55 protein-coding genes (1 of these 55 cut by a window edge) are annotated in these 55,162 nt (G+C 63.8%); 26 read left to right on the top strand and 29 right to left on the bottom strand.

What is annotated here, in order from left to right; genetic code table 11:
- A protein-coding gene (locus OO258_RS16330; protein ID WP_266031622.1) for an FdhF/YdeP family oxidoreductase crosses the window boundary here: on the top strand, positions 1 to 2,117 show its 3' portion. 214 nt of this gene lie to the left of the window's left edge; 2,117 of the gene's 2,331 nt are visible here — the last part of the coding sequence; its start codon lies off the left edge, out of view; its stop codon occupies positions 2,115 to 2,117.
- Between the two features lie 116 nt (positions 2,118 to 2,233).
- Here the strand turns inward: OO258_RS16330 and OO258_RS16325 are convergent, their stop codons facing one another.
- Entirely contained in the window at positions 2,234 to 2,695 is a 462-nt protein-coding gene (locus OO258_RS16325; protein ID WP_266031620.1) for an Lrp/AsnC family transcriptional regulator, read from the bottom strand.
- A 93-nt stretch (positions 2,696 to 2,788) separates the two neighbouring features.
- Between OO258_RS16325 and OO258_RS16320 the strand changes: the two genes are divergently transcribed.
- Entirely contained in the window at positions 2,789 to 3,970 is a 1,182-nt protein-coding gene (locus tag OO258_RS16320) for a trans-sulfuration enzyme family protein (protein WP_110743767.1), read from the top strand.
- A 123-nt stretch (positions 3,971 to 4,093) separates the two neighbouring features.
- Here OO258_RS16320 and OO258_RS16315 read toward each other — a convergent pair whose 3' ends face one another.
- Positions 4,094 to 4,330, bottom strand: a complete 237-nt coding sequence (locus OO258_RS16315; RefSeq protein ID WP_266031618.1) for a YdcH family protein — start codon at positions 4,328 to 4,330, stop codon at positions 4,094 to 4,096.
- 252 nt (positions 4,331 to 4,582) lie between these two features.
- Here OO258_RS16315 and OO258_RS16310 point away from each other — a divergent pair, with 252 nt between their 5' ends.
- The 4 genes from OO258_RS16310 (at position 4,583) to OO258_RS16295 (ending at position 8,689) form a co-directional block, all read left to right on the top strand.
- Positions 4,583 to 6,220 (top strand): phosphoethanolamine transferase, encoded by a 1,638-nt coding sequence (locus OO258_RS16310; RefSeq protein WP_266031617.1) that lies wholly within the window; start codon positions 4,583 to 4,585, stop codon positions 6,218 to 6,220.
- A gap of 110 nt (positions 6,221 to 6,330) precedes the next feature.
- Positions 6,331 to 7,464, top strand: a complete 1,134-nt coding sequence (gene rnd / locus OO258_RS16305; protein WP_110743764.1) for a ribonuclease D — start codon at positions 6,331 to 6,333, stop codon at positions 7,462 to 7,464.
- On the top strand, positions 7,461 to 7,754 hold the full coding sequence (locus OO258_RS16300) for a YcgL domain-containing protein (RefSeq protein WP_110743763.1): 294 nt from the start codon (positions 7,461 to 7,463) through the stop codon (positions 7,752 to 7,754). Before rnd ends, OO258_RS16300 begins: the two co-directional genes overlap by 4 nt.
- A 2-nt stretch (positions 7,755 to 7,756) precedes the next feature.
- The gene (locus OO258_RS16295) at positions 7,757 to 8,689 is read left to right on the top strand and encodes a D-2-hydroxyacid dehydrogenase (protein WP_110743762.1); all 933 of its coding nucleotides are present in this window, start codon (positions 7,757 to 7,759) and stop codon (positions 8,687 to 8,689) included.
- Positions 8,690 to 8,720: 31 nt separating this feature from the next.
- On the opposite strand, the gene OO258_RS16290 is transcribed toward OO258_RS16295, so the two are convergent.
- The gene (locus OO258_RS16290) at positions 8,721 to 9,314 is read right to left on the bottom strand and encodes a nitroreductase family protein (protein WP_266031614.1); all 594 of its coding nucleotides are present in this window, start codon (positions 9,312 to 9,314) and stop codon (positions 8,721 to 8,723) included.
- Positions 9,315 to 9,458: 144 nt separating this feature from the next.
- Between OO258_RS16290 and OO258_RS16285 the strand changes: the two genes are divergently transcribed.
- Together OO258_RS16285 and OO258_RS16280 are read left to right on the top strand one after the other, a co-directional pair.
- Positions 9,459 to 9,908 carry a YcgN family cysteine cluster protein gene (locus tag OO258_RS16285; protein WP_266031612.1) on the top strand — a complete coding sequence of 150 codons (450 nt, stop codon included), beginning with the start codon at positions 9,459 to 9,461 and terminating at the stop codon, positions 9,906 to 9,908.
- 41 nt (positions 9,909 to 9,949) lie between these two features.
- On the top strand, positions 9,950 to 11,158 hold the full coding sequence (locus tag OO258_RS16280; RefSeq protein WP_266031610.1) for a hypothetical protein: 1,209 nt from the start codon (positions 9,950 to 9,952) through the stop codon (positions 11,156 to 11,158).
- A gap of 70 nt (positions 11,159 to 11,228) precedes the next feature.
- Here the strand turns inward: OO258_RS16280 and OO258_RS16275 are convergent, their stop codons facing one another.
- A complete protein-coding gene (locus OO258_RS16275; protein ID WP_110743758.1) occupies positions 11,229 to 11,567 on the bottom strand; it encodes a DUF2892 domain-containing protein in 339 nt (112 codons plus the stop codon).
- Positions 11,568 to 11,945: 378 nt separating this feature from the next.
- Here OO258_RS16275 and OO258_RS16270 point away from each other — a divergent pair, with 378 nt between their 5' ends.
- The 5 genes from OO258_RS16270 (at position 11,946) to OO258_RS16250 (ending at position 18,023) form a co-directional block, all read left to right on the top strand.
- Positions 11,946 to 12,662 (top strand): GntR family transcriptional regulator, encoded by a 717-nt coding sequence (locus OO258_RS16270; RefSeq protein WP_266031607.1) that lies wholly within the window; start codon positions 11,946 to 11,948, stop codon positions 12,660 to 12,662.
- A gap of 61 nt (positions 12,663 to 12,723) precedes the next feature.
- Complete coding sequence (locus OO258_RS16265) at positions 12,724 to 14,043, top strand: NAD(P)/FAD-dependent oxidoreductase (protein ID WP_266031605.1); 1,320 nt, start codon at positions 12,724 to 12,726, stop codon at positions 14,041 to 14,043.
- Between the two features lie 182 nt (positions 14,044 to 14,225).
- Positions 14,226 to 15,554, top strand: a complete 1,329-nt coding sequence (locus OO258_RS16260; protein ID WP_110743755.1) for an MFS transporter — start codon at positions 14,226 to 14,228, stop codon at positions 15,552 to 15,554.
- A gap of 71 nt (positions 15,555 to 15,625) precedes the next feature.
- Positions 15,626 to 16,519 (top strand): dihydrodipicolinate synthase family protein, encoded by an 894-nt coding sequence (locus tag OO258_RS16255; protein WP_110743754.1) that lies wholly within the window; start codon positions 15,626 to 15,628, stop codon positions 16,517 to 16,519.
- A gap of 13 nt (positions 16,520 to 16,532) precedes the next feature.
- On the top strand, positions 16,533 to 18,023 hold the full coding sequence (locus OO258_RS16250) for an aldehyde dehydrogenase (RefSeq protein ID WP_266031602.1): 1,491 nt from the start codon (positions 16,533 to 16,535) through the stop codon (positions 18,021 to 18,023).
- 104 nt (positions 18,024 to 18,127) lie between these two features.
- Here OO258_RS16250 and OO258_RS16245 read toward each other — a convergent pair whose 3' ends face one another.
- A complete protein-coding gene (locus OO258_RS16245) occupies positions 18,128 to 18,598 on the bottom strand; it encodes an RNA methyltransferase (protein ID WP_110743752.1) in 471 nt (156 codons plus the stop codon).
- A gap of 71 nt (positions 18,599 to 18,669) precedes the next feature.
- Entirely contained in the window at positions 18,670 to 19,041 is a 372-nt protein-coding gene (locus OO258_RS16240) for a YajD family HNH nuclease (RefSeq protein ID WP_003254676.1), read from the bottom strand.
- Between the two features lie 133 nt (positions 19,042 to 19,174).
- Between OO258_RS16240 and OO258_RS16235 the strand changes: the two genes are divergently transcribed.
- Entirely contained in the window at positions 19,175 to 19,453 is a 279-nt protein-coding gene (locus OO258_RS16235) for a hypothetical protein (RefSeq protein ID WP_110743751.1), read from the top strand.
- A 47-nt stretch (positions 19,454 to 19,500) separates the two neighbouring features.
- Here OO258_RS16235 and OO258_RS16230 read toward each other — a convergent pair whose 3' ends face one another.
- Complete coding sequence (locus OO258_RS16230; protein ID WP_266031601.1) at positions 19,501 to 21,543, bottom strand: S9 family peptidase; 2,043 nt, start codon at positions 21,541 to 21,543, stop codon at positions 19,501 to 19,503.
- Positions 21,544 to 21,639: 96 nt separating this feature from the next.
- On the opposite strand from OO258_RS16230, the gene OO258_RS16225 reads away from it, so the two are divergent.
- The 3 genes from OO258_RS16225 to OO258_RS16215 are packed head-to-tail and all read left to right on the top strand — an operon-like array spanning position 21,640 to position 23,456.
- Positions 21,640 to 22,137 (top strand): MFS transporter, encoded by a 498-nt coding sequence (locus tag OO258_RS16225; RefSeq protein ID WP_266031600.1) that lies wholly within the window; start codon positions 21,640 to 21,642, stop codon positions 22,135 to 22,137.
- Positions 22,138 to 22,151: 14 nt separating this feature from the next.
- Entirely contained in the window at positions 22,152 to 22,925 is a 774-nt protein-coding gene (locus OO258_RS16220) for a class II glutamine amidotransferase (RefSeq protein ID WP_266031598.1), read from the top strand.
- A 9-nt stretch (positions 22,926 to 22,934) separates the two neighbouring features.
- Positions 22,935 to 23,456 (top strand): DUF2937 family protein, encoded by a 522-nt coding sequence (locus OO258_RS16215; RefSeq protein ID WP_266031596.1) that lies wholly within the window; start codon positions 22,935 to 22,937, stop codon positions 23,454 to 23,456.
- 71 nt (positions 23,457 to 23,527) lie between these two features.
- Here the strand turns inward: OO258_RS16215 and OO258_RS16210 are convergent, their stop codons facing one another.
- Positions 23,528 to 24,439 (bottom strand): LysR family transcriptional regulator, encoded by a 912-nt coding sequence (locus OO258_RS16210; RefSeq protein WP_266031594.1) that lies wholly within the window; start codon positions 24,437 to 24,439, stop codon positions 23,528 to 23,530.
- Positions 24,440 to 24,568: 129 nt separating this feature from the next.
- On the opposite strand from OO258_RS16210, the gene OO258_RS16205 reads away from it, so the two are divergent.
- From OO258_RS16205 to OO258_RS16190, 4 genes are read left to right on the top strand one after another with little or no spacing between them, the layout of a single operon-like run.
- Positions 24,569 to 25,852 (top strand): MFS transporter, encoded by a 1,284-nt coding sequence (locus OO258_RS16205; protein WP_416309211.1) that lies wholly within the window; start codon positions 24,569 to 24,571, stop codon positions 25,850 to 25,852.
- A gap of 9 nt (positions 25,853 to 25,861) precedes the next feature.
- On the top strand, positions 25,862 to 26,641 hold the full coding sequence (locus tag OO258_RS16200; protein WP_266031592.1) for a 5-oxoprolinase subunit PxpA: 780 nt from the start codon (positions 25,862 to 25,864) through the stop codon (positions 26,639 to 26,641).
- Complete coding sequence (gene pxpB, locus OO258_RS16195; RefSeq protein WP_266031590.1) at positions 26,638 to 27,324, top strand: 5-oxoprolinase subunit PxpB; 687 nt, start codon at positions 26,638 to 26,640, stop codon at positions 27,322 to 27,324. The genes OO258_RS16200 and pxpB overlap by 4 nt, the downstream gene beginning before the upstream one ends.
- Positions 27,321 to 28,238 carry a biotin-dependent carboxyltransferase family protein gene (locus OO258_RS16190; protein ID WP_266031588.1) on the top strand — a complete coding sequence of 306 codons (918 nt, stop codon included), beginning with the start codon at positions 27,321 to 27,323 and terminating at the stop codon, positions 28,236 to 28,238. Before pxpB ends, OO258_RS16190 begins: the two co-directional genes overlap by 4 nt.
- A gap of 674 nt (positions 28,239 to 28,912) precedes the next feature.
- On the opposite strand, the gene OO258_RS16185 is transcribed toward OO258_RS16190, so the two are convergent.
- From OO258_RS16185 to OO258_RS16175, 3 genes are all read right to left on the bottom strand, one after another.
- Positions 28,913 to 30,091, bottom strand: a complete 1,179-nt coding sequence (locus tag OO258_RS16185) for a vWA domain-containing protein (RefSeq protein WP_110743741.1) — start codon at positions 30,089 to 30,091, stop codon at positions 28,913 to 28,915.
- 13 nt (positions 30,092 to 30,104) lie between these two features.
- The gene (locus tag OO258_RS16180; RefSeq protein WP_110743839.1) at positions 30,105 to 30,950 is read right to left on the bottom strand and encodes an AAA family ATPase; all 846 of its coding nucleotides are present in this window, start codon (positions 30,948 to 30,950) and stop codon (positions 30,105 to 30,107) included.
- Positions 30,951 to 31,106: 156 nt separating this feature from the next.
- Positions 31,107 to 32,180: a DUF748 domain-containing protein gene (locus tag OO258_RS16175; protein ID WP_266031586.1), complete on the bottom strand. Its 1,074-nt coding sequence runs from the start codon at positions 32,178 to 32,180 to the stop codon at positions 31,107 to 31,109.
- A gap of 134 nt (positions 32,181 to 32,314) precedes the next feature.
- Here OO258_RS16175 and cysK point away from each other — a divergent pair, with 134 nt between their 5' ends.
- The 4 genes from cysK to OO258_RS16155 all read left to right on the top strand — a co-directional run bounded on the left by cysK (position 32,315) and on the right by OO258_RS16155 (position 35,737).
- Complete coding sequence (cysK, locus tag OO258_RS16170) at positions 32,315 to 33,289, top strand: cysteine synthase A (RefSeq protein WP_110743739.1); 975 nt, start codon at positions 32,315 to 32,317, stop codon at positions 33,287 to 33,289.
- A 173-nt stretch (positions 33,290 to 33,462) separates the two neighbouring features.
- Positions 33,463 to 34,398 carry an aspartyl/asparaginyl beta-hydroxylase domain-containing protein gene (locus OO258_RS16165; RefSeq protein ID WP_110743738.1) on the top strand — a complete coding sequence of 312 codons (936 nt, stop codon included), beginning with the start codon at positions 33,463 to 33,465 and terminating at the stop codon, positions 34,396 to 34,398.
- Between the two features lie 179 nt (positions 34,399 to 34,577).
- Positions 34,578 to 34,739 carry a hypothetical protein gene (locus OO258_RS16160; protein WP_266031583.1) on the top strand — a complete coding sequence of 54 codons (162 nt, stop codon included), beginning with the start codon at positions 34,578 to 34,580 and terminating at the stop codon, positions 34,737 to 34,739.
- A 116-nt stretch (positions 34,740 to 34,855) separates the two neighbouring features.
- On the top strand, positions 34,856 to 35,737 hold the full coding sequence (locus OO258_RS16155; protein WP_266031581.1) for a DMT family transporter: 882 nt from the start codon (positions 34,856 to 34,858) through the stop codon (positions 35,735 to 35,737).
- 3 nt (positions 35,738 to 35,740) lie between these two features.
- Here OO258_RS16155 and OO258_RS16150 read toward each other — a convergent pair whose 3' ends face one another.
- From OO258_RS16150 to OO258_RS16065, 18 genes are all read right to left on the bottom strand, one after another.
- A complete protein-coding gene (locus OO258_RS16150; RefSeq protein ID WP_266031579.1) occupies positions 35,741 to 36,199 on the bottom strand; it encodes a DUF4265 domain-containing protein in 459 nt (152 codons plus the stop codon).
- A 150-nt stretch (positions 36,200 to 36,349) separates the two neighbouring features.
- Positions 36,350 to 37,579 carry a hypothetical protein gene (locus OO258_RS16145; RefSeq protein WP_266031578.1) on the bottom strand — a complete coding sequence of 410 codons (1,230 nt, stop codon included), beginning with the start codon at positions 37,577 to 37,579 and terminating at the stop codon, positions 36,350 to 36,352.
- 176 nt (positions 37,580 to 37,755) lie between these two features.
- Entirely contained in the window at positions 37,756 to 38,715 is a 960-nt protein-coding gene (locus tag OO258_RS16140) for a PDR/VanB family oxidoreductase (RefSeq protein WP_266031576.1), read from the bottom strand.
- A gap of 8 nt (positions 38,716 to 38,723) precedes the next feature.
- The gene (locus tag OO258_RS16135) at positions 38,724 to 39,758 is read right to left on the bottom strand and encodes an aromatic ring-hydroxylating oxygenase subunit alpha (RefSeq protein WP_266031574.1); all 1,035 of its coding nucleotides are present in this window, start codon (positions 39,756 to 39,758) and stop codon (positions 38,724 to 38,726) included.
- 20 nt (positions 39,759 to 39,778) lie between these two features.
- Positions 39,779 to 40,006 (bottom strand): recombinase-like helix-turn-helix domain-containing protein, encoded by a 228-nt coding sequence (locus OO258_RS16130; RefSeq protein ID WP_266031572.1) that lies wholly within the window; start codon positions 40,004 to 40,006, stop codon positions 39,779 to 39,781.
- Between the two features lie 10 nt (positions 40,007 to 40,016).
- The gene (locus OO258_RS16125; protein ID WP_266031570.1) at positions 40,017 to 40,985 is read right to left on the bottom strand and encodes a VOC family protein; all 969 of its coding nucleotides are present in this window, start codon (positions 40,983 to 40,985) and stop codon (positions 40,017 to 40,019) included.
- Entirely contained in the window at positions 40,982 to 42,472 is a 1,491-nt protein-coding gene (locus OO258_RS16120; RefSeq protein WP_266031568.1) for an aldehyde dehydrogenase, read from the bottom strand. The genes OO258_RS16125 and OO258_RS16120 overlap by 4 nt, the downstream gene beginning before the upstream one ends.
- 9 nt (positions 42,473 to 42,481) lie before the next feature.
- Positions 42,482 to 43,285, bottom strand: coding sequence for an aspartate dehydrogenase (locus tag OO258_RS16115; protein WP_266031565.1), 804 nt, complete (start codon positions 43,283 to 43,285; stop codon positions 42,482 to 42,484).
- A 10-nt stretch (positions 43,286 to 43,295) separates the two neighbouring features.
- On the bottom strand, positions 43,296 to 44,981 hold the full coding sequence (locus tag OO258_RS16110; RefSeq protein WP_266031564.1) for a thiamine pyrophosphate-binding protein: 1,686 nt from the start codon (positions 44,979 to 44,981) through the stop codon (positions 43,296 to 43,298).
- The gene (locus OO258_RS16105; RefSeq protein WP_266031562.1) at positions 44,974 to 45,771 is read right to left on the bottom strand and encodes an SDR family oxidoreductase; all 798 of its coding nucleotides are present in this window, start codon (positions 45,769 to 45,771) and stop codon (positions 44,974 to 44,976) included. Before OO258_RS16105 ends, OO258_RS16110 begins: the two co-directional genes overlap by 8 nt.
- Before the next feature lie 2 nt (positions 45,772 to 45,773).
- On the bottom strand, positions 45,774 to 46,595 hold the full coding sequence (locus tag OO258_RS16100; protein WP_266031560.1) for an IclR family transcriptional regulator: 822 nt from the start codon (positions 46,593 to 46,595) through the stop codon (positions 45,774 to 45,776).
- Positions 46,592 to 47,443 (bottom strand): alpha/beta fold hydrolase, encoded by an 852-nt coding sequence (locus tag OO258_RS16095; protein WP_266031558.1) that lies wholly within the window; start codon positions 47,441 to 47,443, stop codon positions 46,592 to 46,594. Before OO258_RS16095 ends, OO258_RS16100 begins: the two co-directional genes overlap by 4 nt.
- A 4-nt stretch (positions 47,444 to 47,447) precedes the next feature.
- Positions 47,448 to 47,987, bottom strand: coding sequence for a cupin domain-containing protein (locus tag OO258_RS16090; RefSeq protein ID WP_266031556.1), 540 nt, complete (start codon positions 47,985 to 47,987; stop codon positions 47,448 to 47,450).
- 15 nt (positions 47,988 to 48,002) lie between these two features.
- Positions 48,003 to 48,764 carry an SDR family oxidoreductase gene (locus OO258_RS16085; RefSeq protein WP_266031554.1) on the bottom strand — a complete coding sequence of 254 codons (762 nt, stop codon included), beginning with the start codon at positions 48,762 to 48,764 and terminating at the stop codon, positions 48,003 to 48,005.
- Positions 48,764 to 49,540 (bottom strand): ABC transporter permease, encoded by a 777-nt coding sequence (locus tag OO258_RS16080; RefSeq protein WP_266031552.1) that lies wholly within the window; start codon positions 49,538 to 49,540, stop codon positions 48,764 to 48,766. The genes OO258_RS16085 and OO258_RS16080 overlap by 1 nt, the downstream gene beginning before the upstream one ends.
- Before the next feature lie 26 nt (positions 49,541 to 49,566).
- On the bottom strand, positions 49,567 to 50,559 hold the full coding sequence (locus tag OO258_RS16075; RefSeq protein WP_266031551.1) for an ABC transporter substrate-binding protein: 993 nt from the start codon (positions 50,557 to 50,559) through the stop codon (positions 49,567 to 49,569).
- Positions 50,560 to 50,588: 29 nt separating this feature from the next.
- A complete protein-coding gene (locus OO258_RS16070) occupies positions 50,589 to 51,425 on the bottom strand; it encodes an ABC transporter ATP-binding protein (RefSeq protein ID WP_266031758.1) in 837 nt (278 codons plus the stop codon).
- 296 nt (positions 51,426 to 51,721) lie between these two features.
- Complete coding sequence (locus OO258_RS16065; protein ID WP_266031549.1) at positions 51,722 to 52,597, bottom strand: DMT family transporter; 876 nt, start codon at positions 52,595 to 52,597, stop codon at positions 51,722 to 51,724.
- Between the two features lie 157 nt (positions 52,598 to 52,754).
- Here OO258_RS16065 and aceK point away from each other — a divergent pair, with 157 nt between their 5' ends.
- Positions 52,755 to 54,470: a bifunctional isocitrate dehydrogenase kinase/phosphatase gene (gene aceK, locus OO258_RS16060; protein WP_266031547.1), complete on the top strand. Its 1,716-nt coding sequence runs from the start codon at positions 52,755 to 52,757 to the stop codon at positions 54,468 to 54,470.
- Positions 54,471 to 55,162 lie beyond the last annotated feature (692 nt).

Raw genomic sequence — 55,162 nt, 5'->3', positions numbered from 1 at the left:
CCAAGGCGGTCAACTGGGAAGCCACCGGCCGCTCGGTCGACCCGGCATTCTTCGCCAAATACAGCGTCACCGCGCTGAAGGAGCAGACCGACTACTGGCTTGAGTACCAGGGCCGCCTCACCCACCCGATGCGCTACGACGCCGTCAGCGACCACTATGTCGAAACCACCTGGCAGGAGGCCTTCGCGCTGGTCGCCAGGCACCTGCGTGCGCTGCAGTCGCCGGATGAAGCCGAATTCTACACCTCGGGGCGGGCCAGCAACGAAGCGGCGTTCCTCTACCAGCTGTTCGTGCGTGCCTACGGCACCAACAACTTCCCCGACTGCTCGAACATGTGCCACGAGGCCAGTGGCGCAGGCATGTCGGAAACCCTCGGCGTGGGCAAGGGCACTGTGGTGTTCCACGACCTGGAGCTGGCCGACGCCATTTTCGTCATCGGTCAGAACCCGGGCACTAACCACCCGCGCATGCTCGAACCACTGCGCGAAGCGGTCAAACGCGGTGCCCAGGTGGTGTGCTTCAACCCGCTGAAAGAGCGGGGCCTGGAGCGCTTCCAGCACCCGCAGCACCCGTTCGAAATGCTCAGCAATGGCTCCGAGCCCACGTCCAGCGCCTACTTTCGCCCAGCCTTGGGTGGCGACATGGCGGCCATGCGCGGCATTGCCAAGTACCTCTTGCAGTGGGAGCGCGAAGCCCAGGCCAAGGGCGAGCCGGCGGTATTCGACCATGCCTTCATCGCCGCGCACACCAGTGGCGTCGATGACTACCTGGCAGCGGTGGATGCCACCTCCTGGGAGCACATCGTCAAGCAGTCGGGCCTGACCCTGGCCGAGATCGAGCTGGCCGCCAGCATGTACCGCAAGGCCGAGCGGGTGATCATGTGCTGGGCCATGGGCGTTACCCAGCACCGCCATTCGGTGCCGACCGTGCAGGAAATCGTCAACCTGCAACTGTTGCGCGGCAACGTCGGCAAGCCCGGTGCCGGCCTTTCGCCGGTGCGCGGTCACAGCAACGTGCAAGGCGACCGCACCATGGGCATCGATGAGAAGCCCAAAGCGGCGCTGCTGGATGCCATCGAAAAACGCTTCCAGTTCCGTGTGCCGCGGGGCCATGGGCACAACGCGGTGCTGGCGATCAAGGCCATGGAAGAAGGGCGGGCCAAGGTGTTCGTCGCCCTCGGGGGCAACTTTGCCCAGGCCACCCCCGATACCCCGCGCACCCACGCGGCGCTGCAGAACTGCGCACTGACCGTGCAGATTTCCACCAAGCTCAACCGCTCGCACCTGGTCACCGGGCGCGATGCGCTGATCCTGCCGTGCCTGGGCCGTACCGAAATCGACTTGCAGGCCGAGGGGCCGCAAGGCGTGACCGTGGAGGACACCTTCAGCATGGTGCACATCTCCAATGGCCAGCTGCGCCCGCGTTCGCCGCACATGCGCTCGGAACCGTGGATCATTGCCGGTATGGCAAAGGCCACGCTGGGCAACCAGCCGATCGACTGGGAGTACGCGGTGGCCGATTACAACCGCATCCGCGACATGATCGCTGACGTGATTCCGGGCTTTACCGGTTTCAATGAACGCTTGAATAGCCCAGGCGGATTCCACCTTGGCAACAATGCCGCCGATCGCAACTTCCGCACGGCCACGGGCAAAGCCCGCTTCATGCCCCACGCGCTGCCCGAGGAACTGGTCAACGCCAAGGTGCTGGCCCGTGGTGACAAGCCCGACCTGATTTTGCAGACCCTGCGTTCGCACGACCAGTACAACACCACCCTGTATGGCCTGGACGACCGTTACCGTGGGGTGTTCGGCCTGCGTGAAGTGGTGTTCGTCAACGTAGCCGACATCCGCCGCCTGGGCTTCGAACCGGGTGAGCAGGTGGACCTTGTGTCGCTGTGGGAGGATGGCGTGGAGCGGCGGGTGTCGGGGTTCCGCCTGGTGGCGTATGACGTGCCTGAGGGGCAGGCGGCGGCGTATTACCCGGAAACCAACCCGTTGGTACCGCTGGAAAGTTATGGCGAGGGAACCTACACCCCGACCTCGAAATTCGTGGCGATCAAGGTCGAGAAAGCCAAGGCGGGGAACCGCATTGCGGCGGTGTTGGCCGCGGATTGACGGGTTGGCTGTACCGGCCTCTTCGCGGGCTTGCCCGCTCCCACAGGATCACCACAGGTCTCAGGGCTGTGATGACCCTGTGGGAGCGGGCAAGCCCACGAAGAAGCCAGCACCGATCAGGCGCGATGCACCGGGTAAGCCGTGGTGTACTTCATCTGCTCCATGGCAAAACTGGAGGTAATGTTCGACAAGCCGTCGGTACGGGTAATCAGCTTCTTGTAGAACCGGTCATATGCCGCAATGTCCCCCACCACCACCCGCAGCATGTAGTCCCAGTCACCGGACATGCGGTAGAACTCCATCACTTCCTCGAACCCGGTCACGGTCGCGGCAAACTGCTCCAGCCAGGCGCTGTCATGGCGCTGGGTCTTGAGCTGGACGAACACCGTCAGCCCCAGCCCCAGCCGTTCGGGGTCCAGCAGGGCGACGCGGCCGATGATGTAGCCGTCTTCTTCCAGGCGCTTGACCCGCTTCCAGCACGGCGTGGTCGACAGGTTGACGGCCTCGGCCAGGTCCTTGAGCGAGATCGAGGCATCGCGCTGAAGCAGGGTAAGAATGTGCTGGTCGAAACTGTCCATATCGCGTGCGGGCCATGCAGGAAAATATTTCACAGATTACCCCAAGGCCAGAAGATTTGGGTTGTGCGATAGTGGCAGCTTTCACTCTGCCAGATGGGCCTGACCATGTCCGACAAGCCGCGCAATTTCGCCACCCGTACCATTCACGCTGGCGAGCAGTTCAGCGTTGCCGACAACGCTATTTTCCCGGCCATCGTCACTGCCAGCTCGTTCACCAAACGCAGCCTGGACGACAAGCCGGAGTACTCGTACAGCCGCGTTGGCAACCCTACGCGGCATGCCTATGAAACCTGTGTCGCCGCCCTGGAAGAAGGCGTGGGCGCGGTCGCCTGCGCCTCGGGGGTGAACGCTACCGCTACGGTGCTGGAGCTGCTGCCCAAGGATGCCCACGTGGTGGTGATGAACGGTGTGTACGGTGGCACCTTCCGCATCATGGAGGACTACCGCAGCCGCACCTCGGGCCTGACCACCACGTATGTCGACCTTAACGACCTCGAGGCCGTGGCCGCTGCGATCAAGCCGGAAACCCAGCTGATCTGGATCGAATCGCCAACCAACCCGTTGCTGCACCTGGTCGACATCAAGGCGGTCTGCGACCTGGCCAAGGCCAAGGGCATCCTCACCTGCATCGACAACACCTTCTGCTCGCCGTGGAACCAGCGCCCGATCACCTTGGGCGTGGACCTGGTGATGCACTCGGCCAGCAAGTACATTGGCGGCCACTCCGACCTCACCGGCGGTGTGGTGGTGGCGGCCAATGATGCGTTGCTGGCGCGCCTGCGCCGTATCAGCATGGCGATAGGGGCGGTGCAGGGGCCGTTCGACTGCTACCTGGCCCTGCGCGGCCTGAAAACCCTGGATGTGCGCATGGAGCGCCAGTGCGCCAATGCCCTGCAAGTGGCACGCTTTCTGGAAAGCCACGCGCAGGTCGAACAGGTGTATTACCCAGGGCTGGAGAGCCACCCGCAGCATGAGCTGTGCAAGCGCCAGATGCGCAGTGGCGGGGCGGTGGTGGCGATGAAAGTGAAAGGCGACCGCGCCGCGCTCAACCGCCTGGTGGAGGCGCTGCAGATCTTTGTGCTGGCCGACTCGCTGGGTGGCGTGGAAAGCATGATCAACCATTCCTGGAGCATGTCGCACTGCTCGCTGAGCCCGGAGCAGAAAGGGGTGATGGGCATCAGCGAGAACCTGCTGCGCTTGTCGGTAGGGATCGAGGATTACCGCGACCTGGTCGAGGACCTGGATGGGGCGCTGAAAGCGCTGGTTGCGGTATAAGGGCTGCAGGCCTCTTCGCGGGCTCGCCCGCTCCCACAGGGTCACCACCGCCCTTAAGACCTGTGGAGTACTTGTGGGAGCGGGCGAGCCCGCGAAGAGGCCTGCAGGTTCAATGATTTTTTGTCAGGATTTGGGCGGATGAATGATCCGTTCGATCTTGTCCTTGATCAGCAACCTTTCCTTGCGCAGTCGGGTGACGGCCTCGTCGTTGGTACCGTTGCCTTCGGCGGCGACCACCTCCTTGTCCTTGGCGTTGTATTCCTTGTGCAGCTTGTGCAGGTCCTGATCCTTGTCTATGAGCGCCTGGAACGCATCAGCGGTAACGTGCAGGTCAGCGAGCAGATCATGCGGAACTGGCATTTCTTCACCTCTGTCAGGGTTGTCGGTAAGGTCCTGACCTATGAGGATAGCCGCCTTTGCGCAGGCTTGTGACGGCTTGTCAGGCTGAATGGCAGCTGAACAAGTGGTGGTCATTTGTCCAATCATCCGCCTTCACGAAATTGTTACCGTCTTTTTCACAAAAAATTGATGACGCACTTTCTAGAGTTCGCCCAACTTTCCCACGGTGCCATTTGGCCTGGGGGTTGATAATCACTCTTGATGCGAACGCTGATGCTCAACTTCAAATCCGTGCGGACTGAATGGGTCACGCTGCTGGCCAGCCTTTACCTGCTGATCGGCTTCAACATATTTCTCTGGGAGCATCTGCAAGAGGTCGTGCCACCCGGGCTGTCGGGGTTGTGGCTGAGCCTGGCGTTCGCCGTGCTGATGCTGTTCGCCTTCAATCTGATCCTCACTTTGTTTGCATTCCAGTATGTGCTCAAGCCGTTACTTATCGTGTTGTTCATGAGTGGCGCAGGCGTGGCGTACTTCATGAACCAGTACGGCGTACTTATTGATGCCGGCATGTTCCGCAACATCGCCGAGACCAATGTTGCCGAAGTAACGGATCTTATGTCGTTCAAGTTTGCCGCTTATATCCTGCTGCTGGGTGTGCTGCCTTCGGTGCTGCTGTGGAAGGCGCCGATCGCTTACCGCCGCTGGCACCGCGAGCTGCTTGGCAAGCTGGTGGTCAGTGGTGCCTGTGTGGTGGCCCTTGGCTCGGTGGCGCTGGTCAATTATCAAGGGCTGTCGTCGCTGTTTCGCAATCACCACGAACTGCGCCTGATGCTGACCCCAAGCAATATCGTCGGGGCCTCCATTGGTTATGTCAGCGAGCGTGTCGGTACTGCCTCGCGCCCGTTCCAGCATTATGGCGAAGATGCCAAGCGGGATGCCGCCTGGCAAAAACATGAGCGCAAGTCGCTGACCGTGCTGGTGGTCGGGGAAAGTGCCCGGGCAGACCATTTCGGCGTGCTGGGCTATGAGCGCGATACCACGCCGAACCTGGCCAAGGAACAGGGCCTGCTGGCGTTTTCCGATGTGCACTCGTGCGGTACGGAAACCGCGGTCTCGGTGCCGTGCATGTTCTCGGGCATGAAGCGCAGGGATTACGATGCCCGCGTGGCGAAGAATCGCGAAGGCTTGCTGGACATTCTCCAGCGTGCCGGCCTGGCCGTGCAGTGGCGTGACAATCAGTCGGGTTGCAAAGGCACCTGCGACCGCGTCCAGTTCATCGATGTCAGCAACCTCAAGGTCCCCCAGTTGTGCGCCGATGGCGAATGCCATGACCAGATCCTGCTGCAAGGCCTTGACGCGCTGATCGACAACCTCGACAAGGACACCGTGCTGGTGCTGCACCAGATGGGCAGCCACGGCCCGGAATACTTCAAGCGCTACCCCAGTGGCAGCGAACGCTTCGCGCCGGTTTGCCATAGCAACGCGCTTAACCAGTGCAGCCAGCAGGAGATCATCAACGGCTATGACAACACCCTGGCCTATACCGACAACGTGCTGGCCTCGCTGATCGACACCCTGCGCAGCAAGCAGGACAAGGTCGACACGGCCATGATCTATCTGTCCGACCATGGCGAGTCACTGGGCGAGTACAACCTGTTCCTGCACGGCACACCCTACGCCATCGCTCCCGAGCAACAGAAGCATGTACCCCTGCTGACCTGGTTCTCCGACAGTTACAAGGCGGACTTCGGCATCGATACCGACTGCCTGGCCAAGCTCAGCGACGCCCCGCTGTCGCAGGACAACCTGTTCCACTCCATGCTCGGCCTGTTGCAGGTGCACACCCAGGTCTACCAGCAATCGCTGGACATGTTTGCCAGTTGCCGGCCCTGGCTGACGGCCAAGCGCTGAAGCCGGTCGCGTGCAAAACAGCACCACTGATCGATATCAAGGATGGCCCGGGTTTCACCAGCAGTGCCCGCGCCGTATATACTGCGCGCCAATGTTAGTGGGAGAGCCTTGTGGCCATCGAAATTCACTGGATCCGTGACGACCAGAGCCTGGCCGAACACTGCCGCGACTGGCACCAACTGCCCTTTGTCGCCGTCGATACCGAATTCATGCGGGTCGACACCTTTTACCCGAAAGCCGGGCTGATCCAGGTGGGTGACGGCCAGCGGGCCTTTCTGATCGACCCGCTGTTGATCGGCAACTGGCAACCCTTGGCCGATCTGCTCGACGACAGCGGCGTGGTCAAGGTGTTGCACGCCTGCAGCGAAGACCTTGAAGTGCTGCTGCGCCTGACCGGCAAATTGCCACAGCCGCTGTTCGACACCCAACTGGCCGCTGGTTACCTCAACCTGGGTTTCTCCATGGGCTACTCGCGCCTGGTGCAGGAAGTGCTGGGCATCGAGCTGCCCAAGGGCGAAACCCGCTCCGACTGGTTGCAGCGCCCGCTGTCGGACACCCAGGTCAGCTACGCTGCCGAAGATGCCGTGCACCTGGCCGAGCTGTTCACTGTGCTGCGCCCGCGCCTGAGTGACGACAAATACGCCTGGGTACTGGAGGACGGCGCTGAACTGGTAGCCGCCTTGCGCCGCGAAGTCGAGCCCGAAACCCTGTACCGGGACGTCAAGCTGGCCTGGAAGCTGGCCCCCCAGCAACTGGCAGTGCTGCGTGAGCTGTGCGCCTGGCGCGAGCGCGAAGCGCGCAACCGCGATGTGCCGCGCAACCGCATCCTCAAGGAGCACTCGCTATGGCCCATGGCCAAGAGCCAGCCTAACAACCTGTCGGCACTGGCCAAGATCGACGAGATGCACCCGCGCACCATTCGTCAGGACGGTGAGTTCCTTGTCCAGCTGATCAAGCGCGCCGCTAGCCTGCCTGCCGAGCAGTGGCCAGCGCCGTTGCCCGAGCCGCTGCCGATCGAGGCCGCCGGTATCCTCAAGCAGCTGCGTGCCATCGGCCAGGCCGAAGGCGAGCGCCTGGGGATTGCCCCCGAGCTGATGCTGCGCAAGAAAGCCCTGGAGGCGCTGCTCAAGAGCGGCTACCCCAATGGCCCATATCAACTGCCCGATGCGTTGCGCGGCTGGCGCCGTGAGCGCATGGGCCAGGCCCTGCTCGACAGCCTTGCAGGCGCCGGAGAAACCCCATGAAACGCATTTGCTCGATTTACAAGAGCCCCCGCAAGAACGAAATGTACCTGTACGTGCTCAAGGCCGATGGCCTGCAACGCGTGCCCGAAGGCCTGCTGCCGTTCTTCGGCACCCCCGTGCACGCGTTCGACCTGGTGCTCAGCCCCGAGCGCAAGTTGGCCCGTGAGGACATCACCAAGGTCCTGGAGAACCTCGACAACCAAGGCTACCACCTGCAAATGCCGCCACCGGATGACGACTACATCGAGCACCTGCCCGAAGAGTTGCTGCGCCGTAACGACCCGGCCTGATCATGCGCGTCCTGATTGCCGAGCATGATCATGCCCGCTACGCCGAGCTGTTGCGTACTGCTGCACCGGAAGTGGAAATCCTGACCAGTGGCGACTCCGCTGAACTGGCCCGCCAGGCACCACAGTGCCCGGTGTGGCTGGGGCAGCCGGACCTGCTGGCGAGTTTGCTGCGCCAGGGCCATAAACCGCAGTGGATGCAGTCGACCTGGGCCGGCATCACACCATTGCTGGCCGACGGCCTGCCACGTGACTACCGCCTGACCCGTGCGGTGGGCATCTTCGGCCAGGTAATGGCCGAATACATGCTGACGTATATGCTGGGCCATGAGCGCGAGGTTCTGTCGCGCCTGGTCAGCCAGGTCGAGCGGCGCTGGGATGACCGGCCGGGGCGCAGCCTGGAAGGGCGCAAGGTGCTGATCGTTGGCACTGGCGATATCGGCCAGCGCGTGGCCGAGTGCTTGCAGCCGTTTGGCGTGGAGCTGTACGGCGTTGCCAGCAGTGCCCGTGAGCAGGCACCGTTCATCGAGGTGGCGGCACTGGCCGACCTGCCGCGCATGGTCGGCCAGGTCGACTACGTGCTCAACCTGCTGCCGGATACCCCGGCCACCCACGACCTGTACGACGCGGCACTGTTCAAGTGCTTCCAGCCCACGGCGCTGTTCATCAATGCCGGGCGCGGGGTGGCGGTGGTCGATGCTGATTTGGTCGAGGCATTGAAAGAAGGCCACCTGGCCGGTGCGGTGATCGATGTGTGCCGCCAGGAGCCGCTGCCCAAGCAACACCCGTTCTGGACCGCCTGGGGCTTGCTGCTGACCGGGCACAGCTCGGCGCCCACTTCGCCAGCGGCGATGGTGCGCTTGTTTGTGGAGAATGTGCGAGCGTATGCGGCGGGGCAGGGGTTGCGTGGCGAAGTCGATTTCGCCCGGGGCTACTGATTGATGTTGCCGGTACCGGCCTCTACAAGGCTTACAGGCTGAAATCACCTTCGGCAGCCAGCTCGCTCAGCGGTTTGCGCGGGCTAGGCACTTCACGTGCCTGCAGTGCTTCATCCAGGCTGGCCTTGTCACCCAGCTTGCCGATCGCCACCATGGCATGCAGCACATAACCTTCAGGAATCTTCAGTTCCTGACGTGCCAGGTCCTGGTCGAAACCGGCCATGCCATGGGTATGCCAGCCGCTGAGGCTGGCTTGCAGGGCCAGGTGCCCCCAGGCCGAGCCTGTGTCGAAGGTGTGCCACAGCGCCGGTTTTTCTTCCGTGGCGCCCGGGGCGGCGAAGGTGGTCTTGGAAATCACCAGGACCAGCGCCGACGCCTGTTGCGCCCAGCTGCGGTTGAACGGCACCAGCAGGCTCAGGTAACGCTCCCAGCTCGGCGTGTCACGGCGGGCGTACAGGAAGCGCCAAGGCTGTGAGTTGTACGCCGACGGCGCCCAGCGGGCGGCTTCCAGGAAGCTCAGCAGCGTCTCTTCGCTGATCGCCTCGGCGGTGAAGGCGCGGGGCGACCAGCGGTTGATGAACTGCTCGTTGATGGCGTAATCGGCAATGCGGGGGTTGGCGCTCATGACGGCTCCTGCATAAGGACGGGAAAAGCGCACGCTACTGCCTCCCGTTGCGACTGACAAGCGGTCTGGCTTTGCCGAAGCCCAGGCTCTAGACTGGCGCCGCCGCGCGCCGTGGCCCCGAGATGAATGCAGGAAACCCGTGTAATGATCGCTGAAAACGCGCCGTTCTGGCGGCGCAAGACCCTCGAACAACTCGACCCGCAAGAGTGGGAGTCGCTGTGCGACGGCTGTGGCCTGTGCTGCCTGCAAAAGCTCGAGGACGAAGACGACAACAGCGTCTATTACACGCGCATCGCCTGCAAGCTGCTGGACATGCAAACCTGCCAGTGTAGCGACTACCCCAATCGCTTTGCCCACGTGCCGGACTGCATCCAGCTCACACCGGGCAAGGCCGACCAGTTCACCTGGCTGCCGAGCACCTGCGGTTACCGCCTGGTCAGTGAGGGCAAGGACCTGCCGGCCTGGCATCACCTGGTCTGTGGCGATCGCCAGCAGGTCCATGAACAGCGCATTTCCCAGTCGGGGCGTATGCTCAGGGAGCAGGACGTGCACGAAGACGACTGGGAAGACCACCTGATCTTCCGCGCCAGCTGACCCGCGCGGCCCGCTGCCACGGGGAAACAAGGAGTTTCTGTATGCGTTGCCAGCTGTTGCTGCTGTTGGGCCTGATGGCCAGTTCGCCGGCTTGGGCGAAAAAGGTCGACCTCGACTACCAGGTGCGCCTGTTACCAGCCAGTGGTCAGGCAGAGGTTCGCGTGACATTGGCCGAAGGCAGCGCCGTGCGCAGGCTGGACTTCGACCTGGGCAAAGCCGGCGCCTACAGCGGCTTCCAGGCTGACGGCCAATGGCAACTGAATGGCCAGCGTGGTGTGTGGCAGCCAGCGCCCGGCAAGACCAGCCTCAGTTACCGTGTGCAGTTGGACCAGAAACTCAGCAACGGCGCCTATTCATCGCGTATCACCCCGCATTGGGCGCTGTTCCTCGGCGACCAGCTGGTACCGCCTGCGCGCCTCGACCAGCAAGATGGTACCGAACTGGTGGCGCGCTTGGCATTCGACCTCCCCGAGGGCTGGAAAAGCATTGAGACGCCGTGGCCGCGCGTGGGCAAGGACAAGTTCCGTATCGACAATGTCTCGCGCCTGTTCGATCGCCCGACCGGCTGGATGCTCGCCGGCGACCTGGGCAGCCGCCGTGCCCGCCTGGGCGATACCGACGTGACCGTGGCCGCACCGGTAGGGCAGGGGATGCGGCGGATGGACAGCCTGACCTTGCTCACCTTCGTCTGGCCGCAATTGCAGGCGGTGTTCCCGCGCAACCCGCCGAAGCTGCTGCTGGTGGGGGCGCGTGACGGTATGTGGCGCGGAGCGATGGCGGCCCAGGGCTCGCTGTATCTGCACAGTGGCCGGCCAATGGTCAGCGAGAACGGTAGCAGCCCGTTGCTGCGTGAAGTGGTGCAGCTGTTTGCACAAATCCGCGGGCGTGATGGCAGTGACTGGCTGGTGGAGAGCCTGACCGACTATTACGCCAGTGAGTTGTTGCGCCGTTCCGGCGGGGTGAGTGACGACCGTTACCAGGCTTGGCAGGCCCGCCTGAGCAAGCAGGGCGCCAAGGTTGCCCGGCTCAAGGGGGAGCGTGCTACCCCGGCTCAGGTGGCCCGTGGCGTGATGCTGCTGCAAGCACTGGACAAGGAAATACGCATCCACACCCAGGCCAAGCGGTCGCTGGACGATGTGGTGCGCGGGCTGATGCGCCTGCCCAGCGTGAGCACCGAAGAGTTCGTGCAGATCAGCGAGAATGTGCTGGAGCGGCGCTCCGAGGTGTTGCAGAGCAAGGCGTTGCGTTAAACATCCCTGTCGCCTGTGCCAGCCTCTTCACAGGCACGCCCGCGAAGAGGCTGGCACAGGCGAAGCAAAATCAACTGGCGGACAGTGGATCCTTCCCTGTCACCGTCACCCCGCGTGTCGCCGCCTTGGCGCTGGCCTTCAACGCCGCCAGCTCCGAGGCACTGCGTTCGATATCCGAACGCAAGCGGTGGTATTCCTGCCGATGCTGCTGCCACCAGGCCTTGGTCGAGCAATGCCCGCTGACGCCACGGGCCACCGCCAGCCCTCCGACCACCATTTGCAGCAATCCAACCAGGCCGCCATGGCGGAGCCCCTTGCTGAACATCAGCGCGCCTCCCGCCAGAGAACCGACCCGTTCCAGGCCATGAACATTGTGCTGCGATGACGCAGCGGAATGAATATCGAGCATGGCAAGCCCTCCTTGTGAATGTAAGCAGCTGACCTGCAGGGCGGCGCCAGCGTTCATTCGGGTCGCCCGGCGGGCGTGGGGCTTCAAGCAACGCCATGTGACCATGCTGCCCATCGCCGGGGGATTTGTGGCGGGTTGTGGGCCGGTGCAGCGGTGAATTCCTGCACATTTGTCTGATCCGGATAATTACCTGTCCGGTTTGGCAATGCAGCCTCGAGGGTGTTTAATCTCCCCTCTAATCCCGCTGTAACCCTTGAAAATAAAGGGCCAGACAGTTTTTGCCGTTCATCGAAAATGCTGTAGACACATTGTCTAACAGTGGCCTATAGTCGTTATACAAATAGTAGACACAGCGCTATGACAACAAAGAAGGCCGCCATGAAAGCCAGTGTTCAACCCCTCACCGCCGACGTGCCGCAGGACCGCAAAGCCGTCCTCGCCGAAGCGCTGCGCCGTCGGATTCTCAGCATGGAGCTGGCGCCAGGTGCGGTGGTGGACGAGCTGGCCCTGTGCGATGAATTTGGTCTGTCGCGCCCCCCGGTGCGTGAGCTGCTGCGCCAGATTGCCGCCGAAGGCTACATCGAACTGGAAGCTAACCGCGCACCCCGTGTCGCCGCCATGAACCATGAGTCGCTGCACAGCTTCTACGTTGCTGCGCCGCTTATCTACGTGGCCACTACCCAGTTGGCCGCCACCTACGCCAGCGAAGCTGAAATCGAAGGGCTCAAGGCCATTCAGGCCCACTTCCGCCGCGCCATCGAAGAGCGCGACGTGGAAAACCGCGTGCTCTACAACGACGCCTTCCACCTGGAAATCGGCAAGATGGCGCACAACGACTACCTGCTGCCAAGCCTGCGTCGCCTGCTGATCGACCACACCCGGCTGGGCAAGATTTTCTACCGCCATCCGACCACCGATGACATGCAGCGCGACCTTGAAGTGGCCTGCGACCAGCACGACCAGATGATCCAGGCCATCGAGCGCCGCGACCCGCAAACCGCTGGCCAGTTGGTGCGCGAACATTTCGAGCTGTCCCGCCGGCGCATGGCCGAATACGCCGCACCGCAAGGGCTGGATGTACCGATTCAACTATGAGTTACCCCGGTCAGGCCGTCGGCGCTGACCCACCGTCGACAACAAGAACCAGGTTAGTGAGATGACAAGAATAAGTTCGTTACCTGCCGATGATGCCACCTGTGGTTGGTATCACCTGAGCAAGCCCCGCACGCCAAGGCCGGCCCACAGTGGCAACAGCCAGGCCCGCTGGGTGGTGGTCGGCGCCGGGTTCACCGGCTTGGCCGCCGCGCGTCAGCTGGCGACGAACTTTCCGGATGACGAGATCGTGTTGATCGAGGCGCAGGAGGTTGGCTTTGGCACCTCCGGGCGTAACGCCGGTTTTGCCATTGACCTGCCGCACGACATCGGCGCCGAGGACTACATCGGCGACATCGACATCGCCAAGACCGTGCTCAAGCTCAACCTGGGTGGCCAGTCCTACCTCAAGGAGCTGATCGAACGCTACGACATCGAGTGCCAGTTCCGCCATTGCGGCAAGTACCAGGCCGCCGTCGAGGGTCGTGGCATCGCGGTGCTGGATGCCTATCGGCGTGGCCTGGATAAACTCGGCCAACCCTACGAAGTGATCGAAGGGCGCGACCTGCCCGAGCACATTGGTACGCACTTCTACCGCAAAGGCCTGTTTACCCCCGGTACCGCCTTGCTGCAACCCTCGGCGCTGGTCAAAGGCCTGGCCGACAGCCTGCCGGGCAATGTCTCGCTGTATGAGCACACGCCGATCACCGAGGTCGAGTACGGTGACAAGGTGGTGCTGCGACACGCCAAGGGCTCGATCACCGCCGACAAGTTGGTGCTGACCACCAATGCCTTCGGCATGAGCTTCGGCTTCCTCAAGGGCCGCATGCTGCCAGTGTTCACCTACGGCAGCATTACCCGCCCGCTGACCGAGGAAGAGCAGGCCCGCCTGGGCGGCAAACCCTATTGGGGCGTGATCCCCGCAGACCCGTTCGGCACCACCATGCGCCGTACTGTCGACAACCGCCTGCTGATCCGCAACAGCTTCAGCTACAACCCCGACGGGCGCAGCAACCGCAAATACCTGGCGCGCTTCGTCGAGCGTCACCGCGAATCGTTCGCCCGGCGTTTCCCGATGTTGCCCGGCGTTGACTTCGAATACACCTGGGGCGGTGCACTGGCCTTGTCGCGTAATCACATGGGTTTCTTTGGCAACTTGGCGCCCAATGTGGTCGGCGCATTGTGCTGCAATGGCCTGGGCGTTACTCGCGGTACGGTCACCGGCAAGTTGCTGGCCGACTGGCTGGCCGGTGACAAGAACGCACTGATCGAATTTTTGCTGAATGCCCCCGGGCCTTGCTCGAACCCGCCGCAGCCCTTGGTTTCACTGGGTTTGAACGCCAACCTGATGTGGGGGCAGTTCCGCGCTGGCAAAGAAAGCTGATCGATAGCAGACGTCAGGCATAGAACAGACATGTCGGCATTCCATTCGCCGGCACGGGCTCACTCAGCCCGAAATTGATGGCCGGTAGTAATTACCGGGTACCCGGGGCTGAACAGTGTTTTCAGTTTCGCGGAGGCGCTCGCCTTGAATATGTGCATGTAGCAGAAATGGTAGGAACAATAATGACAAGTCCGAATGTTTCGATTGAAGATGTACCGATCAACAACTTTCACCAGTTGCTGACGTTGCGTTCCGGTGGCGGCTCGTTCGTTGACGGCTATGTACTGAGCCTCATCGGCGTGGCCATGGTGCAGATGTCTGCGGGCCTGAGCCTGACCAGTTTCTGGCAAGGCATGATCGCCGCGTCGGCGCTGATCGGCATTTTCTTCGGAGGCTTCTTCGGCGGTTGGCTAACCGACCGCTTCGGCCGCAAGCGCGTGTTCTTCGTCGGCCCGACCCTGTTCATCCTGGCCTCGCTGGCGCAGTTCTGGGTGGAGTCTGCACTGGCGTTGTTCCTGCTGCGTTTTGCCATCGGTATTGCAGTGGGCATCGAGTACCCCGTGGCGACATCGCTGCTGGTGGAGTTTTTGCCGAAGAAAAACCGTGGCCCGCGCCTGGCCACCCTGACCGTGCTGTGGTTCGCCGGTGCTGCCACCGCCTATATGGTCGGGGAAGCAATCCTGCGCCACGGCGGTGAGGATGCCTGGCGCCTGGTGCTGGCCAGTGCCGCGGTGATCGGCGCGCTGCTGTTCGCCATCCGTCTCGGCACACCGGAGTCGCCACGCTGGCTGATCAGCAAAGGCCGCTCGGCCGAGGCCGAACAGGTGATCAAGCGCGTGTACGGCAACAACTTCTCGCTGCAGAACCTGCCGGAAGAACCCAAGACCCGCAAGCTGTCGCTCCTCAGCCTGCTGCACTCCGGCTACGGCAAACGCATGCTGTTCGTGACCATGTTCTGGACCTGCTCAGTGATCCCGGTGTTTGCCGTATACGCTTTCGCTCCGAAAGTGTTGGGCGCGCTCAACCTGAAAGGGGACTGGGCAGCCATCGGTTCAGTCGCCATCACTTGCCTGTTCGTGGTCGGTTGCATCATCGGCACCCGCCTGCTGAACACCATCGGGCGCCGTACCACGCTGCTGCACAGCTTCTTCTGGTCAGGGCTGGCGCTGCTCGGCCTGGGTGCTTTCAGCAACGGCAACGAGATGCTCATCCTCGCCCTGTTCGGCGCTTACGCGCTGTTCATCGGAGGCGCCCAGGTGCTGCAGCTGGTCTACCCCAACGAGTTGTTTCCCACCGAGATTCGCGCTGGCGCGGTAGGCGTAGGCACCTCGATGTCGCGTGTCGGCGCGGCCGTCGGCACCTGGCTGGTCCCCATCGCGCTGGAGAGCTACGGCATTGGCGCGACCATGTACGCCGCCGCCGCCGTGACCTTCGTCGGCCTGGCTTTCTCGGTCGCGCTGGCCCCGGAAACCCGTTCCCTGAACCTGCAGCAAGCGGCTTCGCTGAGCTGAAACCTTACAACCCACCGCAGCGTGGTTGTTGCGGGCCTTACAACACTGAGCAACGCACTGGAGAACCTACCGTGAAATTCGAAGGCATCTACACCCCGGCAATCACTCCGCTGGCTGCGGACGGCTCGATCGACAAGGCGGCGTTCGCCGAGGTCCTAGAATACCTGGTCGAATCGAAAATCCACGGCGTCATCATTGGTGGCTCCACCGGCGAGTACTACGCCCACACCACCCAGGAACGCATCGACCTGGCGGCCCAGGCCAAGGACGTGCTCAATGGCCGCCTGCCGCTGATCGTCGGTACCGGCGGCATCCGCACCGAAGACGCCGTGGCCTTCGCCCAGCACGCCAAGGAAATCAAGGCTGACGCGCTGCTGGTCGGCACCCCGCCGTACGCGCTGCCGACCCAGCAGGAAATCGCCCTTCACGTCAAAGCCGTCGACGCCGCCGCCGGCCTGCCGATCATGCTCTACAACTACCCAGGCCGCATGAGCGTGAGCATGGGCGAAGCGTTCTTCGACGCCGTTGCCGACGTGAAGAACATCGTTGCCATCAAGGAAAGCTCCGGTGACATGGCCCAGCTGCACCGCCTGGCCATCCACCGCCCGAACATTCAGCTGTCGTGCGGTTGGGACGACCAGGCCCTGGAATTCTTCGCCTGGGGCGCCAAGAGCTGGGTCTGCGCCGGCTCCAACTTCATCCCCCGCGAGCACGTGGCCCTGTATGAGGCCTGCGTGATCGAGAAGGACTTCGACAAAGGCCGCAAGATCATGGCCGCCATGATGCCGCTGATGGACTTCCTCGAAGGTGGCAAGTTCGTCCAGGCGATCAAGAACGGTGTGGCCCTCAACGGCCTGAAGACCGGCGGCGTGCGCAAGCCGCTGTACGACCTGGACGATGCCGAGAAGCAAGCGCTCAAGCGCGTGGTCACCGAACTGAAAGCCACCATCGCCCAGATCAAATAAGGAGGCCGCCAACATGGCTGATTTGCTGAGCAAGGAACAATACGCGGCCATCGCCGCCGACCTGCAACTGCGCACCAAGGCGTTCATCGACGGTGAATTCCGCGATGCCATCTCTGGCCGCACCTTCGTCACCAGCAACCCGGCTACCGGCAAGCAGCTGGCTGAGGTCGCCGCTTGCGACGTCAATGACGTGAACATCGCGGTGGCCGCGGCCAAGCGTGTGTTCGAAGCGGGCACCTGGTCGAAGATGCAGCCGAACGACCGCAAGCATGTGCTGCAGAAGTTCGCCCAACTGCTGGAAGACAACGCCCACGAGCTGGCAGTGCTGGAAGCGCTGGACAGCGGCAAGCCGGTCAGCGAGTGCCAGACCGTCGACGTGCCGGAAACCATCCACACCATCCGCTGGCACGCCGAGCTGATCGACAAGATCTACGACGCCACAGCGCCCACCGGCAACGCGGCCGTGACCATGGTGGTACGTGAAGCCATCGGTGTGGTCGGCCTGGTGCTGCCATGGAACTTCCCGCTGCTGATGCTGGCGTGGAAGATTGCCCCGTCCCTGGCCGCCGGTTGCTCGATCGTGGTCAAGCCGGCCAAGGAAACCACCCTCAGCGCCTTGCGCGTGGCCGAACTGGCCCACGAGGCCGGTATTCCTGCTGGGGTGTTCAACCTGGTGCCAGGCGGTGGCCGTGAAGTGGGCGAAGCCATCGGCCGCCACATGGACATCCCGATGGTCAGCTTTACCGGGTCCACCGACACCGGCCGCCTGTTCCTGAAATACGCTGCCGAGTCCAACCTCAAGCGCATCGTCCTGGAACTGGGTGGCAAGAACCCGGCCGTGGTCATGAACGACTGCGAAGACCTGGACGAAGTGGCCCAGTTCGTCACTGCCGGTGCGTTCTGGAACATGGGCGAAAACTGTTCTGCCTCGTCGCGCCTGATCGTCCACAAGGACGTCAAGGACGAGCTGCTGGGCCTGATCGCCAAGCACTTGAAGGACTGGAAACTCGGCGACCCGCTCGACCCGGACAACCGCCTGGGCGCCATGGTCAGCAAGTCGCACTTCGAAAAGGTGAAGTCGTACCTGGAATACGCTGCCGAGCAGAAACTCAGCATCGTTCAGGGTGGCGAAACCGAGGAAGGCGTCTTCGTGCAGCCGACCATCGTCGACAACGTTGGCCGTGACAACAAGCTGTTCGTCGAGGAAATCTTTGGCCCGGTGCTGAGCGTGACCAGCTTCGAGACCATCGACGAGGCGATCGAGCTGGCCAACGATACCGTCTATGGCCTGGCGGCTTCGGCCTACACCGGCAGCCTGCGCAATGCGCTGCGCCTGTCGCGTGAAATCCGCGCGGGCGTGGTGACGGTCAACTGCTTCGGCGAAGGTGATGTCACCACGCCGTTCGGTGGCTACAAGGAGTCAGGCTTCGGTGGGCGCGACAAGTCAATCTGGGCCCATGACCAATACACGGAGCTGAAGACCATCTGGATCAACGCTTCGTGATCTGAGCAAGACTGGTGCTGTTCTGACGGAGCTCAGCACCTGGCCGCTTTTGTGGTGGCTGTGCCGGCCACTAGGCCGGTGCAGGCACTGCAAAGGCGGCTTTTTTATTTGAACCTGGGCCCCGAGCGGGTATTCAGCCCCTTGGCCATGCGGTCGTACAACACCACATTCACTGTCGCCGCCAGGTTCATGCAGCCCTCGGTGGGTATGTAGATGGTTTCTTCACACCACTCTCGCACTTCCTCGCTCAGCGTGCCGTCCTCAGGACCGAAGATGTAGATGGCCCGGTCCGGGTGGGTGTACTCCGGCAACGGCCGCGCACCTTCCACCAGCTCCACCGCCACGGGCGTGCAGCCCAGCGGGATGATGCGTTGCAGGTCATCGATGCCAATCAGCGGGATGTCGTAGTGCACGCGCTTGGTGTCGGTGACGAAGTCACGGGCGCGTTCATACCGTTTGCCGGTGTAGAACACCGAATTGACGCCATAGCAGCCCGCGGCGCGCATCACCGAGCCGACGTTTTCGGGTGACTTGGGGTTGAACAGGCCGATGCAGCTGTATCGTTTGTTTGCCACGTACCGGGGCCCTTCGCGAAAAAAGCGCGATTATACGGGCTGCCCGGTAGCAGCGGGGGGCGAATCGATGGTCAGTCTTTCTTCAACATGCCAGCCAGCCCGGCGAACGGGTTATGCGTAGCCTTGGCGATGCTCGGGGTGCTGGTGGAGCCTTCGCTGAAGTACTGCTGGTCGGTGTAGCGCGAGTGCTCGTTGTCGTGGCAGTACAGGCACAGCAGCTCCCAGTTGGAGCCGTCCTGCGGGTTGTTGTCGTGGTTGTGGTCCCGGTGGTGCACGGTCAGCTCGCTCAGGCGCTTGCCGGCGAACTCGCGGGCGCAACGGCCGCACACGTGCGGGTACATTCTGAGGGCCTTGTCGCGGTAGCCCATTTCCTTGTCGCGCTTGGCATCGGCGAGGATGCGGTCCAGGCGCGCGGTGGCAGCGGCGGAAGAGGTGGAGCTCATGGGTGTTTCCTTTGTTCTGATCAGGCAGATGACGGTTATGCCATTGAGTCTAGCGCGCTTGCAGGGCGGGCGGACAGGCGCAAGCCTGGATTTAGGCGTAGCCTGTAGGAAGGTTCCCGACAGGAGGTTGCTGATGTTGCACGCGATCCTCGCTGTGCTGTTGCTGGCCGGCCTGCCCATGGCCGAAGCCGCCAGCACGCCACCCAGGCTGAATACGCCGGTGCCCGGTGCGCCGGGTACGCCGACGCCCACGCCATACCCGCAGATAACCCCGAGTACGCCGCCCAAGGCTTATGACAGCCAGCCGGGTGCGCCCTTGTTGCCGCCGATGCCGGTGCCCGGCCCGCCGAAGGACCAGCCACTGCCCGGGTTGCGGCCGGAGCCGCCGAAGCCGGTTGTGGACGATGATTGACAGGCAGAAGCGGAGGGCGCTTGGGGCGCAACGCGCGCCCAGCTACCTCAAACGATCCCCAGCTCGCCAAACACGAATGCATATTCCAGCGCCACATCCTTCAACCCCTGGTAGCGCCCGCTCATCCCGCCATGCCCAGCCCCCATCTCGGTCTTGAGCAACAGCAGGTTGCTGTCGGTCTTGCGCGTACGCAACCGCGCCACCCACTTGGCCGCTTCCCAGTACTGCACGCGGCTGTCGTTGTAACCTGCCACCACCAGCATCGCCGGGTAGGCCTGGGCCTTCACGTTCTCGTACGGCGCATACGCCTTGATCCGCTCGTAGACCTCAGGGTCTTCAGGGTTGCCCCATTCGTCATACTCGGTCACGGTCAGCGGTAACTCGGGGTCGAGCATGGTATTGAGCACGTCGACGAATGGCACTTCGGCGATCGCGCAGCGGAACAGCTCGGGGCGCAGGTTGAGCACCGCACCGATCAGCAGGCCGCCGGCACTGCCGCCACTGATGGCCAACCGATCGGCTGCAGTCACCCCCTCGGCGATCAGGTGTTCGGCACAGGCGATGAAATCGCTGAAGGTGTTTTGCTTGTGCTCCTGCTTGCCGGCGCGGTACCAGGCCTCGCCCAGTTCGCCGCCGCCACGTACATGGGCAATGGCAAAGGCCACGCCTCGCTGTAGCAGGCTCAGGCGCGCATGCGAGAACCACGGGTCGAGGCTTTCGCCATAGGCGCCATAGCCATACAGGTAAAGCGGCACGGTCTGCCCCACGTCCTGTCGGCGGCGCACCAGGCTGATCGGCACCCGCGTGCCGTCGGTGGCAGTGGCCCACAGGCGCTCGCTGACATAGTCGTCGGCATCGAACGCACCCAGCACCGGGGTTTGCTTGAGCACCACCTGTGCCCCTGTTGCCAGCTCCAGCTGGCGTACCTGGGCCGGGCGATTGAGGGCTTCGTAGCGCAAGCGCAGGCGTGTGCTGGCGAACTCCAGGCTGTCTTGAACGTAAAGGCTGTAGGCGGCATCCGGCAGCTCGACGCGGTAGGCCGGCAGGCCCTGCGGGCGTACTTCGATGATCGGCAGGCCGCCTTCGCGCAGGCTCAGGGTCAGGGCGCCAGCGTTCAGGCTCAGCCCTTCGAGCATGATCGCGTCGCGGTGCGGCACCAGCACTTGCCATTGCCCGCGGCTTGGCACCGGCACAACCGGGGCGTGGTAAAGGGCGAAGTTGATGCCGTCCTGGTTGGTGCGGATGAACCAACGCCATTCGCCGTCAAGCTGGCCATGGTCGGGGAAATACTCGTGGCCTTCGACGCGCGGCGCCAGGCAGGTGAATGGCGCCTGTGGGGTTTCGGCGTCCAGTACCCAGGCTTCGCAGGTGGTCTTGCTGTTCAGCAGCAGCACCAGCTGGCGCTCGGAACTGGTGCGGTAGCAGTGCAGGAAGAACCGCCCGTCAGGCTCTTCGAACACGGTCTGTGCGCCTTCACTGCCCAAGGCATGGCGGCGCAGGCGCCATGGCCGATGGGTGTCGTCCAGCTCGGCGAAGAACAGCGTCTGGCTGTCATTGGCCCAGGTCAGGCTGCCGTCGCAGTCGTCGAAGGGCAGGGCGGTGACGTCGTCGCTGGCCAGGTCCTTGACGTACAGGGTGTAGATTTCGTCGCCGCTGGTGTCGAGGCTATAGGCCAGCAGGCGGTGGTCGGGGCTGACGTTGAATGCACCGAGCGAGAGGAAACCGCCGTTCGCCAGGGCGTTGGGGTCTAGCAGCAGCTGCTCCTGGCTTTCATCGACGGTATTGGAACCGTCGGCCGGGCGCGGGCAGCGATAGTGGCGCGGATATTCGTCGCCAGCGGTGGTGCGGGTGTAGTACAGGTAGGGGCCCCATGGGGAGGGCAACGACAGGTCGGTTTCCTGGATGCGGCCCTTGATCTCTTCGAACAACTGCTCGCGCAGCGGCGCCTGGTCGGCCAGGCAGGCCTCCTGGTAGGTGTTTTCGGCCTGCAGGTAGGCGAGCACCTCGGGGGTGTCGCGCTGTTGCAGCCAGGCGTATGGGTCGGTACCTGAGTCGGCCTGGGCAATCGGGGGTAGGGGCTTGGTTGGCATTGAGGATCTCTTGTTGGGGCCGCCACAGGCAAACACTGCCTGCGCCCGGAAAAGTGTTTATCATAGGCAACTCTTTGCCTGGCTTGCACGAACACCATGATCGAGAACGACTACACCTTCGCTTGGGGCCTGTACGCAGTTGCAGCCCTGGGCTGCCTGCTGGTGGGCTTCAAACTCACCGGGTGGATGTGGCGCTGGCTGCGCGAACCGCTGCGGGTGCTGCTGGCGGTGCTGCTGCTGACCCCGACCATCGTCGACCCGGCCAAGGAAAGCTTCGCCCCGGCCATCGCCATCACCGCCCTGGATGTCGCCTTCAAGGTCGGCAACAATGCCTGGCGTGCGGTGTCCGACTTCGCCATGTACGGAATGATCGCCTTCGGCCTGTACTTTCTTTTCGTGCTGGCGCGCTGGCCGCTGGAAAAGCGCGCCCGCGAGCGCCGTGCCCAAGCCGAAGCCGCTGCCCAGCGCCAGGCGGCCGAAGACGACCAGCTCGCTGCTCAGGCGCCGCTGGCGGCCGAGCGCCGCGACCGTTACCGTGACGACCCACCGCCAGCCGCCCCGCGTGGCAATGGCCGGGTCGAGCCCCGTCTGTAAGCGGAGACACAGCCATGTGCGAACTGCTGGGCATGAGTGCCAACGTCCCCACCGACATCGTCTTCAGCTTTACCGGGCTGATGCAGCGTGGTGGTCGTACCGGCCCGCACCGTGACGGCTGGGGTATCGGCTTTTACGAAGGGCGTGGCCTGCGCTTGTTCCAGGACCCGGCCGCCAGCAGCGAGTCGGAAGTGGCCAACCTGGTGCAGCGCTACCCGATCAAGAGCGAAGTGGTGATCGGCCATATCCGCCAGGCCAACGTCGGCAAGGTGTGCCTGTCCAACACCCACCCGTTCGTGCGCGAAATGTGGGGCCGCAACTGGTGCTTTGCGCACAACGGCCAGTTGGGCGAGTTCAAGGGCCTGGCCAGTTTCTACCGGCCGGTGGGCGACACCGACAGCGAAGCGGCTTTCTGCGACCTGCTCAACCGCATCCGCAGCGCCTTCCCCGAGCCGGTCCCGGTGGAACAGCTGCTGCCGGTGCTGGTCGAAGCCTGTGCCGGCTACCGTGGCCAGGGTGTATTCAACTGCATGCTCAGCGATGGCGACTGGCTGTTCTGCTTCTGCTCCACCAAGTTGGTGCACATTACCCGCCGTGCGCCGTTTGGTGCAGCACGCTTGAAGGATGTCGACCTGATCGTCGATTTTCATACCGAAACGACCCCCAACGACGTGGTCACGGTGATCGCCACCGAGGCCCTGACCGAGAACGAGACCTGGCAGCGCTACGAGCCGGGTCAGTGGGCCCTGTGGCGGCACGGAGAGTGCACAGCGCACGGCCAGAGCTAAGGACGCTGCATGTTCAGAAGTTACCTGCGGTTGCTGCTGTTCACCTTCGGCCTGCTGGCCGGCATCCAGGTCCCGGGGCTGGTCAAGGACTACAGCCAGCGGGTCGAGGCGCACCTGTTCGAGTCGCGTGAAGCACTGGATGGCTTCAAACAGACTGCGGAGCGCTTCTTCAATGGCGACTTGCAAGCACTGTTGCGGCATTACCGCAGCAGTGACGACCCGGTGTTCAACAGTGATGCCAACAGCATCGAAAGCCTGATGATCCGCAACCAGCTGCTGGAAAACGAGTGGCAGGCGCTGCAAGGGCCCTGGGCCGAGCGTACCTGGCATGTGCTGGTGCAGGCTGACCCGCAGTTGCGTGAAGAAACCCTGAATGGCTACAGCTACCAGATTCTGCTGGTGCCCGAGGCAATTGGCTGGGGTGTTGGTGCTGGTTTTGTGCTGGCGTTTGTGGTCGAAAGCCTGTTGTTGGGGATTGGCTGGGTGATCCTTGGCGGGCGGCGCAGGGTGGTGAAAGAGAGCTGGCGCTAAGTTCTGCTGTACCTGTACCGGCCCTCTCGCGGGCAGGCCGCGAAAGGGCTGGTACAGGCAGAGCCTGTCGTTCAGACCAGTACGATCCGCTGCCCACCCACATCCCGCGCATACCGCTCCAGCACCTGCCGGCACACCCCGACCACTTCATCCACCAGCGCCACCCCGGTCTGCCAGGCCACCACCAGTTCCAGGCTCGACGGCGGTTGCAGCCCTCCCAGCAATACCAGCTCGCCTCGGCTCAGCTCGGCATCCACCAGCGCCGGCGGCAATGCGCCAATGCCAAAGCCGTCACGCAGCAGCCGGGTAATCGCCGCCACCGAGTTCACGCAGTTCAGGCGTGGCGTCTCGGCGCCCGCAGCTTGCAGCAGGCTCAGCACCTCCTGGTGCGGCCGCGAGTTCTTCGAGAAGGTGATGATCCGCTCACGCCCAAGCTCGGCCAGCGAGGCGTAGTCGCGGTGCTGGTGCGAGCCGGCGGCCACCACCCAGCCCATCGGATAGCGCGCCAGGTCGAGGCTGCGGATCGACTGTTCGCGCAGCAGGTCGGTCTGCAGGATCACATCGAGAAAGCCCTTCTGCAGCTGCTCGCGCAGGTTCAGCGCGGTATCGGCGACCAGCTCGATTTCCACCTGCGGGTAGCGTTCGGTCAGCTCGGCCACCAGCGCGTTCATCCAGGTATGGATCACCGTGTCCATCACCCCGATGCGAATGCGCCCGACCTTGGCGCGGTCGCTGCCCAGCGATTGCTTCATGGCCTCGGCGGTTTCCAGCATGCGCTCGGCATATTCCAGCACCTTGCCGCCTTCCGGGGTCAGGCTGACGCCACGAGAGTCGCGCAGCAGCAGCTTTACCCCCAGGTCGGCCTCGAGCGCCGCAATGCGGCTGGAGACCGAGGCCTGGGTGGTGAACAGCTTTTCCGCAGTCAGGCGGAAGCTCTTGAGGCGGGCGACCCAGACAAAGGTTTCGAGGAAGCGAAGGTTCATGATCAGTTTTTCTTGTTCCAGACCGGCGATTTTTCTCGTTGGACGCAGGCGTCGCAGCCTCTGAACATGGCGCTGAGGCCGCGACGCTTCAGGTCGCCCATAAAACAATACCAACAAGCCGAGGCAAGCATGAACCCCACCGGCGTGCAGCAGGTCAGTTCCCCCTCTTCGTCCGGGCCTTTCGCCTGGTATCGCGACATCGACTCACAGCAACGGCGCACCTTCTGGAGCTGCAAGATCGGCTATGGCCTGGACGGCATGGACACGCAAATGCTCAGCTTCGTCATTCCCACGCTGATCATGCTGTGGGGCATCACCACCACCGAAGCCGGGCTGATCCACACCAGCACACTGATCGCCTCGGCCGTGGGTGGCTGGATTGCCGGCATCCTTTCCGACCGCATCGGCCGGGTGCGTACCCTGCAGCTGACGGTGCTGTGGTTTGCCTTTTTCACCTTCCTCTGCGGTTTTGCCCAGAACTACGAGCAGTTGCTGATCGCCCGCACCCTGATGGGCTTCGGCTTTGGTGGCGAATGGACTGCAGGCGCAGTGCTGATCGGCGAAGTGATCCGCGCCCAGGACCGTGGCAAGGCGGTGGGCATGGTGCAGTCCGGCTGGGCCATCGGCTGGGGGCTCACCGCCATCCTCTACGCGCTGCTGTTCTCCTGGCTGCCGCCAGAGCAGGCCTGGCGTGCGCTGTTCCTGCTGGGGCTGGTGCCGGCGATCTTCGTGATCTTTGTCCGCCGCCTGGTCAAGGACCCGGAGGTTTATCGCAAGGCCAAGGCAGCGGAAGCCGCCGAGGCGCCGTCGCACTTCTACGAAATCTTTGCCCCGGGGATGCTCTGGACCACTGTGCGCGCGTCGCTGCTGACCACCGGTGCGCTGGGCGGATACTACGCCATCACCTCGTGGCTGCCGACCTTCCTCAAGCAAGAGCGCGGCCTGAGTGTGCTGGGTACCGGTGGCTACCTGGCCATGGTGATCGTCGGCTCGTATGTGGGTTATGTGGTCAGCGCGTACCTGTCCGATCTGCTGGGGCGCAAGAAAAACTTCATTCTGTTTGCCGTGGGCTCGTTCGTGATCGTGTTGCTGTACACGCAAATGCCGGTCAGCGACGGGGTGATGCTGTGGCTGGGCTTCCCGCTGGGCTTCTTTGCCTCGGGCATCTTCAGTGGCATGGGCGCGTTCCTCACCGAACTGTTCCCCACGCGCATCCGCGGTTCAGGGCAGGGCTTTTGCTACAACATCGGCAAGGTCATTGCGGCGCTGTTCCCGCTGCTTATCGGCGTGCTCGGCCAGAAGGTGCCGCTGGGCGTGGGCATAGGGGTGTTTTCTGCGGTGTCCTATGGCGTGGTGATCGTGGCGGCATTGAGCCTGCCGGAAACACGCGGCAAACAGCTGCAGGCAAGGTAAGGTAGGCATATGCACAACAACAACGGAGGCCGTGTGGTGAAACCCCTGCTACTCAATTGCGACATGGGCGAGAGTTTCGGCAGCTGGCGCATGGGCCTGGATGTCGAGGTCATGCCGTACATCGATTGCGCCAACATCGCTTGCGGTTACCATGCCGGCGACCCCGGTATCATGCGCCGCACCGTGGCCCTGGCGCTGGAGCACGGGGTAACCGTCGGTGCCCACCCGGCCTACCCGGACCTGGTCGGCTTTGGCCGCCGCTCCATGGCCTGCAGCGCCGAGGAAATTCGCGACCTGCTGCACTACCAGATCGGTGCGCTGGACGGCATCTGCAAAGTGCTGGGTACTCGCGTGGCTTACGTGAAGCCCCATGGCGCGCTGTACAACGACATGATGGCCGACCCGCTGAAGCTGCGTACTGTGCTGGAGGCGGTGGCGGCCTACGACAGCAACCTGCCGCTGATGTTGATGGCCACGGCTGACAACCGCGCCGCCCAGTCCCTGGGCGATGAAATCGGCGTGCCGCTGTGGTTCGAAGCGTTCGCCGACCGCGCCTATACCGCCAGTGGCCACCTGGTGTCGCGGCGCTTGCCGGGCGCGGTGCACCACGACCCTGCGCTGGTCGTAGATCAGGCCGTGCGCCTGGCCCGCGGCGACACGTTGGTGGCGGATGATGGCAGCGCCTTGAAGCTGGCGGCCAGCACCCTGTGCGTGCACGGCGACAACGACAGTTCGGTGGCGGCGGTGCGGCAGATTCGCGAAGCCCTCGATGCTATGGCGTCGCGATGAGCTTGCGCATCGAAGTCGTCGCCGTCGACAGCCTGATGGTGCGCCTGTTTGAACGTATCGACGAGGCCAACATGCCGTGGATCCTCGCGGCCAGCCAGCGCTTGCGGGCGGCGTTTGGCAAGCACCTGCTCGATCTGGTGCCGTCCTACACCACGCTGATGGTGCAGTTCGACCTGCCGCCGGGCGAGGCGAGGGGGCTGATAAACCATGCACTGGACGCGCTGCAGCCAGACGCCGGCAGAGGTGGCCGCCGCCACGAAATCCCGGTGTGGTATGACCCCAGCGTCGGCCCGGAACTGCCAGTACTCGCAGCCCGCAGCGGGTTGAGCGAGGCCGAGGTGGTCCGCTTGCACAGCGAGCGCGAGTACCCGGTTTTTGCCTTGGGCTTCGCCCCCGGTTTCGGTTTCATGGGCCTGGTCGATGAGCGCCTGGCCAGCCCGCGCCTGAGCACGCCGCGCAAACGGGTGGCGGCGGGCAGCGTCGGAATTGCCGAGCGGCAGACGGCGGCTTACCCGGCGGTGTCGCCGGGTGGCTGGAACCTGATCGGGCGTACTCCGGTGCGGTTGTTCGACCGTGAGCGTGAAGGCTATAGCTTGTTGCAACCCGGTGACCGAGTGCGCTTCGTGGCGATTTCGCGCAGCGAATTCCTGGCCTTGGGCGGTGATGCGGAGGCGCAGGGATGAAGCTATTGAAGATCGAGGCCAGTACGCCGCTGTGCCAGTTGCAAGATGCCGGGCGCTTCGGCGTACGCCACCTGGGCGTGACCCAGGGCGGGGCGCTGGACTGGGTGGCGATGCACTGGGCCAACTGGCTGTTGGGCAACACCCTGGGCGCGCCAGTGGTCGAGGTGGCGTTAGGGGGGCTCAGCGTAGTGGCGGAGCAGGATTGCGTGCTGGCACTGGCCGGTGCCGACCTGGATGCGCAGGTCGATGATAAGCCGCTGATGCCTTGGCGCAGTTTTGCCTTGGGCAAAGGGCAGCGGTTGACCTTTAAGCAGCCGAAAGTGGGTGTGCGGGCGTATCTGGCGGCACCTGGCGGGTTCGTGGGCCAGGATGTGTTGGGTAGCTGCGCCACGGTGGTGCGGGAAGAACTGGGTGGTATCGATGGTCAGGGGACTGCGCTCGCTAAAGGCCAGATACTGGCCTTCGCCGGTACTGCGGCAAACCTGCGTGAGGTGCCGGAAGCGTTGCGCCCGCGCCATGAGCAGCAGCCTGTGCTTGACCTGGTGATGGGCGCGCAGATGGGTGATTTCAGTGGTACCAGCCTGTTCGACGCGTTCAACCGTGAGTGGACCCTGGACAGTCGCGCCGACCGTATGGGCATCCGTTTGTTGGGGCCGCAGCTGGTCTACCAGGGCGCACCGATGATTTCCGAAGGCATCCCGCTGGGGGCCGTACAGGTGCCGCCGGACGGGCAGCCGATCGTGTTGCTCAATGACCGGCAGACCATTGGCGGCTACCCGCGGCTGGGCGCGCTCACGCCGCTTGCGCTGGCGCAACTGGCGCAATGCATGCCGGGTGCGGTGGTGCGGTTCAGGGCCGTGGTGCAGGACGAGGCCTGGCGCGAGCAGCAGGTATATCTGGAACGTTGGCGGTGACGCTGCCGGCCTCTTCGCGGGTAAACCCGCTCCCACAGGGAATAGCTCAATCCCGAGACCTGCGCCGTACCTGTGGGAGCGGGTTTACCCGCGAAAGGGCCGGCACAGGCAACTTCACTCGGACAGTTACCGCATCCCTTCCTCCCACAGGGAATAGCTCAATCCTGAGGCCTACGCCGTACCTGTGGGAGCGGGTTTACCCGCGAAAGGGCCGGCACAGGCAATATCACTTGGACAATTACCGTATCCCTTCCTCCCACAGGGAATAGCTCAATCCTGAGGCCTGCGCCGTACCTGTGGGAGCGGGTTTACCCGCGAAAGGGCCGGCACAGGCAATATCACTTGGACAATTACCGTATCCCTTCCCCCCACAGGGAATAGCTCAATCCTGAGGCCTGCGCCGTACCTGTGGGAGCGGGTTTACCCGCGAAAGGGCCGGCACAGGCAACTTCACTTGGACAGGTACCGCATCCCTTCCTCCCACAGGGAATAGCTCAATCCTGAGCCCTGCACCGTACCTGTGGGAGCGGGTTTACCCGCGAAAGGGCCGGCACAGGCAACTTCACTTGGACAGTTACCGCATCCCTTCCTCCCACAGGGAATAGCTCAATCCTGAGCCCTGCACCGTACCTGTGGGAGCGGGTTTACCCGCGAAAGGGCCGGCACAGGCAACTTCACTTGGACAGGTACCGCATCCCTTCCTCCAGCCCCTGCAAGGTCAGCGGGTACATCTTGTCCTCGATCAGGTCGCGTATCAGATGGGTCGAAGCGGTGTATTCCCAGGCTTGCTTGGGGTACGGGTTGATCCAGATGATCTTCTTGAATTTCTCCATGAAGCGCTGCAGCCACACGTAACCGGCCTCTTCGTTCCAGTGCTCCACGCTGCCACCGGGCTGGGTGATTTCGTAGGGGGCCATGGCCGCATCGCCGACGAACACCACTTTGTAGTCGTCGCCGTACTTGTGCAGCAGGTCGAAGGTAGAATAGCGCTCCGAGGTGCGGCGCAGGTTGTTCTTCCACACCGACTCGTACACGCAGTTGTGGAAGTAGTAGTACTCCAGGTGCTTGAACTCGGTCTTGCAGGCCGAGAACAACTCCTCGCAAACCTTGACGTGGGCGTCCATCGAGCCGCCGATGTCGAACAGCAACAGCAGCTTCACCGTATTGCGCCGTTCCGGGCGCATCTGGATGTTCAGCAGCCCGGCGTCACGGGCGGTGTGGTCGATGGTGCCGTCGATGTCCAGCTCTTCGGCGGCGCCTTCACGGGCGAACTTGCGCAGCCGGCGCAGGGCCAGCTTGATGTTGCGCGTGCCCAGCTCGACCTGGTCGTCGAGGTTCTTGTACTCCCGCTGGTCCCACACCTTCACTGCCTTGCCCTGGCGCTTGCCGGCGTCGCCGACGCGGATGCCCTCGGGGTTGAAGCCGCCCGAGCCGAATGGGCTGGTGCCGCCAGTGCCAATCCACTTGTTGCCGCCGGCATGGCGTTCCTTTTGCTCCTCGAGGCGTTTCTTGAATTCCTCGATCAGTTTGTCCAGGCCGCCCAGCGACTGGATCTGCGCACGCTCTTCATCGCTGAGCGAGCGCTCGAACTCCTTGCGCAGCCAGTCTTCCGGGATCAGCGCCTCAATGTGCCGGTCGAGGTTTTCCAGGCCCTTGAAGTAGGCAGCGAAGGCCCGGTCGAACTTGTCGAAGTGGCGTTCATCCTTCACCAGGATGGCGCGGGCGAGGTAATAGAATTCGTCCATGTCGGCGAATACCACGCGCTTTTGCAGGGCGTGGTGCAGGTCGAGCAGTTCACGCACCGACACCGGCACTTTGGCCGCGCGCATTTCATTGAACAGGTTGAGCAGCATGGCCCGGCTCCTGTCAGCGGTTGCCGCGCCGGCTCATGAAGGCCAGGCGTTCAAGCAGTTGCACATCCTGCTCGTTCTTTACCAGCGCGCCAGCCAGCGGCGGGATGGCCTTGGTCGGGTCGCGTTCGCGCAGCACCGCTTCACCGATGTTGTCGGCCATCAGCAGCTTGAGCCAGTCGACCAGCTCGGAGGTGGACGGTTTTTTCTTCAGGCCCGGCACTTTGCGCACGTCGAAGAACACGTCCAGCGCCTCGCTGACCAGCGACTGGCTGATGTTCGGGTAGTGCACGTCGACGATCTGCTGCAGGGTGTTGCGGTCTGGGAAGGCGATGTAGTGGAAGAAGCAGCGGCGCAGGAACGCGTCCGGCAGCTCCTTTTCGTTGTTCGAGGTAATGATGATGATCGGGCGCTGCTTCGCCTTGATGGTCTCGTCGATTTCGTAGACGTAGAACTCCATCTTGTCGAGTTCCTGCAGCAGGTCGTTGGGGAACTCGATGTCAGCCTTGTCGATTTCATCGATCAGCAGGATGACCCGCTCCTCGGCCTCGAAGGCCTCCCACAGCTTGCCCTTCTTGAGGTAGTTGCGCACATCGTGGACCTTGTCCACGCCCAACTGCGAGTCACGCAGGCGGCTGACCGCATCGTACTCGTAAAGGCCCTGGTGAGCCTTGGTAGTGGACTTGATGTGCCAGGTGATCAGGCGTGCACCGAAAGAGGCTGCCAGTTGCTCGGCGAGCATGGTCTTGCCGGTGCCGGGTTCGCCCTTGACCAGCAGTGGGCGTTCGAGGGTGATGGCCGCGTTTACTGCCAGTTTCAGGTCGTCTGTGGCGACGTAGTCGCGGGTGCCTTCGAACTTCATGGGCTTGGTCCTCTGCGGGTTGCCTGCCTTGGCCCTACCGCCGGCCAGCCAGAACGGGCAACACTTGATGGTGATTTGCCAACGACTATAACGCGAGCATGGGCAGCTGCAAACGCAGACCGGGTATTCAGTCCCTGAATGGCCCGTCACGTCCATTCAGTCAGACTTTGGCGCCGGTTGTTCATAGCGCGCATTGAACGCCTGGATAAACCCGTTGCGCAGGATCTGCAAGAACGCCTCGAACGCGCTGATGTTTTGCTTGTGCACGCTGCCACTGAGCTCTACCCGGGTTGCAAACTGGTTCTTCGGCTGGTTCTTCAACACCGTCTCGGTGGCCCCCACCAGTGCTTCCCACACCGAGCGGAAGAAACCTTTGTCCTTTTCCGCGACGTCCTGCTGCCAGTCGAACACATCCACATCGCGCAGCAGCGGCTTGATGTAGCCGTTGAGCCGGCCATTCTCCGCCTGGGCCTCGATCACCACGTCGCCATGCCCGGCATTGAAGTCGAATTTGCCGTAGGCGCTGGCGAAGTCGTTGAGCTTGCGTAATTCGATACCGGTGGCGCGAAGGCGAAACTCGAAATCATCGAAGTCACTGAATGGGTCGAACGTGGCACGGCTTTCCACCTTGGCGTCGCCTGCTATCAGCGCGGTGCCTTCAAAGCTGGCATCACGCCGGCCTTTCTGGTCGCGGACATTGGTCAGGTTGCGGATACTGGCGTCCAGCCGGGTGGCCTTGAGATCGACTGGCGGGCTGGAATTGAAGTTGCGAAAGGTCAGGGTGCCATTTTCGATGTGCACCTCGTTCAGGGTAATCGGCAGCAGCTTGTCCAGTTGTTGCCGCCAGTCGGTGCCCTGACCGGTTTGCGACGCCTGCTTGCTGCCGCCGTCGACGAAGTTCAGTTCGGGCCGGTCGAAGGTCACTTCGGCCACCACGGCCTGGTCGTAGATCAGCGAATGCCAGCTCACCGACAGGTCGATCAGCGGTGCATCCAGCAACGGCACCGGCACCTTGCCGTTGGTCTTGACGATCTTCAGCCCGTTGATCTGGTAGGCGCCACGCCACCAGGCCAGGTCCACATCGGCTACCTGGCCACGGTAGTCGCCCATGTCCGCCAGTTTGTCGTTCAGGTAGTCGCGCACCAGGTAGGGCAGGGCCAGGTGCAACGCCACCAGCAGCGCAACCAGGCTGGCCAGGCCGATCAGCGGCCAGCGATAACGGGCTCTCATCGGGGTGTCTCCAAGGCAGGATGTGCGGTTGACCGCAATGCGCCCGGCTGAGTTCTAACAGGCTTTACGGGCCATCGGCCCGGGCTTACCCTTGAGGTCTTTCCCTGCTTGTTTTCATGCCAAGGACCCCTGCCATGAGCCGTATCTTTGCAGACAATGCCCACTCCATCGGCAATACGCCGCTGGTGCAGATCAACCGTATCGCCCCGCGCGGGGTAACCATCCTGGCCAAGATCGAAGGGCGCAACCCGGGCTATTCGGTCAAGTGCCGCATTGGCGCGAACATGGTGTGGGATGCCGAGAGCAGCGGCAAGCTCAAGCCGGGCATGACCATCGTCGAGCCGACCTCGGGCAACACCGGCATCGGCCTGGCGTTCGTCGCCGCCGCCCGTGGCTACAAGCTGATGCTCACCATGCCTGCCTCGATGAGCCTGGAGCGGCGCAAGGTGCTGAAGGCGCTGGGCGCCGAGCTGGTGCTGACCGACCCGGCCAAAGGCATGAAGGGCGCCATCGAGAAAGCCAACGAAATCGTCGCCTCCGACCCGGCCCAGTACTTCTTGCCTGGCCAGTTCGAAAACCCGGCCAACCCGGCCATTCACGAAAAGACCACTGGCCCGGAAATCTGGAACGACACCGACGGCGCGGTCGACGTGCTGGTGGCAGGCGTGGGTACCGGTGGCACCATCACCGGCGTTTCGCGCTATATCAAGCATACCCAAGGCAAGGCGATCACTTCGGTGGCGGTAGAGCCGGTAGCCTCGCCGCTGATTACCCAGACCCTTGCCGGTGAAGAGCTCAAGCCCAGCCCGCACAAGATCCAGGGCATCGGTGCTGGCTTCGTGCCGCAAAACCTCGACCTGTCGATCGTCGACCAGGTGGTAACGGTAACCGACGAAGAATCCAAGGCCATGGCCATTCGCCTGATGCAGGAAGAGGGCATCCTCTGCGGCATTTCCTGTGGCGCGGCAATGGCCGCGGCCGTTCGCCTGGCGGAAAAACCGGAAATGCAGGGTAAGACCATCGTCGTAATCCTGCCGGATTCCGGCGAGCGCTACCTGTCCAGCATGTTGTTCAGCGACCTGTTCAGCGAGCAGGAAAACCAGCAGTAATCGGCCTTGCCGCTGACGCCGCGCAATGTTCGGCGGCCAGGTTTATTGCAAAATCTTCATGAATGCGATCCCGCCCGGGCTGTTTTTACCTCGGCGGGATCGGTTTATGATGGCAGGATGATTTTCCGGAGAGCAGGCCGCGCAGCCCTGGCTCTTCTCCAAGGAGTGAAAGCATGACCTTTTCCTTTGCAGCCAAGGCGGGTGTCTTGCTGGTGTTTTTCGGCAGTGTGCTGTTCGTGCACCTGCGCGGCAAGGCTCGCCTGCCGGTGTTGCGCCAGTTCGTCAACCATTCGGCGCTGTTTGCCCCGTATAACGCCTTGATGTACCTGTTCTCCGGCGTGCCGTCCAAGCCTTACCTGGACCGGCAGCGTTTCCCCGAGCTGGATGTGCTGAAGGACAACTGGCAGGAAATCCGCGAGGAGGCCATGCGTCTGTTCGACGAGGGCTACATTCGCGCTGCCGAAAAAGACAACGACGCCGGTTTCGGTTCGTTCTTCAAAAAGGGCTGGAAGCGCTTTTACCTGAAATGGTACGACAAGCCCCTGCCTTCGGCCGAAACCCTGTGCCCGCGTACTGTCGAACTGGTCAGCAGTATCCCCAACGTCAAGGGTGCGATGTTCGCCCTGCTGCCCGGCGGTAGCCATCTGAACCCGCACCGCGACCCCTTTGCCGGTTCGCTGCGCTACCACCTGGGGCTGTCCACCCCGAACTCCGACGCCTGCCGCATCTACGTCGATGGTGAGCAGTACGCCTGGCGTGACGGCGAAGACGTGATGTTCGACGAAACCTACGTGCACTGGGTCAAGAACGAGACCGATGTCACCCGGGTGATCCTGTTCTGCGACATCGAACGCCCGCTGAGCAGCCCGCTGATGACCCGTATCAACCGCAAGGTCAGCGCCTTCCTGGGCCGCGCTACCGCGCCGCAGAACACCGATGACGAGCGTGTGGGCGGGATCAACCAGGCGTATGCCTGGAGCAAGCGCTTCAGCAACAAGATCAGCACCCACGTGAAGCAGTTCAAGCGCGCCAACCCCAAGGCCTACCGCGTACTGCGGCCCGTGCTGGCGGTGGTGGTGGCTTACCTGCTTTACCGCTGGTTGTTCTAAGGCAGGCCTGGGCGCTTCGCGGGTAGACCCGCTCCCACCAGGACCGCGCCAACTTTGCACCCTGCGCGGTCCCTGTGGCGGCGGGCTTGCCCGCGAAGGGGCCGGATCAGGCTGTTGCCCAACCCTCGATTCACCGCTATATTCCAGAACACCTACCTTCTTCGAAGACCGACCCGATCATGCCAGCCAAACCTTCCACCACACGCTTTGCCATCGCGCCAGTCGCGGGCATGGTCGTGCGTGGCAGCCAGCAGCCGGTCATGATCAGTCACTACCCACCACCTGTCAGTGGCGTTGTAGGCGGCGTAGCTCCGCCGCTTTGCGTGGTCGTGCTGGGCTGAGCGGCTTCTTGCCGCAGCCTTTCGCACACGCAACCTACTGAACACGGTCGGCGCCTTCCTCCGCTGAAGCGCACGCTGGCCGTCTGGCTTCTTCGCCTTATACCAGGTGGCAATACATGTCTGTTTTCAACAAAGCATCCGTGGCCTCGGCGGCCACTACCAGCCTGTTCGTACTGCTGTGGAGCAGCGGCGCGATCGTCTCCAAGCTGGGCCTGGCGCATGCCAGCCCGTTCGCATTCCTGTTGTTGCGCTCGGCCCTGGCCCTGGCTGGCCTGCTGCTGATCGGGCCGTTACTGGGGTTGCGCTGGCCGCGCAGTCGCGGGGCCATCCTGCGCGCCCTGGGAACCGGCTGCGTGCTGCTGGGCGCTTACCAGATCTTCTACCTGTTAGCGCTCAACACCCATGTCACCCCCGGCGTAATGGCCACGGTGATGGGCGTGCAACCGATCCTTACCGTGGTACTGATGGAGCGCCAGCGCTCCTGGAGCCGGTTGTTCGGCTTGGGCCTGGGGCTTGGCGGACTGGTGATGGTGGTCTACCAAGGCATCAACCTGGGTGGGGTATCGCTGCTCGGCATGCTGTTCGCACTGTTGGCGCTGGCCAGCATGACCTTTGGCTCGATCCTGCAGAAGCGCATTACCGACAACCCAATGGGTACGCTGCCATTGCAGTACATCGCCGGCTTCGCCCTGTGCGCGGTGTTCGCACCGCTGCAACCGCTGCACGTGGAGTGGACCGGCGGCTTCGTCGGCGCGCTGTTGTGGATGGGGCTGGTGGTGTCGCTGCTGGCGACCCTGTTGCTGTATCGGTTGATCGCCAAGGGCAACCTGGTCAACGTCACCAGCTTGTTCTACCTGGTGCCGGCGGTGACTGCGGTGATGGACTTGCTGATCTTCGGTAACCGACTGGCGCCGCTGAGCCTGCTGGGCATGGGGCTGATCGTGATCGGCCTGCTGTTCGTGTTCCGCAAGCCGGCGGCGCGGCTGGCCGAGGCGTAACGCCTAGCGGAATTCTTCGGGGATGGTGTGGCGCAACACGCCTTCCTCGAAGTCCAGGGTGCCGGCTTCGCGCTGGGTCAGCAGGTAGTAGAGCAGGGTGTCGAGGGCGAGCGCTGGCGGGACTTCGACGGCCAGCATTCTCACGGCCGGTTCGGCCTGGCACGGGCAGCCGAACTCTTCGATGGCCGTGCGTACCTGTTCCAGTTCGGCGGCGGTCTTCACCCGAACGCGAAACACCGAAGCGCCACCGCTCTGTTGCAGGGCAGCGAACCAGGATTGCTCACCGTCCTCGGTGGTGTCGATGATGTCGCCGGGAGCGATACCGTAGGTGTAAAAGGGCAGGCTATCGACCTGGAAGCCCGTTGCGGTGCGTTTTGCCCACAGGCCTTCGACCGAGGCCGGCGGGTAGCCGTGGGCGTCCTGCTCAAGGCGCCAGAGCACGATCTTGTAGTCGGAGGGCATGAGGTGACAGGTGAGTTGAATGGGGGCTTATCCTAAAGCCGTTTTGTCGCCCTGTCTGCGATATTCTTGAACCCGCACTGTTCGGCATACGCAGGGCTGTTGCAGAAGCCGCCTTGCGTCGCGAAAGGGGCGCAAAGCGCCCCCAGCGATTCAGAAGTAATAGCCGATGTTGATGTTGGTCCGGTAATACCAGTCATTGCTGCCCACCGAGCTGGTGCTGGTCCACCCAGTGCCGTTCTCCGCCCCACCAAACGGGTTGGCATTGCGCGCCCAGGTCAGGTCGACCCAGGCCATGACCGGCATTGCCAGGAACTGCATGCCCACGGTGAACATCTGTGAATCATCCCAGTCGTGCTTGTCCTTCATCATTCGGCTGTAGTCGGTGTACAGCTTGACCTTCTTGAGCCGCCCCAAGCCCGGCGTGTACACGTCATAACCGACGTTGAGCGCGGCAATGGTCGCCTTCGACGCGATCAGGTAGGCCGGGGTCAGGCCGTTGCCGCCCATCAGCACCGCGTCGTCGCTGACACCCGCCGGGTTACGCGGATCGTACGCGTAGCGGATGGCCTGGCCGGTGACCGTCCAGTTGCCGCGGTTGACCAGTGCATGCACACCTGCTGCCCAGTAGTCGCCATCGTCATGGGTGGTGGCGTTATACAGTTCGGCAGTGGCCAGCGACGCGCCGAGTTCGGTCTTCCAGCCGTCGCCGTTGAAGGTGCGGGCGATGCGGGCATTGACCTGGTTGCGCTTTTCGTTGTCCTGGCGCGACTGGCTGATGGCCACGGCATTGTCGTCCAGGTCGCTGAAGCGGCCGACTTCAGGCGAGTAGCGGATGCCCGTTGGCAGCATGCGTGGGAAGTAACCCAGCTGCAGGTCCCAGGCACTGTCCTTGTAGCTGTATTTCACCCCCGTACCTGCGCTGACGCCGTAGCCCATGAAGAACGGGATGTGGTAGCTCCAGCCGAACTGTGGGTAGGGCTCAAGACCGAAGGGCTTGAAAGGTGCGCCCAGTTGCAGGTTGGACTCGGGGTTGATGCGGTAGCCGACGAAGCCGCGGTCGATGGCATGCTTGCCGTCGTCCTGGAACCAGTAGCCGACATCACTGAACAGCCGGCGGTGGCTGGCCTGAACATCGAGGCGGAAGGTGTCGAAGAGGAAGCGGCCATTGTTCTCCGTGGTGTCCCAGTGCTCGTCGCGATAGTTCACGCGCAGGGCGCCGCCGATGTCGAGGCTGCTCTGGCCGTCGTCGCTGCGCCAGGCGATATGCGGGAACGGCTTGCGTGTGCTGGGCGGCTGATCGGGTGCCGCCGGGCCGGGTTCGGAGGCCAGGGTAGAGCTGGTGGTGACGAGCAGACCAAGGGTGATCAGGTATCTGTTCATGTTGTGCCCTGCAAGGTGGGAGCAGCTTTCGCAGGCAGCAGCAGGCCCTCACCGCCTTGAGGGGTGTTTTGAGGGATGGCTGGAAGCGAGAACTGAGGGTGGTGTTATCGTTCTGGTTTTGCGGTTGTCTGCACTGGCCCCTTCGCGGGCAAGCCCGCGAAGAACCCATCATTGTTTCAGAGATCGAGCACCAGGCGCCGGCTCTTGCAGCCCGACACACAGACCATCATTGACCCATTGGCCGCACGTTCGGCCTTGCTCAGCACGCCGTCGCGGTGGTCGATATCGCCTTCCAGTACCCGTGTCTCGCACGAGCCACACACGCCTTCACGGCAGCTATGGTCGATATCGCAACCGGCCTCGAGCAACACGTCCAGCAGGTTCAGGCCAGGTTCCACACTCAGCGTCTTGCCACTTTTGCTCAATTCGACGCTGTAGTGGTCCAGGGCATCTGCAGCCGCTGCCACTTCCACGGCGGTAAAGCGCTCGATATGCGCGTTTGCATACCCCAGCTGCTCGCACACTGCCTCGAACGCGTCGAGCATTGGCGTGGGCCCGCAGCAGTAGAAGTGCGTGTCGGGGCTGCGCCCTGCCAGGTAGTGAGCCAGGTCCGGCAAGCTGCCTTTCTCGTCGTTGAAGTGGTACACCACCTTCGCCCCCAGTTCCGCCAGCGGTTCAAGCAATGCTGCCTCACGCCGCGAGCGGGCACAGTAGATCAACTCGGCCGAGCGCCCTGATGCCAGCAGCTGGCGGAACATGCAGTAGATCGGTGTGATGCCGATGCCGCCGGCCACCAACACACTGTGGCTGGCGCGGGTGTCGAGGGCGAAGTTGTTGCGCGGCTGGGAGATGATCAGCTGCGTGCCCACGCGCAGTTGCTCGTGCACGTAGCGCGAGCCGCCGCGGCTGCTGCGGTCGCGCAGAATGCCGACCACGTAGCGGCCTTGGTCGCTGGGCGAATTGAGCAGCGAATAGCTGCGCACCAGGCCGTTTGGCAGGTGCAGGTCGATGTGCGCGCCAGCCTCGAACGGGGCGAACACCGTGTCGCCCCAGGGCCGCAGCTCGACGCTGATGATACCGTCGGCCTCATGGCGCAGGGTATGTACCAGCGCGCTGACTGTGGATGCGTTGGACATCGCTCACCTCACGGCAGTTGTCGGGTTTCGATCAGGGCCAGCTGTTCCTTGGCCTTGCCTTTCAGGTAGCGGCGCAGACGCACCACGCCGAGGTCATGCTGGTACAGGTTCTCGCGCTGGTTGGCATCAGGCTCCATGAATTCCAGCAGCACTCGGTCCTGCTCCAGCACCGCCCAGTGGCGTGCTTCCAGGCGGTTCTTGTAGAGGAAGCGCCAGGTATCGCGTAGCCAGCCGCTCAGCGGCCGTGCCCGCCAGTGGAATACCGCCGACAGTGCGCGGCTGCTCGGCGTGTAGCTGCCGATGATGGTGAAGTTGCCGCCCGGCCCGCCGGTTTTCGGGTAGGGGATTTCCAGGCGCAGCCAGTGGCAGCCGTTGTCGAGGAACTCGGTCCAGTCGAAGTTGACCCCGCGCTGGCCTTCCTTCTCGAAGACAAAGCCTTGCTCGGTGTCGCGGGTGACGAACCTAGCGGTGGCCTCGCCCTCGCTCATCGAGTGCGACATTTTGTGCAGGTAGGTGCCGTGCATCGGGTCCATGACGTTGTCGAGTACATAGCGGTAGTCGCCTTTCCACTCGGTGTAGCAAAGGAAGCTGCTCCATTCGGGCGAGGTCAGCTGCTCGGGCAGCACCAGTTCAGGCGGTGTGTCCAGGTGAGGGTCGGTGGCGTTGAACAGGAAGATCGCCCCGGCCGCCTCGCGGGTGTGGAACATTCGCGTCGGCCGGCTGCCTTCAAGCTTGCAGCCCGGGCTGCCGGGCACCTTGGTGACGGTGCCGTCGCAGCGTACTTCGACGCCGTGGTAAGGGCACTGCAGGCGGTCGCCCAGTACCGGGCCCTGGGACAGCGGTGCACCGCGGTGCGGGCAGTGGTCCTCGAGGGCGTGTACGTGGCCATCGTTGTCGCGCCACAGGGCGATCTTGTAGCCCAGACGGCGGATCGACCTTGGCCGTTCGCCAAGCAGCTCCGACGGCAGGACCGGGAACCAGAGGTCTTTCAGGCCATTGGCCAGATGGTGTTCAACAGGGTCGACGGTTACATGCATGTTCATCTTGTTCTGCCTCCAGCGGGTCACTCGCCCAGCCGTGCCATCAGGGTTTTGAATGCGTCTTCGGTCCATTCGCCGCTGGTCAGCGGGCAGGGCGGGCCGGCCAGGTTAAGGTGGGCGAGCAGTTCGCCCAGCTGGCTCACGCCGTTGCCGTAGGCGCGCTCGATGGAGTCGCCGAGCAGGTCCTCGAACGGCGTGTTGGGGCGCTTGCGCGCCTGGTGGGGTTGCAGGTAAAGCTCGGTGCTGCTCATGGAGTGGCCCTCAATCGTTCTTCGGTTTGTCGGTGAGGAATTTGCCTTGCGGCGCTTCAGCGTGCTGCTGGCGCCGGGTGTTGCCGTCGATGCCGCCAGCGATCGCCCACTCGGCGAACACCGTCGGCCCCGGTTCGAATTCGCGGGGTTGCCAGTCGGCGGTCAGCTGGTCCTCGTCGGCGTAGTACTCCACCAGGGCGCCTGCCGGATTCTTGAAGTACCAGAAGAACGCCGACGACACCGGGTGGCGGCCCGGGCCGATCTCGGTAGCCCAGCCACAACGCGAGATATGCATGCCGCCGCCAAACACTTCGTGCAGGTCGCGCACGGTGAACGCCACGTGGTTGAGCCCGGCGCGCGGGGCCGGCAGCTGCAGCATGAACAGGTCGTGGTGGCCGCCTTCCTCGGCCGTGCGCAGGAAGGCCCCGCGATTCGGGTAGCGGTCCGAGGCCTGGAAGCCGAAGCGCTCGTGGTAGAAGGCTTCGCAGGCGTTGACGTCGGTGACGAAGAACACCACGTGGCCGACTTCGATTGGCGTGGCGCGCTCGTAGACCGGCGCCGGCTTGTTGATGCGGCCCTTGGTCTGCCAGGTGTTGTGGCCGCTGCATTCCAGCTCCAGCGGGCGCTTGCGGGTCACCTGCAGGCGGATCGCCAGGCCGTTGGGGTCGGTGCAGCCGATACGGCCATTGCCTTCGACGAAACCCGGGTCGTTGGCGATGCGCTGGCTGTACAGGGCAAGGTCGGCTTGGCTTTCCACGCCCCAGACCACTTCGCGTACGGTCGAGCCCGGCTCGATGGCCGGCGGCAGGCCGGGTTTGTCAGTCCTTGCCAGGACCACGCGGCAGCCATTGAGGGTTTCGAAGACGATTTCATCGTCAGCAGCACTGACCTGAATCAGGCCCCAGTCGCTGAAGAAACGGGCGCTGGTGGCCAGGTCCTCCACGCCGTAGGTGACTTCGTCGATGCCCAATACGCTCATTGCCCTGCCTCCACGCCGGCCCAGGCCAGCGGCTGTTCGTTCATGCCCCAGTAGAGGCTTTTCTGTTCCATGTACTGCAGGATGCCCAGGCGGCCTTTCTCGCGGCCCAGGCCGCTGTCACGCCAGCCGCCGAAGGGTGTCGAGATGGAAAACTGCTTGTAGGTATTGATCCACACCGTACCGGCCTGCAGCTTGCGCCCTAGTGCCCAGGCGCGCTTGTAGTCGCGGCTCCAGATGCCTGCGGCCAAGGCATAGAGGCTGTCGTTTGCCTGTTCGACCAGCGCTTGCTCGTCATCGAAAGGCATGGCCACCAGCACCGGCCCGAAGATTTCTTCCTGGCACACCTGCTGCTGGTTGCCCAGGCCCTCGAGAATGGTCGGCGGGTAGAAGAACCCCTGATCGAACAGGCCGCCGGCCGGGCGTTGGCCACCCAGGCGCAGGCGGCCCCCTTCGGCCAGGCCGAGGGCCACGTAACGCTCCACCGACTCGCGGTGCGCGGCGCTGATCAGCGGGCCCATCTGCGTGCGCTCGTCGGCTGGGTCGCCCATGCGCAGCTGCGCGGCGGCGGCGGTCAGGCGGGCCATGAACGGCTCGTACAAGGGGCGGGCGACGAAAAGCCGGGATCCGGCGATGCAGGCTTCGCCCGAGGAACTGAAGATGCCGTAGAGCACCCCGGCTACCGCGTGGTCGAGGTCGGCGTCATCCAGCACGATGGTCGGCGATTTGCCGCCCAGCTCCAGTGACACCGGCATCATCTTGTCGGCGGCGATGTGAGCAATGTGCTTGCCGGTGCTGGTGCCGCCGGTGAACGACACGCGCTTGACCAGTGGGTGGCGGGTCAGCGCGTCGCCGAGCAGCGAACCCTTGCCCGGCAGCACGCTGATCAGCCCCTTGGGCAGGCCGGCGTCGTCACAGATGCGCGCCAGTTGCAGGGCCAGCAGCGGGGTGATTTCCGCCGGTTTGATCACCACGGCATTACCCGCAGCCAAGGCAGGGGCGACTTTCTGCGCTTCGCTGGCGATCGGCGAGTTCCACGGCGTGATCGCCGCGACCACGCCCATCGGCTCGTACACACTCATGCTGACAAAATCGCCACGTGACGGGGTGATGGTTTCTTCCAGGGTTTCGCAGGCAGCAGCGAAGAACTGGAAGGTACCGGCGGCGCTGGCGACCAGCGCGCGGGTCTCTGCGATCGGCTTGCCGTTGTCCTGGCGTTGCAGCTGCGCCAGCTCCTCGGCGCGCTCGCGGATCAGCCCAGCGATGCGGTACAGGACTGCAGCGCGTTCGTGGGGTTTGCGCTGCGCCCAGCCGCTGTGCAGGAAGGCCTTGTGCGCGCCCTGCACGGCGGCCTCGACGTCGTCCAGGCTGGCAGCATTCAGCCAGGCTACCGGCTCACCCGTGGCCGGGTAGCAGGTGGCGTAGCGCGTGCCGCCGCCCAGGCGCCAGGTGCCGGCGATGCACACCGGTAAGGTTTGTTCCAGAGTCATGGCGATCTCCTAGATGGAAATGGCATGGGCATGGTTGCCCAGTGCGCGGACCACGCTGTAGACGGTCAGCGCCGAGGTTTTCGGGTTGGCCTGCAACGGCTTGCCGCGCAAGCTGATTTCGAAGCCGCCGAAGGTTCCGCGGGCCTTGACCTGGTGCACGTTATCTTCGCTGTGCGGGTCGGCGACCAGGGTCACCCAGGTGCGGTCCAGGCCAAGCCCGGCCAGTGACAGGGTGGCGGCGACGTTGGCGTTCTTCGGGTACAAGCGGGCGGCTTCTCGCGCACTGCCCTGGAAGATCACCGTAGCCTCGCGCAGGTTGTCGAGGGCGCAGGCCTGCTCTGCCGGGGTGTCCTTCCAGGCCCGGGCCGGCTTGCGCCCGGTGTACTCCACGCTGTCCAGACCGCCGACTCTGGCAGCCGACAGCGCATCAATGGCACCGATGGCGCCGGGCAGCAGCTCGATGCGCGTGTCGCCGCGCGCCGCTGCCGCTTCCAGGCGCTCGACCAGGCCCGCCTCGGACAACGCACCGACCGAGACCACCAGGCATGGGATGCCACGCTCCAGCGCCGGTAGCACGTGCTGTTCGACGGCGCGGTGACCGGCGCACTCCAGCAGCAGGTCGGGGCGGGCGTCCGCCGCCAGCCCGGTCAGCACCTGCGGCGGCCGGCGCAGGCGGGCCAGGCGCTGCCTGACCAGCGCTTCGGAGCCGGGCGAGGCGATGACCGTGTCTACCTGCATGTGTTGGTCATGCTCCAGCAGTTCCAGCACGGCCACGCCGATGGCGCCACAGCCGATCATGGTGATATGCAGCATGGGCGGGTCCTCAGGCGGCGGTGGCTTTCTGCGAGCGGGTTTCGCTGTTAGGCGGGCCGGCGAAGCGGGTGGCGAATGGGCCGACACTGAGCATGTCGACTTCCAGCAGGAACGGCCCATCGCTGCCCAGCGCGCCGTCGAGCACTGCGCCGAAATCCTTGAGGTCGCGTACCAGGCCGTGTTTCAGTCCCAGGGACTCGGCGAGCTTGGCGTAGTCGGGCGTGTGCAGCTCGACGTAGGCATGGCGGGCGCCGTAGATGGCGTCCTGGATATTGCGGATCACCCCGTAGCGCTGGTCGTTCATCAGCAGAATCACTACGTTGGCTTTTTCCTGCACCAGGGTTGCCAGCTCGCCCAGGTTGAGGATGAAGCCACCGTCGCCGGCCAGGGCGAACACTTTGCGCCCCGGTGCGGTCTCGGCGGCGGCGATGGCGGCGCCGATGCCCATGGCCAGGCCTTGGCCGATGCCGCCACCCAGGGCATGCACGCCGGCTTGCGGGTGGTAGAGATTGAGTAGGCGGTTGCCCCAGATGCTGTTGGACAGGGTCACGTCGCGTACCCAGGTGAAGTTGCGCCCGGTCTGCGCCTGCAACTGCTCGACCATGGCCGAGTAAGGGCCGAGGTCAGCCACCAGCTGCTTGCGCGACTCAGCGCGCACGGCCTTCAGTTCGGCCATGAACGCCGGGTCGATGTTCAGGCGGCCCTGCAGGCGGTCGGCCAGGCCCTCCAGGGCCAGCGCGGCGTCACCGCAGATGAACAGGTCGCTGGGGTAGCTGCGGCCTTCGATGGCCGGGTTGGCGTCGATGCGCAGGGTGGTGCGTGGCAGTTTCAGGGCGTACTTGAAGGTTTCGTTGCTGCGCAGGCGCGAGCCGGCGACCACCAGTGCGTCACAGGTCTGCATGAAACCTTCGACCAGCTTGTTCTGCGAGAACGCGCCCAGGCAGCGTTCGTCGTCTTCGTTGACCACGCCACGGCCCTGGGTCGAGGTGATCACTCCGACGCCCATGTCCAGCAGGCGCTTGACCTGCACACCGGCATGCCGGGCGCCTCCGCCGAGCCAGAGCAGGGGCCGGGTGGCGCTGGCCAGGCGTTCGGCGACCAGGTCCAGGGCTTCCGGGGCCGGTGCGGCGACCGGGATCGGCAGTGGCGACAGGTCGCCGGGCATCGGGATCAATGCTGACTGGATGTCGATCGGGATCTCCACACTGACCGGTCCGGTGGGCGCAGTGAGGGCAGTCTGCACGGCCAGCTTGAGGGTGCTCAGTGCGGTTTCCACGCTGCGCACGCGGAACGCCGCCTTGGACACCGCCTTGAGCATGGTCAGCTGGTCGCGGGCTTCGTGGATGTAAGCCAGTTCCTGGTCCAGGTAGGGGGTTTCGATCTGCCCGGTGATATGCAGCAGCGGGGTGCCGGCCGTGAGCGCCTCGACCATGGCCCCGGCGGCGTTGCCTGCGGCGGTACCGGTGGAGGTCAGGCACACGCCCAGGCCGCCGACGCTGCGGGCATAGGCATCGGCCATGTTGGTGGCACCGGCTTCGCCACGGGCCATCACGAAACGAATGTTGCCACGCACGGCAAAGGCGTCGAGGATCGGCATGTTGTGGATCGAGATTACGCCGAACGCGGCCTTGACCTCGCACTGTTCGAGGAACGCGGTGATCACGGCACCGACGGTGACGGTGTTTTCGTTACGCATGGCGGGACAAGCCTCCAGAAACATCGATATGACTGCCAGTGGTGTAGGACGACAATGGCGAAGCGAGGAACAGGATGGCCTGGGCGGCTTCCTTGGGCAGGCCCAGGCGGCCCAGCGGGATCTGCTTGCGACGGGCCAGGTGGGCGGTCCATTGCGCCCAGTCCAGCGCACGCTCGTCACGGGCCTCGAAGCGCCGCCGCCACTGCCCGGACTCGACCAGGCCGATGAGGATGCCGTTGACCCGGATACCCTGTTCGGCGAATTCGAAAGCCATCGAGCGCACCAGGTTCTTCAGCCCGGCGCGAGCCGCCGAGGTGGCCACCATGTGGGGTTCGGGCTGGCTGGCCAGCAACGAGTTGACGCATACGATCGATGCACCGGGCTGGCCTTGCAGCTGAGCTGTGAAGGCACGCACCGGGTTGATGACCGAGAAGAACTTGAGCTGCAGCTCTTCGGTCCAGGCGGCATCGCTGGTATCGGCGAAGGTCGAGACGCGGCCTTGGCCGGCGTTGTTGATCAGCACCTGTGCCGGGCCCAGTGCGTCCTGGCTGGCGGCGGCGAAGGCCTGAACGGCTTCGGCGTCGAGCACGTCGCACACCTGGGCTAGCAACTGGGCCTGCGGAAAGCGCTGGCGCAGGCTGGCTTCGGTACTGCGCAGGCGGTCCTCGCTACGGCCGCAGAAAGCCACGCGGGCGCCGGCGTCGAGCAGTAGCTCGACGCAGGCAAGGCCGATGCCGGACGAGCCGCCGGTAACAATGGCGGTACTGTCGTGCAGTTGGTAGAGGTTCATGTTCAGTCCCTCATCAGCGCGGTGACCTGGCCTGCGCCCGGTCGGTAGTTGAGCAGCCGCGACAGCTCGTCGGCGCTGCCGCGCACCTGGCCCAGCAGGCTGTCGAAGTTGATGTGGCCCACCTGTGCCGTGGGAATGGTCAGGCCCAGCGCGGCAGCTACCCGGCCACTGGCATCGCGCACTGGCGAGGCCAGGGTGGAGATGGTCGATTCGAAGAAGCCCTCGCCGTGCACATAGCCGCGCAGACGGTCGGCCTGGACCAGGTCGAACAGCTCCATTACCGTTTTCGGCGTGCTCGGGGAATGCCGTTCGAGATGTTCCTCGGGGTATAGATCGCGCAGTTCGGCCAGGCTCAGGTCGGCCAGCAACACGCGCCCCAGCACTGTGGCGTGGGCCGGCAGGCGGGTGCCGACGGTAACCGCGCTGGAGAACACCGAGGGTGGCGAGACCTTGGCCACATACACGATCGAACGGCCATCGCGCACCACCAGGTTGCTGGGGTAATTGAGGTGGTCGCACAGCCGCGCCAGAATGGGTTGGCCCAGTTCGGTCAGCTCCAGCGAGGCCAGGTATTCGAAGCCCAGGCGCAATACCGACATGCCCAGGCGGTACTCGTTGCCGCTGCGTGTGACGAACCCCATGGCTTCCAGGGTGCTCAGCAGGCGGAAGATGGTCGAGCGCGGCAGGGCCAGGCGGCGGGCCAGCTCGGGGGCGGTCAGGGTGCGGTTCTGCCGGCTGAATTCACACAGCAGCAACAGGCCACGCTCAAGGCCCGGGACGGTGTAGCGGTCCTGATTGTCCTTCATGGCATCCGTATCGTTCATTGCACGCTACCTGTGAAAGAGGTGTCCAGTGCCCAGGCCAGGCGCCCGGTCACCGTTTCGGGTTGTTCGATGGCGCAGGCATGGCCTGCGCCGTTGATCAGGTGGAACGGCGCGGCGAGGGCCTGGGCAAGTGCCCGGCAGTCGTCGGCGGGGGTGATGCTGTCGGCGCTGCCGCAGTGCACCTGGCATGGCACATGCTGCTCGCGGTAACGCAGCAGGTCGTCGCCGCACAGCAGTTCGATGGCCTGGCGATAACCTGTCGGGTTGAGCCGCGCCATGTTCCACTGCACCCACGCCACGGCGCTGGCCCTGGCAGTGGCTGATACCAACCGGGCGCTGCGCGCTTCGGCGAGCTGGGCGATGCCCAGCGTGGCCAGGTCGTGCAGGCGCTTGTCGCGCACCGCCTGCCCTTGCTCAGGCCGGGCGCCGTAGCCGCGGGCCGGGCTCAACAGCACCAGTTCGCTGACCCGCGCTGGGTGGCGCTGGGCAAAGGCCGCGGCGATCATTGCACCGAGCGAATGGCCGACCAGCACGCAGCGTTCGACGGCCAGCGCGTCGAGCAGGTCGGCCAGGCGTGTGGCGTAATCGCTGGCCCGTGGCCTGGCCATCGGCAATGGCGCGGACTGGCCATAGCCGGGGGCATCCCATGCGATCACTCGGGCTTGGGGGCACAGGCCGAGGGCCACCTGCAGCCAGCTCGCCGCGCCCGAGCCGATGCCATGCAGCAGCACGACCGCATCGCCCTGGCCGGCCTCGCGGAGCGCCTGCAGGCCATCGCCCAGTTGCAGCAGGCGTTCGCCGAACTGGTGCTGGAGCTGGCTGACGTAGGTGTCGGTGAGCGCTGGCATGGGCTTAACCGCGCTTGATCGAGGCCAGCGGGTGAGCTGGCGGGTAAGTGGGGGTGACCGGTTTCTTTGCGCCGAGCATCACGCACATCAGCGCGTCTTCGTCGCCGATGTTGATCTCTTCGCGGTACACCCCTGGTGGCACGGAAATCAGGTCGCGGTCGGTAAGGATGGTCTCGAAGCGTTCGCCGTCCTTCTCGATCACCACCTTCAACTTGCCGCGCAGCACAAAGAACACTTCCTCGACGTCGGTATGCAGATGGGGCGGCCCCTCGTGGCCGGCCGGGATGACCATGGTCGAGAAGGTGAAGTGCTCGGACGGGATGGTGTTCATGTCGCTGCCGACGCCGGTACCGCCGGTGCCCACGTAGCGCATCTGCGCGCGGCGGAACTTGGGGTCGTAGTCGGCCTGGAACTTCAGCGCGTCCCAGTCGTAGCGGCGGGTTTCATAGCGGGCGATGCGGGTTTGCATCCACGCGGCCAGGTCGCTGCCTGCCGGTTGTTCCCAGGTCTTCGGCGCTTGCTGTGGTACGGAAAGATCGTTCATGGCGGTCTCCTTTGCTCAGGGCATGACGAACCCGCCGTTGACCGGCAGGGTTTGTCCAGTAATGAAGCGCGACAGGTCAGACAGGGCGAACAGTACGGCCCCACTGACGTCGTCAGGCAGTTGTGGGCGCTGGATGGCCCGTTGGTCGACGTAAAGGCGGTGGCGGGCTTCCGGCACGTAGGCAGTGGCTTCGACCTGTACCAAGCCTGGGGCGATGGCGTTGATGGTGATGCGGTCGCCGCCCAGCTCGCGTGCCAGGCTGCGGGTCATGGCGATCAGTGCGCCCTTGCTGGCCACATAGGCCAGCAGGTTCGGCGCGCCCCACAGCGGGGTGTCCGAGGCGAGGTTGACGATCGCCCCGCGGCCGCTTGCGCGCAATGCTGGCAGGGCGGCACGGGTCATCAGCCAGGTACCGCGCACGTTCACCTGCATCACTTGGTCCCAGGTCTCGATGTCCAATTCTTCGCAGCTTTTGCCGCCTGAGTTGGTGATCGAGGCGTTGTTCACCAGGCCATCGAGGCCGCCCAGGCGTTCGACGCTGCGTTCGATGCAGCGGGTGATCGAGGCCGGGTCGGCGAGGTCGAGGCTGACCCCGCTGACGTCCAGGCCTTGAGCGCTCAGCTCGCAGGCGGCCTGTTGCACGCGGCCGGCGAGGATATCGGCGATCACCACCCTGGCACCGGCCTGGGCAATGGCCTGGGCGAAGGCGAAGCCCAGGCCGCGGGCACCACCGGTGACCAGCACGCGGCGGCCTTCGAGGAGGTTGTGATAGGTCATCAGGAAGTACTCAGCATGGCTTTTGGGAGGTAGTGCAGCACGCGTTTCTCGGCCCAGACCACGGCGCCGTAGGCCAGCACGCCGATCAGGGTGAGCATGACGATGGCCACGAACACACCGGCGGTATTGCCCTGGCCTTCGGCGTCCACCAGCAGGAAGCCCAGGCCCTGGTTGCCACCGACCAGTTCACCGACGGTGACGCCGATCACCGCCAGGGTCGAGGCGATGCGCAGGCCGGAGAACAGCGCAGCCATGGCCGAGGGAAACTCCACCAGGCGGAAGATCTGCCAGCGGCTGGCGTTCATGGTGCGCACCAGGTTGATCATGTCCGGGTCCACGGTGCGGATGGCCGAGAGCACGTTGATCATCACCGGGAAGAACACGATGAGGATGGCGATGAGGATCTTCGGGTAGATGGTGTAACCCAGCCACATCACGAACAGCGGGGCGAACGCCACCTTGGGGGCGATCTGCAGGGCCAGGATGTACGGCGAGAGCATGGCCTCGGCCGACGGCGACAGGCCCAGCGCGACACCGATCGACACGCCGAGCAGTGCGCCGAGGGCGAAGCCAACGATGATTTCGAACGCGGTGATCAAGGTGTGCTCGAGCAAGCTGCTGCCCTGCCACATCAGCGCACTCTCTTCGACCACGCGGCTGAGCGGTGGCATGACGAACTCGGGCATGCCCAGCAGGCGCGGGCCCCATTGCCAGAGCAACAGGAACAACAACAGCAGGGCAAAGCTGCCGAGCACGGAGGTGTTGAGGTTTTTCATCAGGGGTTACCTTGGTTGCCGGGGCTTCACTTGGCTGCGGTCTGGGTGTCGATGAACTGGTTGCTGTAGAGCTCGTCGAGTGGCGACTCGCGGGGCACGATGCCTTCGCTGACGTAGAACCTGCGCACGCTGTCGAGGCGCGCCGGGTCGATGCGCCCGGGCACCGGCTGGCCGGCGTAGACGTATTGCACGTACAGGCGCAGGGTCTTTTCCAGCGACGCTTGCTTGCCGGCATAGGCCGGTACCGCTCGGGCGAAAGTGGCGGCGGCGGCCTTGGGGTCATCGATGATGTCCTGCAAGCCACGCAAGGTGGCCTGGACCACGCCACGTACCACCTGGGGGTGGTGTTCGATGGCGTCGTCCGACGCGAGGATCGCCTGGGCCATGCTCTCGAACACCTGTTCGCGTGGGATCAGCTGGTAATTGAGCCCTGCGTCTTCGGCGTTGATTACCCAGTCGGGCACGCCGGCCATGGCTTCGGCCTTGTTAGCCGAGAACAGCTGCCACACACCTGATGGGCCAGCGGCCTGGATGTCGACATCGTCCTTGCCTAGCCCGGCCTTGCGCAGCGAGGCGAGCAGGGCGTAGTAGGTGGTGTCGGAGTACGACATCACGGTCAGGGTCTTGCCCTTGAGGTCCTTGATGCTGTGAATGTTGGCGCTGGCGTTGGTGGCGATCATGGTCACTCCGCCACCCCCGAGCACGGCCACGGTACGCACCGGGATGCCGTTGGGGCGGACGATGATCGGCGTGTCGCCGATGGCGCCGCCGACCAGCGCGTTGCCGGCGCCGATCTGCTTGGCCACGTCGACGCCACCCTTGGCAGCAACGAAGCTCAGGTCGAGGTCCTGGGCCTGGTAGTAGCCCTTTTCCTTGGCGATGATCCACGGCGCGAAGGCCGGCAGGCTCGGAGGTGCCGGTAGCAGGTAGGTAACCTTGGTCGGCTCGGCCTGGGCCTGTAGTGCGAGGGCCATGCCGAGCGCGGCGAGGACCAGGCGTTTGAAGGGTGTATTGAACATGCTGACTCCCGTGGGGTAGTGAACGTCGATCAATGCAGTTCGTGGTCGGCACCGACCTGCAACAGGTCCATCAGGCGCCCGGCCAGCGGGCCGATTTCCGGTAGCTTGCGGCGCTCGAGGGGGTTGTCGCGGTGGGGCAGGTCGATCTCGATTTCCTCGATGATCGTGCCGGGGCGCGGGCTCATGACCAGCAATCGGTCGGACAGAGCGATGGCCTCGACCAGGTCATGGGTGATGAACAGCGCGGTCTTCTTTTCTTCGAAGAGCTTGCGTGCCAGGTCTTGCTGGAGAATCATCTTGGTCTGCGCATCAAGCGCCGAGAACGGTTCGTCGAGGAACAGCACCTGCGGGTCGATGGCCAGGGTGCGCGCCAGGGCAGCACGCTGGCGCATGCCACCGGAAAGCTGGAACGGGTAGTGGTCGGCGAAACCTTGCAGGTGGCAACGGCCGAGCAGATCTTCGGCGATGACCTTGCGTTGGCCGGCCGGCATGCCCTGGATCTCCAAGCCCAGTTCGACGTTGCGGCGGATGCTGCGCCAGGGCATCAGCAGGTCCTTCTGCAACATGAAGGCGACCTTGGGCACCGGCCCCAAGACCGGTTCGCCGCTGACCAGCACTTCGCCCTCGCTGGGGCGATACAGGCCCGAACCCATGTTGAGGATGGTGCTTTTGCCGCAGCCGGACGGGCCGATGATCGACACCACCTCACCACGGCGGATCTGGAAGTTGACACCGCGGATGGCGAACGGTGCCTCACTCTGGCCTTTGGCCGTGAAGGCTTTGCCGACGTTGCGAAACTCGATTTCAGTGGGCGCCTGTGCATCGCAAAGGCGGGGCGTATTCCACTGTGGGGTGATTGCGTACATCTCTTTCACAGCCATGGGATCAACTCGCTGGTCTGTTTTATAGGTGATACGCCGTTTAGTGCATGAACAATGCCAGTTAAATGATTTCCTTCATTTAAATAAAAAATCGTTATTTATTAATTGGTTGGATTTTCTTGAGCAAAGTCGCCGTGTTTTATATATAAAACACGGTTTATTATATGGCACGGAAATGCCCATTCACGGCGCAACTTGTTCGGCGATGCAAGGGAACGGGGCAATTTCTGGTAACGCTGGCAGGGGGGCGGTTTCACAGGTGAAACCGCCCGGGTAGTCGTTCAGGGGCGGGCGGGCTTGAGCACCATCCACAGCGCCAGACCGATCAGCAGGCCGCCATACAGGTGCGCCATCGACAGAGGCTCGTCCAGCAGCCAGGCGCCCCAGAGCACGCCGAAAGCGGGAATCAGGAAGGTAACGGTACTGGCCTTGACGGGGCCGATCTCGGCCAGCAGGCGGAAGTACAGAATGTAGGCGAAGGCAGTGCACAGCAGGCCCAGGCCCAGCAGTGACAGCCATACCTGCCAGCCGCCCCAGCTCGCCGGTGGCTGGGTCAGGGCGCTCCAGGTGAACAGCGGGCTCATCATCAAGGTAGCACCGAGCATGCTCCCCAACGCCGACAGGCGGCTGTCCAGGCCGCTGATCCAGCGCCGCGCGAGGAAGCCGGCAAACCCGTAACAGGTCGTGGCGGCAAGGCAGGCGAGGGCGCCTTGCACCAGGGCCATGTCCAGCGCCACCGGGCCGGCGCCGCTGAGGATGCCGACGCCGAACAAACCGAGGAAGATGCCGCCGAGCTTGGTCAGGGTCATGGCCTCACGGAAGAACAGGGCGCCGATCAGTACGCCCATCAGCGGGGTGGTGGCGTTGAAAATGGCTGAATAGCCGGCGGGCAGCACTTGTGCGGCCACCGAATAGAAGGTCGCCGGGATCCCTGAGTTGATCATGCCCAGCACCAGGCAGGCGCCGAGCTTGCCGTCGAAGTGCCAGCGCACCCGGGTGGCGGCGAGGATCACGATCAGGCCCAGGCAGGCAATGGAAACGCGGAAGAACGCGGTGGGGATGGTGCCCAGTTCCGGGGCGATGATGCGCATGAACAGGAAACTCGCCCCCCAGACGGCGGCCAAGGTCAGCAGGCGGGCTAGGGCGATGGGGCTCACAACGGTCTCCGGAGGCAGGGCAGGGGCGCGAGTGTACGCCAGGGGGCGGGGGGATTCTTGTGCTTTCTTGCGGTGTAAACCTGCTGGGTCCCAATCGCCGGCATATCCACTGGGGGAGGCTAAGCTCTCTATCTCACCTTGCACCGAGGCGCCCGCCATGCCCCAACCCTGGCCCGCTGTCGAAATCGCCCGGACCATCCTGGCCGGCTTCGACGACTACCGCGACCATTTCCAACGCATCACCCTCGGGGCACGTCAGCGCTTCGAGCAGGCGCAGTGGCAGGCTATCCAGCAGGCCGCCGCCGCGCGCATCAATCTGTATGAAGAAAAGGTCGCTGAGGTCAACGGCTGGCTGCGTCATGCCTTTGCCGCAGCAGTACTACTGGACGTGGAACAGTGGCCGCTGGTGAAAAATGCCTACATCCACCTGATCGACCCGCGGCTGGACGACGAGTTGGCCGAGACCTGGTACAACTCGCTGTTCTGCAGCCTGTTCAGCCACGACCTGATCAGCGACGGCTGCATGTTCATCCACACCACCCGGCCGTCCATGCGCGGCCGCGAGCGTGCTGCGCAAACCCGCACCTACACGCTTGCTGGCGGCCTGCAGGGCATGTTGCGGGCTATCTTCGCGGATTACCCGTTCGATGTACCTTACGGTGACCTGGACGGCGACCTGGCCCGCCTGGAAGAGCAGCTGCGCGAATGCCTGCCCGACTGGGTGTGCAAGGACCCGACCCTGGCCGTGGAGCTGTTCGTGCCGGTGCTGTACCGCAACAAGGGCGCCTACCTGGTCGGTCGCCTGTACAACAGCGACGAGCAGTGGCCTTTGGTAATTCCTTTGTTGCACCGTGAGGGCCACGGCATCGAGGCCGATGCGTTGATTACCGACGAGGCGGAGGTGTCGATCATTTTCTCGTTTACCCGCTCGTACTTCATGGCAGATGTGCCGGTGCCGGCGGAATTCGTCAACTTCCTCAAGCGCATTTTGCCGGGCAAGCACATTGCCGAGCTGTATACCTCGATCGGTTTTTACAAGCAGGGCAAGTCGGAGTTCTACCGCGCCCTGATCAATCACCTGGCCAGCAGTGACGACCGCTTCGTCATGGCGCCCGGGGTGCGTGGCATGGTCATGAGCGTGTTCACGTTGCCGGGCTTCAATACCGTGTTCAAGATCATCAAGGACCGCTTTGCGCCGTCGAAGACGGTTGACCGTGCCACGGTGATCGACAAGTACCGGCTGGTGAAAAGCGTCGACCGGGTGGGGCGGATGGCGGATACCCAGGAGTTTGCCGATTTTCGCTTTCCGCGCAGCAAGTTCGAGCCGGAGTGCCTGGCCGAGTTGCTGGAGGTGGCGCCGTCGACGGTGGCGGTGGAGGGCGACACGGTGCTGATCCGCCACTGCTGGACCGAACGGCGCATGACCCCGTTGAACCTGTACCTGGAGCAGGCGAGCGAGGGCCAGGTGCTGGAGGCTCTGGAGGATTACGGCCTGGCCATCAAGCAGCTGGCGGCGGCAAACATCTTCCCCGGTGACATGCTGTTGAAGAATTTTGGTGTTACCCGCCATGGCCGAGTGGTGTTCTATGACTATGACGAGATCAGTTTCCTGACCGAAGTGAACTTCCGCCACATTCCACCGCCGCGTTACCCGGAGGACGAAATGTCGGGCGAGCCGTGGTATTCGATCGGGCCGCATGACGTGTTCCCCGAGGAGTTTCCGCCATTCCTGTTTGCTGATATCGGCCAGCGGCGGTTGTTCAGCCGGTTGCACGGGGAGTTGTATGACGCCGACTACTGGAAGGGCCTGCAGGCGGCAATACGCGAGGGGAAAGTAATCGATGTGTTCCCCTATCGGCGCAAGGGGCGGTGAATCTGCTTGATCAGTGAAGCCTGTGCATGAATCGTGGGAGATTGCACAGCCCCTTGGGCTGCGCGGTCACGCAGAGAACACCGGTCATTGTGGGGTTGTGCCGCGAAGGGGGCCGTGCGGTGCATGGCACCGGCTCCGCCGGTGTTCGCGGGTAAACCCGCTCCCACAGGGGATCGCGCTAGATTCTAGAAATTGAGCAAGCCAGTTGTTTCCCCAGGTACTGCATCAGCCTCAAGCCTGCGGGGTTGGACCTGTGGGAGCGGGCTTGTCCCGCGAAGAATCCAACACGGTGAATGGCACCGGCTCCGCCGGTGTTCGCGGGTAAACCCGCTCCCACAGGGGATCGCGCTAGATTCTGGAAATTGAGCAAGCCAGTTGATTCCCCAGGTACTGCATCAGCCTCAAGCCAACGGGGGTACCTGTGGGAGCGGGCTTGTCCCGCGAAGAATCCAACACGGTGCATGGCACCGGCTCCGCCGGTGTTCGCGGGTACACCTGCTCCCACAGGGGATCGCGCTAGATTCTAGAAACTGAGCAAGCCAATTGTTTCCCCTGGTACTGCATCAGCCTCAAGCCTGCGGGGTTGGACCTGTGGGAGCGGGCTTGCCCCGCGAAGCATCCACCCCGGTGGATGGCACGGCGGGCCGGTGTCGGCCAGTTCGGCGCTGGCCCTGTCGCTCAACTTGCCGGCG

Origin of the sequence: Pseudomonas sp. DCB_BI (assembly GCF_026240995.1) — a bacterium.
Classification (GTDB): Bacteria; Pseudomonadota; Gammaproteobacteria; order Pseudomonadales; family Pseudomonadaceae; genus Aquipseudomonas.
The sequence above is the reverse complement of the archived record's forward strand: the minus strand, read 5'-3'. Positions and strand labels throughout refer to the sequence as shown.

Excerpts from the sequence above, each read along its gene's own strand:
- OO258_RS16250 (WP_266031602.1), top strand. The coding sequence starts at position 16,533 with ATGGCTGATTTGCTGAGCAAGGAACAATACGCGGCCATCGCCGCCGAC.
- OO258_RS16215 (WP_266031596.1), top strand. The coding sequence starts at position 22,935 with ATGTTCAGAAGTTACCTGCGGTTGCTGCTGTTCACCTTCGGCCTGCTG.
- OO258_RS16320 (WP_110743767.1), top strand. The coding sequence starts at position 2,789 with ATGGGCCTGACCATGTCCGACAAGCCGCGCAATTTCGCCACCCGTACC.
- OO258_RS16230 (WP_266031601.1), bottom strand. The coding sequence starts at position 21,543 with ATGCCAACCAAGCCCCTACCCCCGATTGCCCAGGCCGACTCAGGTACC.
- pxpB (WP_266031590.1), top strand. The coding sequence starts at position 26,638 with ATGAGCTTGCGCATCGAAGTCGTCGCCGTCGACAGCCTGATGGTGCGC.
- OO258_RS16285 (WP_266031612.1), top strand. The coding sequence starts at position 9,459 with ATGATCGCTGAAAACGCGCCGTTCTGGCGGCGCAAGACCCTCGAACAA.
- OO258_RS16155 (WP_266031581.1), top strand. The coding sequence starts at position 34,856 with ATGTCTGTTTTCAACAAAGCATCCGTGGCCTCGGCGGCCACTACCAGC.
- OO258_RS16260 (WP_110743755.1), top strand. The coding sequence starts at position 14,226 with ATGACAAGTCCGAATGTTTCGATTGAAGATGTACCGATCAACAACTTT.
- OO258_RS16120 (WP_266031568.1), bottom strand. The coding sequence starts at position 42,472 with ATGACTCTGGAACAAACCTTACCGGTGTGCATCGCCGGCACCTGGCGC.
- OO258_RS16200 (WP_266031592.1), top strand. The coding sequence starts at position 25,862 with ATGCACAACAACAACGGAGGCCGTGTGGTGAAACCCCTGCTACTCAAT.
- OO258_RS16300 (WP_110743763.1), top strand. The coding sequence starts at position 7,461 with ATGAAACGCATTTGCTCGATTTACAAGAGCCCCCGCAAGAACGAAATG.
- OO258_RS16240 (WP_003254676.1), bottom strand. The coding sequence starts at position 19,041 with ATGAGCTCCACCTCTTCCGCCGCTGCCACCGCGCGCCTGGACCGCATC.
- OO258_RS16095 (WP_266031558.1), bottom strand. The coding sequence starts at position 47,443 with ATGCCAGCGCTCACCGACACCTACGTCAGCCAGCTCCAGCACCAGTTC.
- OO258_RS16110 (WP_266031564.1), bottom strand. The coding sequence starts at position 44,981 with ATGCGTAACGAAAACACCGTCACCGTCGGTGCCGTGATCACCGCGTTC.
- OO258_RS16090 (WP_266031556.1), bottom strand. The coding sequence starts at position 47,987 with ATGAACGATCTTTCCGTACCACAGCAAGCGCCGAAGACCTGGGAACAA.
- OO258_RS16175 (WP_266031586.1), bottom strand. The coding sequence starts at position 32,180 with ATGAGAGCCCGTTATCGCTGGCCGCTGATCGGCCTGGCCAGCCTGGTT.
- OO258_RS16115 (WP_266031565.1), bottom strand. The coding sequence starts at position 43,285 with ATGCTGCATATCACCATGATCGGCTGTGGCGCCATCGGCGTGGCCGTG.
- OO258_RS16270 (WP_266031607.1), top strand. The coding sequence starts at position 11,946 with ATGAAAGCCAGTGTTCAACCCCTCACCGCCGACGTGCCGCAGGACCGC.
- OO258_RS16290 (WP_266031614.1), bottom strand. The coding sequence starts at position 9,314 with ATGAGCGCCAACCCCCGCATTGCCGATTACGCCATCAACGAGCAGTTC.
- OO258_RS16150 (WP_266031579.1), bottom strand. The coding sequence starts at position 36,199 with ATGCCCTCCGACTACAAGATCGTGCTCTGGCGCCTTGAGCAGGACGCC.
- OO258_RS16125 (WP_266031570.1), bottom strand. The coding sequence starts at position 40,985 with ATGAGCGTATTGGGCATCGACGAAGTCACCTACGGCGTGGAGGACCTG.
- OO258_RS16185 (WP_110743741.1), bottom strand. The coding sequence starts at position 30,091 with ATGCTGCTCAACCTGTTCAATGAAATGCGCGCGGCCAAAGTGCCGGTG.
- OO258_RS16075 (WP_266031551.1), bottom strand. The coding sequence starts at position 50,559 with ATGTTCAATACACCCTTCAAACGCCTGGTCCTCGCCGCGCTCGGCATG.
- OO258_RS16265 (WP_266031605.1), top strand. The coding sequence starts at position 12,724 with ATGACAAGAATAAGTTCGTTACCTGCCGATGATGCCACCTGTGGTTGG.
- OO258_RS16160 (WP_266031583.1), top strand. The coding sequence starts at position 34,578 with ATGCCAGCCAAACCTTCCACCACACGCTTTGCCATCGCGCCAGTCGCG.
- OO258_RS16105 (WP_266031562.1), bottom strand. The coding sequence starts at position 45,771 with ATGAACCTCTACCAACTGCACGACAGTACCGCCATTGTTACCGGCGGC.
- OO258_RS16310 (WP_266031617.1), top strand. The coding sequence starts at position 4,583 with ATGCTCAACTTCAAATCCGTGCGGACTGAATGGGTCACGCTGCTGGCC.
- OO258_RS16085 (WP_266031554.1), bottom strand. The coding sequence starts at position 48,764 with ATGACCTATCACAACCTCCTCGAAGGCCGCCGCGTGCTGGTCACCGGT.
- OO258_RS16220 (WP_266031598.1), top strand. The coding sequence starts at position 22,152 with ATGTGCGAACTGCTGGGCATGAGTGCCAACGTCCCCACCGACATCGTC.
- aceK (WP_266031547.1), top strand. The coding sequence starts at position 52,755 with ATGCCCCAACCCTGGCCCGCTGTCGAAATCGCCCGGACCATCCTGGCC.
- OO258_RS16235 (WP_110743751.1), top strand. The coding sequence starts at position 19,175 with ATGTTGCACGCGATCCTCGCTGTGCTGTTGCTGGCCGGCCTGCCCATG.
- OO258_RS16100 (WP_266031560.1), bottom strand. The coding sequence starts at position 46,595 with ATGAACGATACGGATGCCATGAAGGACAATCAGGACCGCTACACCGTC.
- OO258_RS16280 (WP_266031610.1), top strand. The coding sequence starts at position 9,950 with ATGCGTTGCCAGCTGTTGCTGCTGTTGGGCCTGATGGCCAGTTCGCCG.
- OO258_RS16080 (WP_266031552.1), bottom strand. The coding sequence starts at position 49,540 with ATGAAAAACCTCAACACCTCCGTGCTCGGCAGCTTTGCCCTGCTGTTG.
- OO258_RS16210 (WP_266031594.1), bottom strand. The coding sequence starts at position 24,439 with ATGAACCTTCGCTTCCTCGAAACCTTTGTCTGGGTCGCCCGCCTCAAG.
- OO258_RS16295 (WP_110743762.1), top strand. The coding sequence starts at position 7,757 with ATGCGCGTCCTGATTGCCGAGCATGATCATGCCCGCTACGCCGAGCTG.
- OO258_RS16325 (WP_266031620.1), bottom strand. The coding sequence starts at position 2,695 with ATGGACAGTTTCGACCAGCACATTCTTACCCTGCTTCAGCGCGATGCC.
- OO258_RS16225 (WP_266031600.1), top strand. The coding sequence starts at position 21,640 with ATGATCGAGAACGACTACACCTTCGCTTGGGGCCTGTACGCAGTTGCA.
- OO258_RS16315 (WP_266031618.1), bottom strand. The coding sequence starts at position 4,330 with ATGCCAGTTCCGCATGATCTGCTCGCTGACCTGCACGTTACCGCTGAT.
- OO258_RS16190 (WP_266031588.1), top strand. The coding sequence starts at position 27,321 with ATGAAGCTATTGAAGATCGAGGCCAGTACGCCGCTGTGCCAGTTGCAA.
- OO258_RS16140 (WP_266031576.1), bottom strand. The coding sequence starts at position 38,715 with ATGTCCAACGCATCCACAGTCAGCGCGCTGGTACATACCCTGCGCCAT.
- OO258_RS16180 (WP_110743839.1), bottom strand. The coding sequence starts at position 30,950 with ATGAAGTTCGAAGGCACCCGCGACTACGTCGCCACAGACGACCTGAAA.
- OO258_RS16135 (WP_266031574.1), bottom strand. The coding sequence starts at position 39,758 with ATGAACATGCATGTAACCGTCGACCCTGTTGAACACCATCTGGCCAAT.
- cysK (WP_110743739.1), top strand. The coding sequence starts at position 32,315 with ATGAGCCGTATCTTTGCAGACAATGCCCACTCCATCGGCAATACGCCG.
- OO258_RS16205 (WP_416309211.1), top strand. The coding sequence starts at position 24,569 with ATGAACCCCACCGGCGTGCAGCAGGTCAGTTCCCCCTCTTCGTCCGGG.
- OO258_RS16130 (WP_266031572.1), bottom strand. The coding sequence starts at position 40,006 with ATGAGCAGCACCGAGCTTTACCTGCAACCCCACCAGGCGCGCAAGCGC.
- OO258_RS16275 (WP_110743758.1), bottom strand. The coding sequence starts at position 11,567 with ATGCTCGATATTCATTCCGCTGCGTCATCGCAGCACAATGTTCATGGC.
- OO258_RS16165 (WP_110743738.1), top strand. The coding sequence starts at position 33,463 with ATGACCTTTTCCTTTGCAGCCAAGGCGGGTGTCTTGCTGGTGTTTTTC.
- OO258_RS16145 (WP_266031578.1), bottom strand. The coding sequence starts at position 37,579 with ATGAACAGATACCTGATCACCCTTGGTCTGCTCGTCACCACCAGCTCT.
- OO258_RS16070 (WP_266031758.1), bottom strand. The coding sequence starts at position 51,425 with ATGTACGCAATCACCCCACAGTGGAATACGCCCCGCCTTTGCGATGCA.